Below are 57,218 nucleotides of genomic sequence, written 5' to 3' on the forward strand. Positions count from 1 at the left end.
CGGTTGGTGATCGCTATCCCATGTATAGCGCTCGGCAGTATTACTTTGCCCATCAGACACGATATATTCCTGTTGCCAGGCATTTGCATGTGGCGAAAGTAACATCCACACAAAGCCCGATGCCGGAACAACACATCGCCAAAGGCCATTGCATTTCTTATTATTCATTAATTGACTCCACTAAAGAGCCAGATTCGGCAATTATTGTTATGTTTTTAGAGGGGAACTCCCCTGTACTAACTATTGCTATTTTCTTATCAGCGTCAAGAGAAGTGCAGGGTTTTATTATCAGTCGTGATCCATCAACAAAAACAGGGAGAATCAAATGCAACGCTGCGGTTGGGTAAGTCAGGATCCGCTGTACATCGCGTATCACGACACTGAATGGGGCGTGCCCCAAAGGGATAACCAGGAGCTGTTTGAGATGATTTGTCTGGAAGGACAACAGGCCGGACTTTCCTGGATTACCGTACTGAAAAAACGCGAAAACTATCGCCATGCGTTTCACCATTTCGATCCGGTCAAGGTTGCCGCGATGACCGAAGCTGACGTGGAGCGACTGGTGCTGGATGCCGGTATCATTCGCCATCGGGGAAAAATTCAGGCCATTATCGGCAACGCTCGCGCCTTCCTGGCGATGGAAGCCAACGGCGAATCGTTTAATGATTTTGTCTGGTCGTTTGTTGATAACACCCCAATCGTCACCCAGGCCGCCGAACTGAGCGGCATTGCCACCTCAACGCCCGCCTCTGATGCGCTATCTAAGGCACTGAAAAAACGTGGCTTTAAGTTTGTTGGCACCACGATTTGTTATTCCTTCATGCAAGCCTGTGGGCTGGTCAACGACCATGTCACCCACTGCTTCTGCCATCCTGGAGCTCAGCATGATAAGAAAATGGAACACTAGCCAGTTTGAACCGCTGTTGGGGCTCTGGCTGGAAAGCACCACCTACGCACACCCGTTTATCGCCCCCCAGTACTGGCAGGAGAGCCTGCCCATCGTGCGCGATACCTATCTCCCGGCGGCAGAAACCTGGGTCTTTGAGGAGGAGCAGCGGCTACAGGGGTTTGTCAGCGTGATTGAAGCAAGGTTCGTCGGCGCGCTGTTTGTCGCGCCGAACCTGCTCCACCACGGCATTGGTAGCGCGCTGCTGAGCGTCGTGAAGCAGCGCTTCTCCGAGCTCAGCCTGGAGGTGTATCAGAAAAACAGCCGGGCGGTGAATTTCTACCACGCGCAGGGTTTCCGTATTCAGGACAGCGCGTGGCAGGATGAAACCCGGCATCCAACCTGGATTATGCATTGGCAGGCGGATCAAACGCCGTTAGCGTAAGCGCTGGCCCCGCATATTTTTCAATCCAGGCCAGCGCCGTATTCCCCGCGCACCCGTTCCCCAGCCGCGAGCTGGGGATATCTTTGGTGAGAACATTCACCGCACCGTTTTTACAGATACCGTCCGCCTGAAGGTCTAAATCCGGCCATGCCCCTTCATGTAGGCAGATAACGCCGGGCTTGATGTCCTCACTCACCACCGCCCCCGCCAGCACCTGCCCGCGATGGTTCCAGACACGTACCAGATCGCCATCGTTAATCTGCCGGGCCTGCGCATCCTGCGGGTGCAGCGTTAGCGGCTCACGCCCAGCAACCGCATAGCGTTCACGCAGCGTAGTATGGTTAAGCTGGCTGTGCAGGCGATGCGCCGGATGGGCGGACAACAGCTGAAGCTGGCCCGGTTGCGCATTGCCGTGCCACTCGTCTGGCTCCAACCACATCGGGTGCGGTGGGCAGTCGGGATACTGGAAGCTGGCAATACGCTCGGAGTAGATCTCAATTTTACCGCTTGGCGTTTTCAGCGGATTCGCCTGCGGATCGGCACGAAATGCGCCAAAGCGCACGAAGGCGGCGTTCTGCTCACTCTCCGGCATCTCAATCAATTCGTTGGCCTGCCAGAATTCAGCAAACGGCGGCAGCGTCACCTGCTGGCTGGCTCCGCGCTGCCCGGCAATGTGATAGAAGGTTTCCAGCCACTGCAGATCGCTTTTCCCTTCGGTAAAGCGCGCGTGCCCACCGGTTTCCCAGCGCTCGCTGAGGTCGGCAAACACCTCAAAATCATCGCGCGCTTCATCACGCGGCATCACTACTCGCTTCATCGGCACCAGGTGCTGATTACTGTAATCGCCGGTCATGGTGAGGTCGTTACGTTCAAACGAGGTGGTGGCGGGCAGCACGATATCGGCATGGCGCGCCGCTGCCGTCCAGTTGCATTCGGAAATGACGACCAGTTCTGGCTTTTGCCAGGCGCGAATCAGCCGGTTGGTGTCCTGATGATGGGTAAAGTTGGCCCCGCCGGCCCACCAGACGAAGCGGATATCCGGGAAGTGGCGATCCAATCCGTTATGCTGGTACGGCGCACCGGGGTTTTCCAGCGCCTCGACGATACGCGCTACCGGAATTTTATCGACGGCATCAACGCCATCTTTCACCGTGCCCTGCATTGATGCCAGCACCGCCGCGCGACGCGTCGGGTTACCGCCGTTCGCAAAGTGATAAGAGAGGCCAAAGCCGCCGCCCGGCGTACCAATCTGCCCCAGCATGGCGGCGAGCGTCACCAGCATCCAGTGCTTTTGCTCACCAAACTGCTGGCGCTGCATCCCCCAGCCAGACATCAGCATGGTGGTATTTTTATGGAAGATTTCCGCCAGTTCACGAATTTTATCTGCGCTCACACCACAAATCGCAGCCGCCCATTCAGCAGACTTCGGTTCATCGTCGCTTTTACCCAGCAGGTAATCGGCAAACGTCGGGAAACCGGTGGTGCAGCGCGATAAAAAGTCGGTATCGTGCCAGTTATTGACGACAAGCGTATGGGCGATGCCCAGCATCAACGCCACGTCCGTGCCCATGTGTGGCGCAATCCACTCCATTGACTCGCCGAAGAAGGCAACGGTTTCCGATCGCATTGGATCGATACAGATCAGGCGTTTACCGCTTTTTCGCAGCTGTTCAAAATAGGGCAGACCCTGCTCGTCAGAAGCGTTCCAGGCAATTTTCAGCGTATTCATTGGGTTGGCGCTCCACAGCACCACCACGTCGGTGTGTTCCAGCACCATCGGCCAGCTGGTCTGCTGCTGATAGACCTCGTTGCCGCCCACCACGTGCGGCATGATCGCCTGTGCCGCGCCGGTGGAATAATCCCCCAGATGCCCCGTATAACCGCCCGCCAGGCTCATATAGCGCTGAAGTAACGTCGCCGCTTTGTGCAATACGCCGTTTGAACGCCAGCCGTACGACCCCGCAAAAATGGACGACGGCCCGTAGCTTTCACGAATACGGCGGTGCTGCTGGTCAATCAGCGTCAACGCCTCGTCCCAACTCACCCGCACAAACTCATCCTGGCCGCGAACGCCTTGAGGACGGCTCGGCGATGTCAGAAAGCCCTTACGCACCATCGGGTAGCGTACACGCGTTTTACTGTGCACCTGATCGCGGACCACGCTTTGCAGAGAATTGGTGAACGACGTTTTCAGCGCACCGCGTGAAGAGAGCACGCGCTCGCCGTCGGTCTCAACCCACATGGGGCCCCAGTGGGCGGCTGTCAGGATAGTTTTCGTGGTCGGTGAATGTGGCAAAGCGAGCTCCCGGATAGCTGATGCAGGTGGTTCGGCGACGTTGTGTTCATCGCTCAATGTTTTTTACAAAAAGATAAAATCTTCCGGGAATTTTCCCCGGTTTTGCACGTCATAATCAACCGCCACACCTGCCGTGGCAAAGAATAAAAAGGATTAAGGAAATAAGATGAAAAAACGCATGCTCATGATTGCAGCCCTGGTTAGCGGCGCACTGGCCGTTTCCGGCTGTACCACCAACCCGTATACCGGCGAACAGGAAGCCAGCAAAACCGGCATTGGCGCAGGCCTCGGGACACTCGTGGGCGCGGGTATCGGCGCACTGGCCTCGTCTAAGCACGATCGCGGCAAAGGCGCGCTGATTGGCGCGGCTGCCGGTGCAGCCGTTGGCGGTGGCGTGGGCTACTACATGGATGCACAGGAAGCCAAACTGCGTCAGAAAATGCAGGGGACCGGCGTGAGCGTCACGCGTAACGGCAATAATATCGTGCTGAACATGCCAAACAACGTCACCTTCGACAGCTCCTCTTCCACCCTCAAACCCGCAGGGGCTAACACTTTGACCGGTGTAGCAATGGTGCTGAAAGAGTATGAGAAAACCGCGGTGAACGTGGTCGGCTATACCGACAGCACCGGCAGCCAGCAGTTGAACATGACGCTGTCGCAACAGCGCGCTGACTCCGTTGCCAGCTCGCTTATCACCCAGGGCGTGGCCGCTGCTCGTATCCGGACTTCCGGTATGGGCCCGGCGAATCCTATCGCCAGCAACAGCACCGCGGAAGGCAAAGCGCAGAACCGTCGCGTAGAAATCACCTTAAGCCCGCAGTAACGCCCTGGCCGGACAGGACGCTTTCCCTGTCCGGTTTCTTCCCACCCCATTTTCAGGACTGGTACTTTTCGCCCCGCTGTGGGATTGTTAAGCCTGCTAACGATCAACACTTCCCTCTTCAACCCATGGAGATACCCATGAAGCCGTCCGTTATTCTCTACAAAGCCCTGCCTGATGATTTGTTACAACGCCTGAACGATCATTTCACCGTCACCCGCGTACCCAACCTGCACCCAGAGACTGTGCAACAGCACGCTGAGGCGTTCGCCAATGCCGAAGGGCTGTTGGGCTCGAGTGAAACCGTTGATACTGCTTTGTTAGAGAAGATGCCGAAGCTGCGTGCCACCTCCACCATCTCCGTGGGCTATGACAATTTCGATGTCGAGGCGCTAAACGCTCGTCGCGTTCTGCTGATGCACACGCCGACGGTGCTCACCGAAACCGTGGCCGATACGCTGATGACGCTGGTATTAAGCTCCGCCCGTCGCGTGGTGGAAGTGGCCGAGCGTGTCAAAGCAGGCGAGTGGAAGCAGGGGATTGGCCCAGACTGGTTCGGCATCGACGTACACCACAAGACGTTGGGGATTGTCGGGATGGGGCGTATTGGTATGGCCCTCGCCCAGCGCGCGCATTTCGGCTTCAACATGCCGATTCTCTATAACGCACGACGCCACCACCCGCAGGCGGAAGAGCGCTTTAATGCCCGTTACTGTGATTTAAATACGCTGCTGGAAGAAGCCGATTTTGTCTGCCTGATCCTGCCGCTAAGCGAAGAAACGCACCACCTGTTCGGCGCCGAGCAGTTTGCCCGAATGAAATCCTCCGCCATCTTTATCAACGCCGGCCGTGGCCCGGTTGTGGATGAGCAGGCGCTGATTGCCGCGCTGCAAAACGGTGAGATCCACGCCGCCGGGCTGGACGTGTTTGAGCAAGAGCCGCTGCCGGTAGACTCCCCACTGCTGAAGTTGCCTAACGTGGTGGCACTGCCGCATATCGGTTCCGCGACGCATGAAACCCGCTACAACATGGCGGCCTGTGCGGTAGATAACCTGATTGATGCGCTGCAGGGGAACGTGGAGAAGAACTGCGTGAACCCGCAGGTTGCGGGGTAAACGATGCTGCCCGGCATCGCGCCGGGCAGCCATAATGCTTATCTGGTAGCGTTAACTGCCGCGGTCCACGCCTGGCTAAACGCCTGGTGCTGTGCCGCCAGCGGGCCAATCAGCGAGTTGTACTGACTTGCCTGCTGCGAAGTTGGGAACTGGATACCGTTCGCCACGAAGCTCACCTGAGTACCCTGCTGCGCAATAAAATCACCCACCTGCACCAGCTGCTGAGTGAACACCTGCGCGGCCGGGATCAGCGGCTGCAGCGCATCGGACGGGCCGGTCACGACTTTGCTGTATACCTGATCAAACACCGGCTTCAGGTCATCTGCCTGTTTCAGCGCAGCGTGCGCGGTATCAGCCTGCATTTTCGCATTCTGCAGCTGCTGGCTCAGCACGCCCAGTGAACCATTAGCCTGACGCAGCGGCTCGCGCTGGGTCATGTAATCCTGCGGCACGCGAATCGCGTTAACGCTATCAACAACCGGACGCAAACCTGCATCCATCGCCTGGCTTACCTGCTGTGAGTAGCCATAAATAACGGCGTAGTCGGAAACAAAAGGACCGAACTGTTTTTTCTGGTCAGCGGTCAGCGTCGGCAGGCGTTCACCGCCGCGCATAACGGTATTCTGCAGGAAATCGACGAATGCTTTACGCTGATCGCCTTCCTTATCAAAACACCCACTCAGGCTAACCACCATCAATAACGCCGCAACAGGCGCAAACCAGCGAGAGCAGGACTTTCCTGTCGCCATTTTCATACTCCTTCAGCCAAAAAAAAGCGCGAACCGGCACACGCGTGCCCAACGGTGACAAGGATAGTCCAGAGCCGCGCCGCAGGATACCTTTTTCATACGTTCTCCGGCGGTTACCGCAAAATGTTAACAAGCTGTTGCATCCATCACATTTATCGTCGTGAAAACCCGGTACAAAAACAGGAATAACACTATGATATATCGCTATTTTTCATCTACTAACAAGCCAATTCATCACGGATAGCGCGATAATCGCACACTTCCTGACCACGGCAGATTGTTGTCCTGCGGCATAAATGATTTTATTTAACGAACGATTAACGACAAAACGTTCGATAATCGCCCAAACACCTCAATACCGACGAAGAAGATAAGCGTTGAAAAAACCACTTCTTTGCACCGATTAGCAGGAATTACCGCATGACAACACAGACAACAACGGATATTCAGGCTTTTATCAACCGCCACCCCTTCTCAAAGTACCAGTGGATGATTTTGGTGCTGTGCTTTGTGACCGTCGCGCTGGACGGCTTCGATACCGCCATTATCGGCTTTATTGCGTCCGACCTGGTTCAGGAATGGGGCGTGCAGAAATCTGACCTCGGCCCGGTGATGAGCGCCGCGCTGGTGGGACTTGCCGTCGGCGCGCTGACCGCAGGGCCGATGGCCGACCGCATTGGTCGTAAGAAGGTGCTGGTGCTGTCGATTCTGGTCTTTGGCGGCTTCAGCCTGATTACCGCCTTCGCGACCTCGCTGACGCAGCTGACGGTTCTGCGTTTCTTAACCGGCCTGGGGCTTGGTGCCGCCATGCCTAACGCCGCAACGTTAATGAGCGAATACGCGCCGGAGCGCCGCCGCGCGCTGATGGTTAACCTGATGTTCGTCGGCTTCCCGATCGGTTCATCAATGGGCGGCTTTATCTCCGCATGGATGATCCCGCATTACGGCTGGCAGAGCGTACTGGTGCTGGGCGGCGTGATGCCGCTGGCGCTGGCGGTCGCATTAATTTTCCTGCTGCCGGAGTCGGCCCGTTATCTGGCGGTCAAAAACCGCTCTCAGCAGCAGATTAGCAATATTCTGCGCCGCATTGCCGCGCTGCCAGAGAACACGCGCTTTGTTCTGCAGGAGGCGGGCCAGGTCAAAGAGCAGTCGGCGCTGGGGGTCATTTTCTCGCCGCGCTACCTGGTGGGTACCATCATGCTGTGCCTGACCTACTTTATGGGCCTGCTGATCTTCTATCTGCTGACCAGCTGGTTACCGCTGCTGATCCGTGAGACCGGCGCGACGCTGAGCCAGGCTTCCGTCATCACCGCCTTGTTCCCGCTCGGTGGAGGCATTGGCGTGCTGGTGCTGGGCGCGCTGATGGACAAAATCAACCCGAACAAAGTGGTGGCGGTAGGCTACCTGCTAACTGGCATCTTCGTCTGCCTGGTGGGCTTCTCAACCAGCAACCTGGTGCTGATGGGCGTGATGGTGTTTATCGCGGGGACGATTATGAACGGCGCACAGTCCTCGATGCCAGCGCTGGCGGCCGGCTTTTATCCAACCCAGGGGCGTGCAACTGGCGTGGCCTGGATGCTGGGCCTGGGGCGCTTCGGCGGGATCCTCGGTGCCTTCAGCGGCGCCTTCCTGATGCAGGCAGAGCTGTCGTTTAAGACCATTTTTGCCCTGCTGGCGATCCCCGCAGTGCTATCGGCCATCGCGCTAATGGTGAAGTACGCGGCCGGTAAAAATCAGCAGAATCAAAGCGACAACGCAGCGACAACGCTGCCTGAATCGGCGCAAAAGGTCTGATATTTGACCCCGGCAGTGCGCTGCCGGGGTCAAATAACGTTTTTTTACAAACCGCTCACAAGTATCAACAATCATTATTTATCAATCAATTACGAATCAATGCCAATGCTAAAACCCCAGGGGCTTTGTAATTTATCCGTAGATAACGTTTGCTTTTGCGATAAGAAGTATGCGTTAATACGTCCACGGTTTGACATACAGACCACAAAGCAGTTGAGTAAAGCAGTTCCCTTCAAGGTTATCCATTGGTACCCCTCGTAGTGACATTTCCTTTACGCTTTAAATTCTGTAAAGCATGCCATATCGCCGTAAGGCTCAATTAATTTTTAAAGGTAATTTCTATGTCCGGTAAAATGACTGGTATCGTAAAATGGTTCAACGCTGATAAAGGTTTCGGCTTCATCACTCCTGACGATGGTTCTAAAGACGTGTTCGTACACTTCTCTGCTATCCAGAACGATGGCTACAAATCTCTGGACGAAGGTCAGAAAGTTTCCTTCACCATCGAGAACGGCGCTAAAGGCCCAGCAGCTGGCAACGTAACTTCCCTGTAAGTTAACGCCGCTAAGAATTGAAAATCCCTGCCCTATGGCGGGGATTTTTTTTATCTATAGCGCGGTAAAATGCCAGCCCGACTCACGCCACTCCAGCGCATGTGTCAGTTTCAGCCCCTGTAAGAACGTCTCATCGTGAGACACCACCAGCATCGCCCCCGGAAATTCAGCCAGCGCCGCCTCAATCGCCTGCACCGATGCCAGATCGAGATGGTTGGTCGGCTCATCCAGCAATAAGAGCTGCGTCGACTCTCGCCGCCACAGTACACAGGCCAGCGCCGCCTTTAACCGCTCACCACCGCTGAGCGCCGATAACGGCAGATTGACTTTATTCGCCCCAAGCTGCAACTGCGCCAGCCGGGTGCGAAGCACCCCTTCCTCCAGCGGCGTATCGCCCGCGCGAAGATGGTCCATTACTGATAACGATAAGTCGAACTGGCTAAGGTGCTGATCCAGCCAGGCAGCCGCGACCGAAAGCTGACAGTGTCCGGTCAGAGGCGTTTCAAGCCCAACGATCGTTTTAAGCAACGTCGTTTTTCCGCAGCCATTAGGGCCACGCAGCGCGACCCGCATCGGACCGTCCATGCGCCAGTCGAGAGCAGGATGCGCCTGATGTACCAGCTGTAACGCCTCCAGCACCAGAACCTGCTTACCGCAGGGCACCATGCTACCGGGCAGTGTAAACATCACTGGCGTATCCTCTTCCACTCGCTCCCGCGCCTGCTTCACCGCACTGTCCAATGCACTCTGCTGCTCACGATGCTGGCGCAACAGGGTACCAGGCCGCTCTCTTGCCGCCCCTTTGTACTTCACCCGTTCAAACGAGGCGATATTGAGAGAATCAACGGTGCGGAGCGTTTTGGCTGAACGCCTTTGGCAGTCATCATGCTCTTTGTGCTGCCTGGCACGCGTGCGACGGCGTTCAGTGGCGGCATGATCGAGCGCGGCTCGCGCCGCCTGCTGTTCCGCATCACGCTGCTGCTGATACTGCTCGTAGCTACCGCCATAGCTGCGTAGCGTCACAGGCGTCAGCTCAAGAATGCGCGGCATCCGAGCCAACAGTTCCCGGTCGTGGCTCGCAATCAGCGCCCCGCCCTGCCAGGCATCAAGCTGTCGATAGAACCACTCGCGTCCTGACCTATCCAGATGGTTGGTGGGTTCATCAAGCAGTAGAAAATGGGCGCCGGAGGTAAATGCAGCGCAAAGTAGCGCTTTCACCCGTTCGCCGCCGCTTAAGGAGTTGGCCAGCCTTAGCGGGCTAAACTCACCCAGCCCTGCCTCCTGAAAAGCGACATGGAGCCGGTCCGGGAGATCCCAGAAACCATCCAGCTCCTCGATGTCATCATCGTGGGGTTGGCCTTGCTCGAGACGCCGCAGCGCGGCAAAAATTGCCTCGTAGCCCAGCAACTCAGCTAGCGTGGTTTCCGCTGAGGCCGCATGCTGCTGAGCCACATAAGCGCAGAATGTAAAACATTCAATATGTCCGGAAGAAGGTTCATCAACGCTCGCCAGCATGCGCAGCAGTCGGGATTTGCCCACACCATTGCGCCCGACCAGGCCACACAGTGAACGCTCCAGCGATAAATTCAGCGGACCAAAAAGAGTATCACCCGTCGGAAACTGACAGGTAACCTGATGTAAAACAAAAGAAGGGGATTGCGCACAATGGGCCATAAGCACTCCTGAATGAAATCAATAGTTCCCCTGCTTGCGGCAAGCGCTCAGCAAGGATTCGAATTCAGCAGGTGTGTTTGTCCATTTTCAGTGTGCCTCAGTGAGACGAGGGGTTCGTCGCGGCAAAGCATAAACGCATTGCGCCTGCCATTTCAAGGTTCTTTTTTGCACAATTTTCATATCCATAAAAAAATTGGCCTTCCGCTAACGGAAAACCATAATATTATTTTGGTAAATAAAATAGGGTGCATTGAGCCTGCATAACGCCGCAATAGCGGCGGGGAATATTCCCCGCCGTACGCCCTTACTGTCTAATATCGCAGGCTAAAGATGCCGCTAATTCATTGTTTCCTTGCTTAATATGCAATTCACATAATGAATCACGAACCATCCAGGTAAATAATAAAATAGTGAGACATATCACTATCAAACTATACAATATAGATTTTTGCGGCATCCTTTGCCTCCTGTGTTGATTTTCAACAAGTAAGAGGCTAACCTTATGTGGTCTAGGCATAGAGTTGGCCTCACTTTGCACAGACCCCCAAAAGTTGGACAGAATTAACGAGGCTTCAGAGAAAGAGTCCATATTATAATGGACTCTTTTTTATTTACAGATACAGATACAGTATATTCACAGCGACCGAATAATCCATATTACAGGTTATTATGGGTTCACTTTCTTCCCGCTCTCATCAACAACTTTTTCACCGTCCTCTTTAGTAAATGCACCTTTCTGAGACTCCGGGATAATATCCAGAACAACTTCTGAAGGACGACACAGACGAGTTCCCAGGGGGGTTACTACGATAGGGCGATTAATCAGAATAGGATGTTCCAGCATAAACCCGATTAATTGCTCATCGGTAAACTTACCATCAGCAAGACCAAGCTGTTCATAAGGTTCAACATTCTTGCGCAGCAATGCACGTACCGTAATTCCCATATCTGAAATAAGTTTAATAAGCTCATCGTGGGTCGGGGGCGTATCGAGATAATAAATTATCGTCGGTTCGTTGCCGCTGTTACGGATCATCTCCAGCGTGTTGCGTGAGGTGCCACAGGCCGGGTTGTGATAGATGGTAATGTTGCTCATATCAGTATCTCATTACAAAGTGACAGAGAGCCGCCACGCCAGCGCGGCCAGAGTGACAAACAGCACCGGCACAGTCATAACAATGCCGGTACGGAAGTAATATCCCCAGGTAATCTTTATATTTTTCTGGGCAAGCACATGTAGCCACAGCAGGGTTGCCAGACTGCCAATCGGAGTGATTTTCGGGCCTAAATCGCAGCCAATCACATTGGCATAAATCATTGCCTCTTTGACGACGCCGGTCGCCGTACTCCCGTCAATCGACAGCGCGCCAATCAGTACCGTCGGCATATTGTTCATCACTGATGAGAGAAATGCCGTCAGGAAGCCGGTGCCGAACGTCGCTGCCCATAACCCCTTGTCTGCCAGCAGATTCAGCACGCCAGACAGGTACTCCGTGAGCCCTGCATTGCGCAGGCCATAGACCACGAGGTACATGCCCAGCGAGAAAATAACGATCTGCCATGGCGCACCGCGCAGGACTTTCCCTGTGTTGATGGCATGGCCTCTTTTCGCCACCACAAACAGCACTGCTGCGCCAGCCGCCGCTATCGCACTGACCGGGATCCCCAGCGGCTCCAGAACAAAGAAACCGACAAGCAGCAATAACAGGACAATCCAGCCCGCCCTGAAGGTTGCCGGATCCTTGATCGCGCTGGCAGGCGTCTTCAGCAGCGAAACGTCGTACGTGGCCGGAATATCCCTGCGGAAGAAGAGATGCAGCATGATCAGCGTGGCCGCAATCGCTGCCGCATCCACGGGGATCATAACGGAGGCGTACTGCGTAAAGCCCAGACCAAAGAAGTCCGCCGAGACGATATTCACCAGGTTAGAAACAATGAGTGGCAGGCTGGCCGTATCTGCAATAAATCCTGCGGCCATGACAAAGGCCAGTGTCGTGCCCTGGCTGAACCCCAGTGCGAGCAGCATCGCAATCACAATCGGCGTCAGGATCAACGCGGCGCCGTCATTGGCAAACAACGCAGCAACAGCGGCACCGAGCAAGACTATCCAGGTGAACAGCAGGCGGCCACGTCCGTTACCCCAGCGGGAGACGTGCAGTGCGGCCCATTCAAAGAAGCCGGACTCATCGAGCAGCAGGCTGATGATGATGACCGCAATAAATGCCGCTGTAGCGTTCCAGACGATATTCCAGACAACGGGAATATCAGCGATATGGATGACACCGGTTCCCAGCGCCAGCACTGCCCCGATACTCGCGCTCCAGCCAATACTCAGGCCTCTGGGTTGCCAGATCACCAGTACCAGCGTCAGTAAAAATATACTCCCTGCCAAAAGCATATCAGACTCCGTTATATATGATTATGTAAATGTGTTTTTCTTTCTCAGCAGGAGGTGCAGGCTGATTTATCCAGCCATTCACGCACATCCTCCCGCATACACTGCCAGGTCGTCGTGATTGTCTCTGCTGCCCATGCCGGTATGTGGGGTGACAGACGATAGTGGATCCATTTGCCTTCCCGACGGTCAAGTACCAGCCCGGCCTCGCGCAGGATAGCCATATGTCGCGATATTTTGGGCTGCGATTCGGAGGTGGCCGCACAGATATCGCAGACGCACAGTTCTCCGGACTCCCGGAGAAGCATGACGATGGCGAGCCGGGTTTCATCCGACAGGATTTTGAAAAGCTGAACAGGTTGTAGCATTTTTCACTCCGTTCCCTTTAGAATACACATATGGTAAATCATATGTATTGATTTTGAAATCACCTGCTCTCTCCGGAGGAGAAAAATGGAACAATTTCCTGCCCTGAATACTGAATGCTTTGATCAACACATTGCCGAACGCCTGCACCTGCAGGAGCCCCCCAGAATCCTGATCCTGTACGGTTCAGTGCGAGAACGTTCCTACAGCCGCTTTGCAGCAGAAGAAGCTGGAAGGCTGCTGTCAGTCATGGGCGCAGAAGTGAAAATGTTTAATCCTTCAGGGCTACCGTTACCCGATGATGCGCCAGAAACGCATCCGAAAGTCGTTGAGCTTCGCAGCCTGGTCAGATGGTGTGATGGAATGGTCTGGAGTTCCCCGGAACGGCACGGTGCCATGAGCGCGATAATGAAAGCTCAGATTGACTGGATTCCATTAAGTGAAGGCGCTGTTCGCCCCTCTCAGGGAAAAACTCTCGCAGTAATGCAGGTCTGCGGCGGGTCACAGTCCTTCAATGCTGTTAACCAGATGCGGATACTGGGCCGGTGGATGCGTATGTTCACAATTCCCAACCAGTCCTCCGTAGCAAAAGCCTGGCAGGAATTCGATGAAAATGGGCGCATGAAGCCGTCCTCATGGTACGACCGTATCGTCGATGTCACTGAGGAACTATTTAAAATAACGCTGCTACTGAAAGGGCATACGGGATACCTTGCCGATCGCTACAGCGAGCGAAAAGAGAGCCACCAGGCGTTATCAGCACGCGTTAATCAGAGCAAAATCTGATACCAGAACTAAATTCGTAATGGGTAGGCCTTCAGACGATACTCAACCGGACTAAGGCCTTTTAATTTAATGCTGATCCGACGGGTATTGTAATAGCGGATATAGTCCTCAAGAACCACCTTGAGTTCATCAATATCATTGAATTCACTGGTATAAAAACACTCTGATTTCAATGCCCCGAAAAAACACTCAGCACAGGCATTATCCAGGCAGTTTCCCTTTCGGGACATACTTTGCAGGATACCAGAAGACTTCAACTGATACTGATACCAACGGTGTCGGTATTGCCAGCCCTGATCGGAGTGAAGTACTGGCCTACTGTCGTCATCCAGCCTGGCGAATGCCTTCAATAGCATTTCATCAATCATCGACATCGCAGGGCGTTCTGAAATACTGTAGGAAATAACTTCGTTATTAAAGAGATCGATGATAGGGGAAAGATAGAGTTTCCGGCCATTTACCGCAAATTCAGTCACATCAGTGACCCATTTCTCATTAGGTCGCGTGGCTTTAAAGTTTCTCTTCAGAATGTTTTCAGCAATTTCACCACACTCACCACGCCATGAACTGTAGCGCTTAACTTTGATGGTTGCTTTAAGAGCCATTGATGTCATCAATCGTTGAACGACTTTATGATTGATTACGCCAATTTCTCGTCTGAGAGCAAGCGTAATTCTGCGATAGCCGTAACGACCACGGTTATCAAAATATATCTCTTTGATTCGACTTCTTATATCATCATATTTCCCCGGAGATTTAAGTCCTTTCAGGTGATAGTAAAATGTACTCCGGGGTATCTGAGCTATCTGAAGCAGGTGCTCTAATGGGTAGTACTGCCTTAGTTCATTGATAACCTGAACCTTCTCTCTTACCGAACCAAGGCTTTCAGCTTTTTTAGATAAAGAACTCGTAATTCAAGGAAGTGGACTTTTTTTTCCAATTCTCGAATCCGTTTATCCTTCGAATATTCCAGTACAGCTTCCGCTTTAACAGGGTCATCAATCATATGGGGTGCCCTTTTCTTACCAACACGTAAAGAACGCAAACCGTCCTCTCCATGTTCGTTGAACACTTTTATCCATTTGCCTATCGAAGCGGCGCCAGCAACTTTAAATTTGGCAGCCGCCTGCGTTTGGGAAATCTGACCTGAAAGTACAGCTCTAACAGCTTCAATTCTGACCTCAGGGTCAACAGAGACTCCCTTGTCCCTGGATTTTAATCCCTCTTCCCCATAAGCATCATAGGCTGCAACCCATAATCTTACCTGGGTTCGAGGGACGTCGAAGCGTGCTGATGTCAAACGATAACCCTCATCAGTAGTGAAATAGTGCATAACCACCTGGAGGCGTTCTTCAAAGGTATATTTACGTCTGGACATGGGACTCTCCAATTAGAGAGTCCAACTAAATGGGTGCAGTGCACTTTGATTTACCATCAGGTGGGGCTTTTCTCTGTCTATCACCGGGAAAATACCTGAGACAGACAGTCTCAAGCACCCGCAATCATTCTACCTTAACTATTACATCATCTTACTTTGATGTATTCCTAAAATATTTTTCAGCCATGAATATCTATAAACATATTTATTAACACTGAAATTATTAATGGTTCTGGTAATAATATTTTAGACATAAAAAAACCTGCTCGAGAGCAGGTTTTTAATTATCAGCAGACTGATTACTGTAGCAGCGAAATATCCGCTACCTGCAGGAACAGATCGCGCAGTTTAGACAGCAGCGTCAGACGGTTCACGCGCACGTTCTGGTCTTCAGCGTTAACCATCACGTTCTCGAAGAACTCATCCACCGGCTCACGCAGGGATGCCAGTTCAACCAACGCTTCCTGATAACGACCTTCCGCAAAGTACGGCTGCAGTTTGTCGCGCAGCACAACCAGGTTACCCGCCAGCTTGATTTCCGCCGCTTCTTTCAGCACGGAAGCGTGAACGATATCGTTCAGCGTTTCGTCTGATTTCGCCAGGATGTTGGATACACGCTTGTTGGCCGCAGCCAGCGCAGAGGCCTCTTCCAACGTGCGGAAGTGGGACACTGCTTTCATACGCGCATCGAAATCTGCTGGACGAGTCGGACGACGTGCCAGCACGGCCTGGATGGTGTCAACGGTGTAGCCTTCGTCCTGATACCAGGCGCGGAAACGACCGAGCATGAAGTCGATAACTTCATCCACCACTTTCGCGTTGGTCAGCTTGTCACCGTACAGACGCACCGCTTCTTCGGTGAGGGTCTGCAGATCCAGCGGCAGGTTCTTCTCAACGATGATACGCAGCACGCCCAGCGCAGCACGACGCAGCGCAAACGGGTCTTTGTCGCCTTTCGGATGCTGACCAATACCGAAGATACCCGCCAGGGTGTCCATCTTGTCAGCAATCGCCAGCGCACAAGCAACCGGGTTAGACGGCAGATCGTCACCGGCAAAGCGCGGCTGATACTGCTCGTTCAACGCAACGGCAACGTCTTCCGCTTCGCCATCATGGCGCGCGTAGTGCATGCCCATCACGCCCTGGGTGTCGGTGAACTCGAAGACCATGTTGGTCATCAGGTCACACTTGGACAGCAGGCCTGCACGGGTTGCGTGGTTGACGTCAGCGCCAATCTGGCCCGCGATCCAGCCGGCCAGCGCCTGAATACGGTCAGTTTTGTCGCGCAGCGTACCCAGTTGCTGTTGGAACAGCACGGTTTGCAGGCGCGGCAGGTGATCTTCCAGACGTTTTTTACGGTCAGAATTGAAGAAGAACTCTGCATCAGCCAGACGTGGACGAACCACTTTCTCGTTACCGGAGATAATCTGCTGCGGGTCTTTCGACTCGATGTTCGCCACGAAGATGAAGTTTGGCAGCAGCTTGCCCGCGTTGTCGTAAACCGGGAAGTACTTCTGGTCGCCCTTCATGGTGTAAACCAGCGCTTCAGCTGGTACCGCGAGGAATTTCTCTTCAAACTTCGCGGTCAGCACCACCGGCCATTCCACCAGTGAGGTGACTTCTTCCAGCAGGCTTTCGCTGAGATCCGCATTGCCGCCAATCTTACGCGCCGCTTCTTCAGCATCAGCTTTAATTTTGGCTTTACGCATTTCGTAGTCAGCCATCACCATGCCGCGTTCCAGCAGAATCTGCGGGTACTGGTCGGCATTGTCGATGGTGAACTCAGGCTCGCCCATAAAACGGTGACCGCGGATGATGCGATCGGACTGCACGCCGAGAATGGTCGCCGGAACGACTTTATCACCCAGCAGCAGGGTCACGGTGTGAACCGGACGCACGAAGTGGACGTCAGACGCGCCCCAGCGCATCAGCTTAGGAATTGGCAGCTTAGCCAGCGAGTTGGCAATCATGTTCGGCAGCAGCGCTTCGGTGCTTTCACCTTTCACGTGCGCGCGATACAGCAGCCATTCGCCTTTATCTGTGGTCAGACGCTCAGCCTGATCGACGGTGATACCGCAGCCGCGCGCCCAGCCCTCAGCCGCTTTGCTTGGTTTACCTTCCGCGTCAAACGCCTGGGCAATCGCCGGGCCGCGTTTTTCAACTTCGCGATCCGCTTGCGCAGCCGCCAGATTTGCCACTTTCAGCGCCAGACGGCGAGGAGCTGCAAACCATTCAACGTTACCGTGCGCGAGGCCGGCGTTATCCAGCTCTGCCGTGACGTTCGCAGCAAAGGATTCAGCCAGGTTGCGCAGCGCTTTTGGTGGCAGCTCTTCAGTGCCGATTTCCACCAGAAAAGTATTTTCAGACATGGCCGCCTCTTATTTATTCTTGTTGCACATCGGGAAGCCGAGGGCTTCACGGGAAGCGTAGTAAGCTTCTGCCACTGCTTTGGTCAGGGTACGAATGCGCAGGATATAGCGCTGACGTTCGGTGACGGAGATGGCTTTACGCGCATCCAGCAGGTTAAAGCTATGGGCGGCCTTCAGAATACGCTCGTAAGCAGGCAGTGGCAGCGGAGTTTCCAGCGCCAGCAGCTGCTGCGCTTCCTTCTCGTACTGCTCGAAGCAGGTGAACAGGAAGTCCACGTCCGCGTATTCAAAGTTGTAGGTGGACTGCTCCACTTCGTTCTGATGGAACACGTCGCCGTAGGTAGTTTTACCCAGCGGACCGTCGCTCCAGACCAGGTCGTAAACGCTGTCTACGCCCTGAATGTACATCGCCAGACGTTCCAGACCGTAGGTGATCTCGCCGGTGATCGGCTTACATTCCAGACCGCCAACCTGCTGGAAGTAAGTGAACTGGGTCACTTCCATGCCGTTCAGCCACACTTCCCAACCCAGACCCCAGGCACCCAGCGTTGGGTTTTCCCAGTTGTCTTCCACGAAACGAATGTCGTGAATGGTCGGGTCCATACCCAGCTCTTTCAGCGATCCGAGGTACAGCTCCTGGATATTGTCCGGAGACGGTTTAATCACTACCTGGAACTGATAGTAGTGTTGTAAACGGTTCGGGTTCTCGCCATAACGGCCATCGGTTGGGCGACGGGAAGGCTGCACGTAGGCAGTTGCCATCGGTTCTGGCCCCAACGCACGCAGGCTAGTCATCGGGTGTGAGGTGCCGGCGCCAACTTCCATGTCCAGTGGTTGAACAATGGTGCAGCCCTGACGAGCCCAGTAATCCTGTAAGGTCAGGATCAGGCCCTGGAAGGTCCTGGTATCAAACTTTTGCATATGATTTCGTGCTGGATACGTGTGGATTTAAAGGAAGGAGTCAGTATACCCGCTGGCTGCGAGATATACAGTATGAAACGAGGTTGTTTAGACTAAATTGGGAAAAACAGGCCGGTTTTTGCCGCCAACCTACCTGTTTTAGCTCATGGAGAGATGTAAAAATCGGCCATCAGCATCGAAAGAGCAGACAAAACTTTCATTTCGCATGGTATAGCCACGCAGTTCGTAGCTGCCCTGAAAACGTTCAAACCCGGTGACGTCGATTTTCTTCGCCGCCGTATTATAGCGCTCTGCCGCGTTGTCTTTGCACAGTTGTTCCATGGAGAGCGAACGCTCGGAATTCACCCGCGCGCTTTGCGATTTTTGCACCACCGGCGGTTCAGCCGACGAGCACCCTGCGAGGACAATAAGTGCCAGCAAAGTAGAGAGAGACTTCATCATCATTATTTATCTTACCGGGCTGTTATTTTAGGCTTTACCCCTTTCTTACCGCCGCATTGTGCGAAGATTGCTACGCCATCACAAGTGCAGGGTGAGAAACTCGGAATTATCCAGTGAGATAGCTAGCACTGGGGCGAGTCTGACCTTATTTATAGCGGAATAATAGGTATCTGATGCAAGCAAAGATTAGCTGGATTGAGAACTTACGCGGAATTGCCTGCCTGATGGTAGTGATGATCCATACTACAACCTGGTATATCACCCACCCGCACGACGTGAGTCCGCTAAGCTGGGACTTTGCCAACGTCTTAAACTCCGCTTCCCGCGTCAGCGTGCCGCTCTTTTTTATGATTTCCGGCTACCTGTTTTTCGGCCCACGCAGCGCACAGCCGCGCCATTTTCTCCGCATCGCGCTCTGCCTGCTGTTCTATAGCGCTATCGCGTTGCTGTTTATCGCCTCTTTTACCCATATAAGCGTTGAAGCCTCTTTGAAGCATCTGCTGCAAAAACCGGTGTTCTATCACCTGTGGTTTTTCTTCGCCATCATCGTCATTTACCTGGTTTCGCCGCTGATTGAGGTCAAAGCTATTAGCGGTAAAATGCTGCTGGCTTTAATGGTAATGATTGGCCTGGTGGCAAACCCCAATACCGTTTCGTTGAGTACGCACGGCGTTGAATGGTTGCCGATCAATCTGTACATCAACGGCGATACGTTTTATTACGTTATTTACGGGTTACTTGGCCGCGCTATCGGCATGATGGAAACCGATAAAAAATCGCTGACGTGGTGCTGCGGGCTGTTATTTGCAGCCGCGGTGTGGATTATTTCGCGCGGGACGCTCCACGAATTGCAATGGCGCGGCAACTTCGCCGACACCTGGTACGTCTACTGCGGCCCGATGGTCTTTATCTGCGCCGCATCGCTGCTGACATTGGTTAAAAACACCCTGAACGCGCGCGTCCTTCCAGGGCTGGGATTTATTTCAAAGCATTCGCTGGGTATTTATGGCTTTCACGCGCTGATTATTTACACCTTACGTACCGGCGGTCTGGAATTAAAACGCTGGCCTGCCCTGGATATTCTCTGGATATTCACCGCAACGCTTGCTGGAAGCCTCGTGCTTTCTATGATGCTACAGCGTGTCGATACCCGTAGGCTGGTCAGTTAATACCGCGGCCCGCATCAGAAGATACTGACCTGATATACAGAGACAGAATGCCGCAAGATATGCGCCTCTTTCGACCAGCGAGAGCGGCGCATTCCATAATCCCACCAGCAGCAACCCGCTAGTCATAAGCGCCACCATCTGGCAGACAGCAGCAAAACGCTCGTCAAGCAGTCCACGTTTCACTTCACGCTGGTAGACATAGATGATGAACATGCTGGTTATCAACACACCCAGAAAATAGCCTTTACCGCTTAATAACGGACAAGCCCGCCATAAACCAATAAGGTAAATCAGGGCTCCAACCAGCATAAATAGCCATGCAATAAGCACAGAACGTTTCATTGGGATCTCCTTATCCATCAAATGCACATTATGGGATACGGGAGAACGGCGACACTGAAAAAGGGAGTTGAGAGAGCATTTCAGAATAAAACCATGCGGTTTTTTTATCGTTTTCGCCGGTTTAATTGCGGGAGCAAATCCCTCCTGCGAACAGGAGGGATTTATCATCAGGACATCAGCGGGAGAAGCTGCTGATACAACCTGCGGAAAGTCTCACGGCGCTGCTGATAAACCGTATGCTGCTGAGCATCCGGGCAATGCGTTTGTTCCAACTGCAGTTGCGGCAGCAGGTCTGAAAGCGGTTTGTCCGGATTAACGGCAATTTGCGCCAGCCGCGCTGCACCCAGCGCCGGGCCAACATCCCCCCCGGTGCGATAGTCCAGCTGCAGCCCACTAATATCCGCCAGCATTTGTCGCCACCAGGGGCTGCGCGCGCCACCGCCGATAAGCGTGATGCTCTTTGGCGTCACACCGCAGGCATGCACGACATCCATCCCATCCGCCAGCGCGTAGCCCACGCCTTCAAGCACCGCACGCGCCAGCTCGGCAGGCCCATGCTGGTGAGTCAGACCAAAGAAGACGCCTTTAGCCTGTGGGTTATTGTGCGGCGTGCGTTCACCGGAAAGATACGGCAGGAACCAGATAGGATCAGCCTGATTATCGGCAGATTCCGCCGCGCTAATCAGCGCTGGCACGGTCGTCAGGCCGGTCAGCCTGGCGGCCCAATCCAGACAGGAGGCCGCGCTCAGCATCACCGACATCAGGTGCCAGCGGCCCGGCAGCGCGTGGCAGAAGCTATGCACGGCGCTTTCCGGCTTGCTCAGGAAACCTTCGCTCACCGCAAAGTAGACCCCCGATGTTCCCAACGACAGCATCGCCTGACCGGCATCCGCCATCCCGACGCCGACGGCGCCAGCGGCATTATCACCACCACCGGCCACGACCGGCACCGCAGGCATATTCCATGCGTTGGCCACCGCTGGCAGCAGGTGCCCGGTGATGTCGCAGCCTTCATACAGCGCAGGCATGTTGTCACGGCTCAGAAGACAGGCGGCAAGCATCTCGTCGCTCCAGTCACGCTTCGCCACGTCCATCCACATGGTACCGGCAGCATCTGACATATCGCTAGCAAAGTCGCCGGTCATCCGCAGACGGAGATAATCTTTTGGTAACAGCACTTTATCAACCTGACGGAAGATTTCTGGTTCATGGCGCTGCACCCACAGCAGTTTCGGCGCGGTAAAGCCCGGCATCATCAGATTGCCGGTTATCTGTCGCGATGTTTTAACCTGCGCTTCCAGCAGTTCACACTCTTGCGCACAGCGGCCATCGTTCCACAGAATCGCGGGACGCAGCACGCGCTGTTGTTTATCCAGCAGCGTTGCACCATGCATTTGCCCGGCGATCCCCAGCGCTTTCACCCCTTGCAGGCTATGCTGCTGACCGAGCCCCTTGATGGCACGATCCGTTGCCTGCCACCACTGCTCAGGATCCTGTTCGGACCATAGCGGATGCGGACGGGAAACCGTCAGTTTTTCCGTCTGCGACGCCAGGACTGTACCCTGCTCATCAAGCAGAATCGCCTTAACGCCAGACGTGCCTAGATCTATGCCGATATACATCGCGACTGCTCCTTTAGGTGGTACGATGCCCGGCAAGCTTGCGCTCCCGGGCACGGTATACTGCGAAATGCGTGATGAACTTACTTGTCGAACAGGTAGTGGTTTACCAGCCCTTCCAGCAGTTCCTGATGGCCGCTCTGGTGCTGCGGCGCCAGTTGGTGCTGTTCAGCATATTTCGCCAGATCCTGCAGTGACATCTGACCTTTGAGGATCTGCTGACCCAGTTCGCCGTTCCAACCCGCATAGCGTTTCGCCACACGTTTATCCAGCTCGCCGCCTTCAATCATACGGGCCGCCACTTTCAGGGACAGCGCCATCGTGTCCATCGCGCCGATATGGCCGTAGAACAGGTCATATTTATCGGTGCTTTGACGACGAACTTTCGCATCGAAATTCAGGCCACCGGTGGTGAAGCCGCCCGCTTTCAGGATTTCGTACATCACCAGCGCATTTTCTTCTACGCTGTTCGGGAACTGGTCGGTATCCCAACCCAGTTGCGGGTCACCGCGGTTCGCATCGACGGAACCAAACAGGCCCAGCGCAATGGCGGTCGCAATTTCGTGATGGAAAGAGTGGCCCGCCAGCGTAGCGTGGTTCGCTTCAATGTTGAGCTTAATCTCTTTTTCCAGACCGAACTGCTTCAGGAAGCCATAAACGGTTGATGCATCGTAGTCATACTGGTGTTTGGTCGGTTCCTGAGGTTTCGGCTCGATAAGCAGCGTGCCCTGGAAGCCAATTTTGTGTTTGTGCTCAACCACCATCTGCATGAAGCGGCCAATCTGTTCACGTTCCTGACGCAGATCGGTATTCAGCAGTGATTCATAGCCTTCGCGACCGCCCCACAGCACATAGTTTTCGCCACCCAGTTTATGGGTTGCATTCATGGCGGTGAACACCTGAGTCGCCGCCCAGCTAAAGACTTCTGGGTCCGGGTTAGTCGCTGCGCCCGCGCCGTAGCGTGGGTTGGTGAAACAGTTTGCGGTACCCCACAGCAACTTCACGCCGCTCTGCTGCTGTTTCTCAGCCAGCACATCCACCATCTGAGCAAAGTTATTCAGATACTCTTTCAGGTTGGCGCCTTCCGGGGAGACGTCCACGTCGTGGAAGCAGTAGTAAGGCACGTTCAGTTTATGGAAAAACTCAAACGCCACGTCAGCTTTGCGTTTCGCACGCTCAATGGCTTCGCCTGGTTGCTGCCAAGGGCGATCGAATGAGCCGACACCAAACATATCCGCACCGTTCCAGCAGAAGGTATGCCAGTAGCAGGCTGCAAAGCGCAGGTGGTCTTCCATACGTTTGCCCAGCACGAGTTCATCTGGGTTGTAGTGGCGGAAAGCCAGCGGGTTTTCGGTTTTTGGGCCTTCGAAACGAACACGATCCAGTTGGTCGAAATAAGCTTGCATAATGAACTCCATAATCTGACACGCGGCGAGGAATACTTCGTGTTGTAATACTGAATTCTGATTTGCGGTAGCTCAATTACGTTATTTCACACTGCTATTAAGAGAATCCACAAATGTGCGCTGGCTCGCAAAATAAATAGGAATCCGCCTCGCTTTATGTGAGTAAATTTTGCATACGGTAATTTTAAAATCAGATCGCGGTCAAAAATTGACAATTAAACGAAATATCGTAATGGGAAGATAAAAATCTGTAATTGCCAGCAGGCGTATACATGTTAAAAATTTGCTGCGTGTTAAGTCATCTCTGTTTCTTTTATCGCCAATCTCATCTCCTATCCCTACAGAAGGCATTACGATTATGAAGATAAAGAACCTTTGCCTCACACTCTGCGCATCGCTACTTCTCACCAGCATGGCGAGCAGTGCTAAAGAAGTTAAAATCGGTATGGCTATTGATGACCTGCGCCTGGAGCGCTGGCAAAAAGACCGCGACATCTTCGTGAACAAGGCCGAACAGTTGGGCGCACAGGTCTTCGTGCAGTCCGCCAACGGAAACGAAGAGACGCAAATGTCGCAGATAGAAAATATGATCAACCGCGGCGTGGATGTCCTTGTTATTATTCCTTATAACGGGCAAGTACTTAGCAACGTAATTAAAGAAGCCAAACAAGAAGGCATTAAAGTATTAGCCTATGACCGCATGATTAATAATGCGGATATCGATTTTTATATTTCCTTCGACAATGAAAAAGTCGGTGAAATGCAGGCACAAAGCCTGGTCAACCAGGTCCCTCAGGGAAATTATTTCCTGATGGGCGGCTCACCGGTTGATAATAATGCCAAGCTGTTCCGCGCCGGGCAGATGAAAGTATTAAAACCTTATATTGATGACGGCAAGATTAAAGTCGTAGGCGATCAATGGGTTGACGGCTGGCTGCCGGAAAATGCGCTGAAAATTATGGAGAACGCCCTCACCGCCAACAATAACAAAGTGGATGCCGTGGTCGCCTCAAACGATGCCACCGCAGGCGGCGCCATTCAGGCACTTAGCGCTCAGGGTCTGGCTGGCAAAGTGGCCATTTCAGGCCAGGATGCCGACCTGGCTGGCGTGAAGCGCATCATCAACGGCACGCAGACCATGACCGTGTATAAGCCGATTACATTGCTGGCCAACAGCGCGGCAGAAATTGCCGTCGAACTCGGTAACGGAAAACAGCCTAAAGCCGATGCCACGCTGAATAACGGGCTGAAAGATGTACCGTCCCGCCTGCTGACCCCGATTGAAGTCAATAAAACCAATATTGACGAGACCGTAGTGAAAGACGGTTTCCATAAGAAGAGCGAACTCTAAACGGCCCGCCCCGGCCTCGCGCTGGGGCAGCCTGGCTTACGCGGAGCACAAGCACTTATGCCGTATTTACTCGAAATGAAAAACATCACCAAAACCTTCGGGGTGGTGAAGGCGATTGATAATGTCAGCCTGCGATTAAACCCCGGCGAGGTGGTTTCCCTGTGCGGCGAAAATGGTTCAGGGAAATCGACTTTAATGAAGGTGTTATGCGGTATTTACCCGCATGGCAGCTATGAAGGGGAAATCGTTTTTGCCGGTGAGACGCTACAGCCGACGCATATTCGCGACACCGAGCGCAAAGGCATTGCCATTATTCACCAGGAGCTGGCGCTGGTTAAGCATCTGACCGTGCTGGAGAACATTTTCCTCGGTGCGGAAATTAGCCGCCACGGCGTGCTGGATTACGACACCATGACGCTGCGCTGCGAAAAGCTGCTCGCGCAGGTCAACCTGGCCATTTCGCCGGATACGCGAGTGGGAGATTTAGGGCTCGGGCAACAGCAACTGGTTGAAATTGCTAAGGCGCTGAATAAACAGGTGCGACTGCTGATCCTTGACGAACCCACCGCGTCGTTAACCGAACAGGAAACCGGCGTGCTGCTGGGGATTATTCGCGATCTGCAGAACCACGGCATCGCCTGCGTCTACATCTCCCACAAGCTCAACGAAGTCAAAGCCATCTCAGACACCATCTGCGTGATCCGCGACGGCCAGCACATTGGTACCCGCGATGCCACCAACATGACCGAAGATGACATCATCACCATGATGGTTGGGCGCGAACTGACCGCGCTTTATCCGAGCGAACCTCACTCCGCCGGTGACGAAATTCTACGCGTGGAGCATCTCACCGCCTGGCACCCCGTGAACCGTCACATTAAACGCGTTAACAATATCTCCTTTAACCTCAAGCGTGGGGAGATCCTCGGTATCGCGGGCCTGGTCGGCGCCGGGAGAACCGAGGCGGTTCAGTGTCTGTTTGGCGTATGGCGCGGGCGCTGGGAGGGAAAAATCTTTATTGATGGCAAGCAGGTAGATATCCGCAACTGCCAGCAGGCCATCGCCCACGGCATTGCGATGGTACCGGAGGACCGCAAAAAAGACGGTATCGTGCCGGTGATGGCGGTCGGTAAGAACATTACGCTTGCCGCGCTGAGCGACTTCAGCGGCGCGCTCAGCAGCCTTGATGACGCCAAAGAGCAGCAGTGCATTTTGCAATCCATTCAACGCCTGAAGGTCAAAACCTCTTCGCCGGATCTCGCCATTGGTCGCCTGAGCGGTGGCAACCAGCAAAAAGCCATTCTGGCGCGCTGTCTGCTGCTCAATCCACGCATCCTCATTCTGGATGAACCCACGCGCGGGATCGATATCGGCGCGAAATACGAAATCTACAAGCTTATCAATCAACTGGTGCAGCAAGGGATTGCCGTCATCGTTATCTCTTCTGAATTGCCGGAGGTACTGGGTCTGAGCGACCGGGTGCTGGTGATGCATGAAGGGAAATTAAAAGCCAACCTGGTCAACGACAATCTGACTCAGGAACAAGTGATGGAAGCCGCCTTAAGGAGTGAACGTCATGTCGAAAAACAACCCGTCTGAAATCAAACTGGCGGCCCCTGCATCCGCCCCTGCATTGCGGCTAAAATCGCTTAACCTGCAGGTCTTCGTCATGATCGCGGCCATTATTGTGATTATGCTGTTCTTCACCTGGACCACCGAGGGCGCTTACCTCAGTGCGCGAAACGTCTCTAACCTGCTGCGCCAGACCGCCATCACCGGCATTCTCGCCGTCGGCATGGTGTTTGTGATTATCTCCGCCGAAATCGACCTCTCCGTCGGCTCCATGATGGGCCTGCTGGGCGGTGCTGCGGCTATTTTTGACGTCTGGTTGGGCTGGCCGCTACCGCTGACCATTGTCGTTACACTGGCGATGGGCCTGGTGCTCGGTGCCTGGAACGGGTGGTGGGTGGCCTATCGCAAAGTGCCGTCGTTTATCGTCACCCTGGCCGGGATGCTCGCCTTCCGCGGCATTCTGATTGGCATCACTAACGGCACCACCGTTTCCCCTACCAGCGCGGCCATGTCGCAGATTGGTCAAAGCTACCTGCCAAACAGCATCGGCTTTACCTTTGGCGCCATCGGGCTGATGGCGTTTGTGGCCTGGCAATGGCGCGGGCGGATGCGCCGTCAGTCGATGGGGCTTGGTACACCAGCATCCAGCGGCGTGGTAGGACGTCAGGCGCTGGCGGCGGTGATTGTGCTGGGCGCCATCTGGTTGCTCAACGATTATCGCGGCGTTCCAACTCCGGTACTTCTGCTCACACTGCTGCTATTAGCAGGGATGTTTATGGCAACCCGCACCGCCTTTGGTCGGCGCATTTACGCCATCGGCGGCAATATCGAAGCGGCGCGTCTCTCCGGTATTAACGTTGAGCGCAATAAGCTTGCGGTGTTTGCCATTAATGGCCTGATGGTCGCAATTGCTGGGCTGATCCTTAGCTCACGCCTGGGGGCGGGTTCGCCGTCTGCCGGGAACATTGCCGAACTGGATGCTATTGCCGCCTGCGTGATTGGCGGAACCAGCCTGGCGGGCGGTGTCGGTAGCGTAGCTGGCGCGGTGATGGGGGCATTTATTATGGCTTCACTCGACAACGGAATGAGTATGATGGACGTGCCCACTTTCTGGCAATATATCGTCAAAGGTGCAATTTTATTACTTGCCGTCTGGATGGATTCCGCAACCAAACGGCGTGCTTGATTGCCCAGCCGTGGTGTTGCCGTTCCCCATGACGGCAACACCCCTCATGATTCACGAGGAACCCTGAACCATGTTTGGAAAACGTCACCGCGTGACGCTGCTATTCAATGCCAATAAAGCCTTTGACCGTCAGGTGGTTGAAGGCGTGGGCGAATACTTACAGGCGTCGCAATCTGAGTGGGATATCTTCATAGAAGAAGACTTCCGCGCACGTATCGAAAACATCAAAGAGTGGCTGGGCGATGGCGTTATCGCCGACTACGACGACCCGACTATCGAAGCGCTCCTGACCGACGTCAACGTCCCCATCGTCGGTGTAGGCGGCTCCTATCACCGCCAGGAGCAGTATCCTCCCGTTCACTATATCGCCACCGATAACTACGCGCTGGTTGAAAGCGCCTTTCTGCACCTGAAGGAAAAAGGGGTGCATCGCTTTGCGTTTTACGGGTTGCCCTCCGCTAGCGGTAAACGCTGGGCCGAGGAGCGCGAATATGCCTTTAGCCAGATCGTCGCCAAAGAGAAATATCGCGGCGTCATCTACCAGGGCCAGCAGACCGCCCCGGAAAACTGGCAGCATGCACAAAATCGGCTGGCCGATTGGCTGCAAACCCTCCCGCCGCAAACCGGCATTATTGCCGTTACCGACTCCCGTGCCCGCCATGTCCTGCAAGCCTGCGAGCATCTGCATATTCCGGTACCGGAGAAGCTATGCGTGATTGGCATCGATAACGAAGAGTTGACGCGCTACCTCTCGCGCGTGGCCCTCTCCTCGGTGGCGCAAGGGGCCAGGCAGATGGGGTATCAGGCGGCGAAACTGATGCAACGACTGCTCGATAACGAAGTCCTGCCGCTCCAGCGCGTGCTGGTCCCTCCGATGCGGGTGATGGAGCGACGCTCCACCGACTACCGCTCTTTGAACGATCCGGCGGTGATTCAGGCGATGCACTACATCCGCAATAACGCCTGTAAGGGCATTAAGGTCGAGCAGGTGCTGGACTCGGTGGGGATTTCTCGTTCAAACCTCGAGAAGCGTTTTAAAGAAGAGGTAGGGGAAACGATTCATGCGGTGATCCACAGCGAAAAGCTGGAAAAAGCCCGCAGCCTGCTGGTTTCAACCTCACTATCCATTAACGAGATCTCGCAGATGTGCGGCTATCCCTCGCTGCAGTACTTCTATTCGGTGTTTAAGAAAGAGTACGACACCACGCCAAAAGAGTATCGCGAGCAGCACAGTGAATCCTTGATTCAGACTTAAGCCAGAGACATAAAAAAAGGCCTTCCAGTGGAAGGCCTTTTTTCAATACCGCGCCGATTACATATGTGCAGCAATCAGACGCTGGTTGTCCTGGTACATCGCGAACAGGTAGTCGTTATAGCTAGACCCCTTGGTCGAATACCCTTTCAGCTTATGAATCATCGCCGTGGCGGTGAGCTCCTGATCCGACTTACGCATCTGGGCGCGAGATTTACGGAACGAGGCATAAGCCGGGTGCGTATTCAGGTTAGCTGCGTAGGCCTGAACGGACTCCTTTACGGAATCAAACTTGGTGTAACCATTCACTGAACCTGAGCCATTTTTACAGCCTTTCCCGCATTTCATGCCGAACAGGTTGTTATTGGCACGCGCCAGCTTAGAGGTACCCCAGCCGCTTTCAGCAGCTGCCATCGTTGCGACCATGCTGCCTGGAATAATATCAACACGCTCAAGCAGCGAGTTCCACGGCACCTTACGGGTGTTGCCGTTCCAGCTGACTTTGTAGCGCGCAGCGATATCTTTCAGACGCGCACGTTCAGACGGCGACCAGCGACCTTCGTACTGCTTAGAAACCAGCCAGTTACGATCGGCAGTGATAGCTGCATTTTGGCTTGTGATATAAGGCATTACCGTCCGGAGAAACGCTCTTTTCCTTGGGGTTCCGGAAGGGTATTTTCGCAAATCAGGAAGTGAACTGCTCTTTACACTATTGCGAGAATACTCTTGTTTACTGCTTGCCTTGCTATAACTTGCCTTTGTTACTTTTGGTGCCGTCGCCTTCGTATGTTTTGTTACCGAGGCTTTTTGATGCTTCGTTACCGTGTGTGTTGTTGCAAACACCCCACCTGAAAAAGTCCAGATGAGTAACATAAGTATCGCGGCCCCATATCGTCGAATGGGAGTCGATATCATTAGGTCTCCTGGTCGGATTTAATCATTCCAACGCCTTATTATTTCAAAAAATTGAGAGCTGAATCTCAAATTATAGCAAAAATACCCCGCCAACGCACGCTCAGGAAATAGTCCGATTCCGAATCGGCATGTGGACGCGATTCAGCATAAGACAAATTGCGCAGGCAAAATGTCAGCCACCTCTCATTTTAGTTCATTTTTTGACCTCTATCACTCAGCCCTGCTTCTCCTCCTTTTGCCAGGATGAGTACAGCGCGATAAGCGACTGGCACACTAGGGAAAAATTCGTTGGCACAAGGATCCAGGAATGAAATTCGCCGCCCTGATACCGCTACTGATTCCCACTTTTGCCGGCGCAGCTAGCTGGTCCAGCGAGGGCTTTCCTGCTTTTTCAGCGGAAGGCACCGGCAAGTTCAGCAGCCAAAAAATGCTCGCTAAGGGTACTCGCCCGCTAAGACTGAATTTTGACCAACAGTGCTGGCAGCCCTCTTCACCCATTCGCCTCAACCAAATGTTGTCGCTGGAACCGTGCCAGGGCGAAGCGCCGCAGTGGCGTCTCTTTCGTGATGGCAGTTACGTACTGGAGGTGGATACCCGCTCAGGAACACCCACGCTCACCATTGCAGTACAAAACGATGCCCAGGACGGCGCAAACACCATAGCCGTTCGCCAGTGCCCGCACTGGGACGGCAAACCGCTAACGCTGGACGTCGCCAACACCTTCCCGGAAGGCAGCACCGTGCGCGATTTTTACAGCGGCCAGACGGCAACGGTAAAGCAGGGAAAGATCACGCTGCGCCCGGCCGATAACAGCAACGGCCTCCTGTTGCTTGAAAGCGTAGAGGTCTCCAGCACTGCGCCGTTTAGCTGGCACAACGCCACGGTCTATTTCGTACTGACCGACCGTTACGTCAACGGCGACCCAAGCAACGACCATAGCTATGGTCGTCATAACGACGGCATGCAGGAGATTGGTACCTTCCACGGCGGCGACCTGAAAGGCCTGACCAGCAAGCTCGACTATCTGCAAAAACTGGGGGTCAATGCGCTGTGGATTAGCTCTCCGCTCGAGCAGATCCACGGCTGGGTTGGCGGTGGCACAAAAGGCGACTTCCCGCATTATGCCTATCACGGCTACTACACCCAGGACTGGACGCGTCTGGACGCCAACATGGGTACCGAAGACGACCTGCGCGCGTTGGTGGATGGCGCACATCAGCGCGGCATCCGCATTCTGTTTGACGTGGTGATGAACCACACCGGCTACGCTACCCTTGCCGATATGCAGCAATATCAGTTCGGCGCGCTCTACCTTAAAGGCGATGACATCACCAAAACGCTGGGCCAGCAGTGGACGGACTGGAAGCCAGGCCCTGGCCAGACCTGGCATAGCTTTAACGATTACATCAACTTTAGCGATAAAGCCGCGTGGGAAAAATGGTGGGGCAAAGCGTGGGTCCGCACCGATATTGGTGATTACGACAACCCCGGGTTTGATGATTTAACCATGTCGCTGGCGTTCCTGCCGGACCTCAAGACCGAGTCCACCACGCCGAGCGGGCTGCCGAATTTCTACCACAACAAGCCGGATACCCACGCCAGCGCCATCGAGGGCTTTACGCCACGCGACTATCTGACTCACTGGCTCAGCCAATGGGTGCGCGACTACGGTATTGACGGTTTCCGCGTGGATACCGCCAAACACGTTGAGATGGCCGCCTGGCAGCAACTCAAAGCGCAATCTATCGAGGCGCTAGCCGAGTGGAAGAAAGCCAACCCGCAAAAAGCACTCGACGCCGCACCGTTCTGGATGACCGGTGAAGCCTGGGGGCACGGCGTGATGGAGAGCGAGTACTACCGCCACGGCTTCGACGCGATGATCAACTTCGATTACCAGGATCAGGCAGCAAAAGCCACCGATTGCCTGGCCAATATCGATATGACCTGGCAGCAGATGGCCGACAAGCTGCAAAGCTTCAACGTCTTAAGCTACCTATCATCACACGATACCCGCCTGTTCCGCGAAAAAGGCAATAACGCCGCTGAACTGCTGCTGCTTGCTCCCGGTGCCGTGCAGATCTTCTACGGCGATGAGTCCAGCCGTCCCTTTGGGCCAACCGGTTCAGACCCGCTACAGGGCACCCGCTCGCAGATGAACTGGCAGGACGTCACCGGTCAATCCGCCGCGACCGTCGCACACTGGCAAACGCTAGGCCAGTTCCGCGCCCGTCACCCCGCTATCGGCGCAGGCAAGCAGACCACTCTTACGCTCCCGCAAGGCTATGGTTTTGTTCGTGAAACGGGTGGAGATAAAGTCATGATTGTCTGGGCAGGTAAGCCATAACTTATTCTTATCATGGCCCGTATTTATCATACGGGCTTCTTTAGAATAAATGACTACATAAACACAAATATCACGCGTTATCCGCTAAAACGCCTTCCGCGAGGCCATTTGCACCCTATCGTCAGTGGCGTTATCGTTATCGGCTTCACAGAACAAGCAATAGAAGCTCGGCTATGACATTTTCACTTTTTGGCGACAAATTCACCCGCCATTCGGGCATTACCCGCCTGATGGAAGACCTCAACGACGGTTTACGCACTCCAGGTGCCATCATGCTAGGCGGCGGTAACCCGGCGCAGATCCCTGAGATGAACGCGTACTTCAATAATCTACTGGCGGAGATGCTGGAAAGCGGCAAAGTCTCTGAAGCGCTGTGTAATTACGATGGTCCTCAGGGCAAAAATGAACTGCTCGTCGCCCTAGCCGATATGCTGCGCAATGAATTAGGTTGGGAGATCGGCCCACAGAATATTGCACTGACAAATGGCAGCCAAAGCGCGTTTTTCTACTTGTTCAATCTGTTCGCCGGACGACGTGCGGACGGTTCTACTCGCAAAGTGCTGTTCCCGCTAACGCCAGAGTACATTGGCTATGCGGATTCCGGCCTCGAAGACGATCTGTTTGTCTCTACCCGCCCGCACATTGAACTGCTCCCGGAAGGGCAGTTTAAGTATCACGTCGATTTCGATAATTTACCGATCGGTGAAGACACCGGGATGATCTGCGTTTCACGCCCGACCAACCCAACGGGTAACGTGATCACCGACGATGAACTGAAACAGCTCGATGCATTGGCCAACCAGCACGGCGTCCCGCTGGTTATCGATAATGCCTACGGTGTTCCTTTCCCAGGAATCATCTTTAGCGAGGCGCGCCCGCTGTGGAACCCGAACACCGTGCTGTGCATGAGCCTGTCCAAACTCGGCCTGCCGGGTAGCCGCTGCGGCATCATCATTGCCAACGAGTCGATTATCACCGCCATCAGCAATATGAACGGTATCATCAGCCTTGCGCCGGGCGGCATTGGGCCGGCGATCATGTGCGAAATGATTAAGCGCCACGATCTGCTGCGACTGTCAGAAACGGTCATCAAGCCGTTCTACTACCAGCGAGTTCAGGAGACCATCGCCATCCTTCGCCGCTATTTACCGGAAGAGCGCTGCCTCATCCATAAGCCTGAAGGGGCCATCTTCCTGTGGCTGTGGTTTAAAGATTTGCCGATTACCACCGAAGTGCTTTATCAGCGTCTGAAAAAACGCGGCGTCCTGATGGTGCCCGGTGATTTCTTCTTCCCTGGGCTGGATAAACCCTGGCCGCATACCCACCAGTGTATGCGCATGAACTATGTGCCGGAGCCGGATAAAATTGAAGCCGGTGTCAAAATTCTTGCTGAAGAAATTGAATTAGCCTGGAATGAACAGCGTTAAAATATAATATATCAGCCTCCAAAATATGGAGGCTGATATTTTTCTGTGATCTGTATTGTTATTTTTGAAAAAGAAAATAGAAATACAGCCTAACTACCCCACTCGGATTACTCCCAATTTCAGCCTGCTATTTAATTACCACTAAACACTCGCACCCATTATTCATTATTGCTTAATATGTTAAATATGGAGTAACAGCATGTTTCTCAAGAGCATATTTATTTACATAGCAGACTTTGTTTATGCTTAAGTTAAATCAGAGTTTTCCATACTTTCGTATGAAAAGAAACGCCCCATGCAAGGCTTAATTTTCACCATACACTGACTAATACGCACTCGGCGTTTTTAACTGGTGGAGATAAGATCATGGCCTCTAAAAAAATTAGCCAATTAAGCATAATTGCTATGGCGGTGCTTCTTGCTTTCTCACTCTCTGCCTGTAGCGGAAGCGGCGGGGGTTCACATTCAACGGCCAAAAACGGTACCACTTCGGGTAGCGGTTCTGGCGGTGGAGACGGCTCCGGCGGCGGCGATGGTAGCGGCGGCGGGAACGGTAATGGCAACTCGGGTAGCGGCAGCCAAACCGCTGGCAGCAGCATTCTGGGTGAAACCGGGAAAGCGGTATCCGGCGTGGGCGATACGTTGGGCGGTCTGGGTAGTCAGTTGACCAGCACGGCGGGCAACAACCCGGTCACCTCAACCATTTCAACTACCGTCACCGGCGTGGGTAACGCGGTCGATACCTTAGGAACCGGCGTAACCAACGGCGTTGGGAACTCATCAAACCCTAACGGCGTGGGGACAACGCTGCAGGGCACCACCAGTACCGTTACGGTGCTGGGGAATACGGTATCCGGCGTGGGTAGCAACCTGTCCACCAGCACCTCCGGCACTCCGGTTGCTGGGGTGACCGGGTTGGTCGGCAACGTGGTGAATAGCGCGGGTCAGATTGTCAGCAGCACCGGCACAGGCTTAACCAGCACCCTGCAAAGCCCAGGTGCTGTCGCCGCCACAACTGGCGTGACTTCCGTCGTCAATAACACGCTTTCTGGGGTCCAGGGCGTTACTCAGGGCGTCGGGACAACGACCGGTTTAGGTACTCCGGTTAACGGTCTGCTCACCCAGGTGGGCACCACCGTAAGCGGGCTTGGTAACAACGTCAGCACCTCAACGCCGGCATTGGGCGGCGTCGGGCAGGTGGTCACTAGCGTCGGGAATATCGTGACGGATGCCGGTGGCTTAGTGAAACCTACCGGCACCCAGACCAGCAGCGGCGGCCTGTTGGCAAGCGCCTCACTGGGCGGCACGGTCAGTTCATTAACCAATACGCTCAACGTCAGCACCTCTGCTAATGCCAGCGCCAGCAGCTCTTCAACCACTACCACGACCAGTCCTTTAGGTGGTCTGCTTAGCGGGTTAACGTTAAAAAAATAAGCTATATATTTATTAATGCTTTCCGTGCCCCCGCAATGGGGGCATGTTTTTCAGCAGAATAACAATAATCATCCTTGCACAATAAAATACACAAGGAACGCGTCATGAAAACGACCCTGGCTTATGCGCTATCGGGGGTTGTTCTGCTTAATATAGCCAGAGCAGACACATTACCCGCATTGATTGACCCCAATAACCCGGCAAAAGCGGAACATAACAGCACGCCGCAAGCCCCTCCTGCAGCAGCCCCGAGTTTAACCGTAAGCGTTCCTAAAAATAAATTAACGCCGGAAACGCTTATTAAAGTCGATCATATTCAATTTATTGGCGGCACGGTATATCCGTTAAAAGAGCTCTTGCAGCCTTTTGTTCCCTATGCACGCAAACAGGTTCCGTTAAAAACGCTGGTCGGGCTTATTAATGATATTACGCTGCGCTACCGCGCTGACGGCTATCCGCTCTCCTACGCGTGGCTTCCGGATGACAACTTTCATGACGGCACGATCAAAATCGTTCTGGTGGAAGGCTATGTTGCGCACAGCGACATTCAAAGTAATAACCCCAATCTGGCAGAGCGCTTAAAGCGGCTTGCCGCCAAAATCATGGCCGAGAAGCCACTGACGCAGGCAACCTTCGACCGCTACACCCAATTAATGACCCGTACCCCCGGCGTCACCGTCGATGCCAGCGCGCAGCTGCCGCAAAACATCTATGGCGCCGCGGCCATGCAGGCTAAAAGTATTCAGCCGCATATCTGGGATATTTCATCGACCATTGATACCCGTCGCAGCCAGAACATGGCCTTCGTCACCGGGTCGCTTAGCAACTTAACCAGCTATGGCGATCAGCTCGGGCTGGCGACATTGATTCCACTCGACAGCTCAACGCGGAAATCCTATTTAGGGTTGAACTATCAACAGTTCCTGACCGACGACGGGCTGATGATGCAGCTCAAAGGCAGCTTCTACCGCGACAACCCACGGGACTATACGCCGTTACAGTACTACTCGGGGGGCTACTTAGATTCCCGGCAGGAAACCACGCAATATAACGGCGGCGCGATGTTCAGCTATCCGATTATCTTAACCGGCAAGCAGCAGCTCAACGTTAATGGAGGCATCGACTACACCGACCGCCGGAACGACAACCACATCCGCCAGGTTGAGAACACACAAACGGTCGATAGCCTCGATCTCAAAAGCCACGTTCGCTACCCGGCATTTGAGTTCGGCATCAACGGCCTGCAGGCATTCGACCGCGCCAGCATTAACGGCAAGCTGACGCTGCGTCAGGGCGTGGATATTTCGTCAATGGCGGATGCCGCGCCGACTTTCGGCAACGATCTCTCCTTCACGCTATGGAAAAGCAATATTGATGCGGCCTGGATGATCACCGACAAATGGCGCCTCTCCACGTCAATGGAGGGTGACTGGTCAGATAACGACTTGCCCGAACCTGAACGCGTCAGCTTCGGTGCCCAGCGCTTTGGCCGCGGCTACCAGGACGGAGAAGCCAGCGGTGACTACGGTTATGGTGGGCAGGTTGAGCTTCGCTACGTACATTCGATAAAAGAGAACAGCTGGGTTGCCACCGTGCAGCCGTACGTGCTGACCGACACCGCCCAGACCTGGTTTAACGCGCCGGGGCTACCGCATCAGCGGCTTGCGTCTGTTGCCACCGGGGTGATGTTTGGCGACAACAAGCACTACAGCGTGACGGTCGAGGCCGCGCGCCCGGTGGGCGATGTGCCAACCGACAGCCACAATCGTGACTGGCGCTACAGCCTGACGTTCAGCTGGAACTTCAACAACCTACATTAATCCCGATACCGGGCGCTGGCTGACGTCAACACAGGCCAGCGCTCCCGTCGGACAGGCCGCCACGCAGGCGGGGCCTTCTTCGCGGTGACGGCATAAATCGCACTTTATCGCCTGCGGTCGTCGCCCCTGCACGCTGACGTTCATCGCCCCAAAAGGACACGCCAGCATACAGCTCTTACAACCGATGCACAGTGCCTGCTGAACAGCAACCACGCCGTTTTCCCGCTGGATCGCGCCGGTGGGGCACACGTTACTGCACGGCGCATCTTCACACTGATGGCAGGCCACCGCCGTGGAAAACATCCCGCCCTTCACCACCCGAATGCGAGGAAGAAACGCCTCGCGCGAGACGCTAGCACACGCCTGTTCATCCTGATGCGCCACTACGCAGGCCACTTCACAGGTTCGACAGCCAATGCACTTTAAAGAATCAGCGACAATAAACGGGTTCATTCCCCACTCCGTTGCGAGAGATAAACCCTAAGAGTGCCAGAGCGGCGAGGCGATATGCTTTGATCCGAGGTGGGGAATGGGCATTTTTTGATAAATGCCAGAGTCAATTCAGTCGTTTGCCTCAGGCCGAATTGATATGTTCCTTACAGTACCGCCGCTTCCACGCGGCGGGCGTCAGCCCGGTGTGCTTACGGAAAATTTGTCGGAAATACCCCACATCGGCAAAACCGCACTGCTCGGCCACTTCTTTTAGTGAGCGCGCATGGTTACTCAGCAGCTTCTCCGCCGCCTTTACCCGCTGGCGATGGATGGCTTCGGTGATAGTGAGGTGGAAAACGCGGCGATAAACGCGCCCCAGATAGTCTGCGTTGCAGTGCAACTCCCGCGCCAGCATGGAGGTCGACAGCGGGAGATGGTAGCGCGTGTGGATCACCTGCTGGGCTTTCCATGCCAGTGCCGCACCGCCTTCATCCTTTGGCTCCGCCTGCTGCGCCGAAAGCGAAATATGCTGCAGAATCAACAGCAGAATTAGTTCCAGCGAGGCGTTACGCTGAATTTTTTCCTGCTCGTTGAGAAACTGGCGAAACAGCGATGTCAGGTACTGAGGGTCGTGTAGCGTGGTCTGCTGAGGGATAGCTAACTGCATTAACAGCGGGTGCGGCGATGCCGAGGCGCTAATCTCGAAATGCAGCCAGTAGAATTTCAGGTCGGCGGGAAAATCCTCGATACCAACGTGTCGGCGACCGGGCCAGAGCAACAGGCTATCGCCCGCAGCAACGTGAAAAGTACGATCCTCTTCCTGAATCGCTAATGTCCCTTTTTCAACAAACAGCACCTCCCACGAACGCAGCCTGCGGGCCGGATGCCGACCCACGCCCCGGGAGATAAACAGCCCGCCGTTTTGTACCTTAATCGGAAGCGCTATGGATAGATTGAGCATAAATATTAATAATCCCGCTTTTTCGTGGAACAAAAACACTCTTTATCATTGATTATTAACAATTAAAGTCGTTTACGCTCGATCATCTTCACACTTTTCCAATCAGGTCGGAATTACCCACTTTTTATACTTCTTTGTGACCTTGTTGGTCTTCGTTTTCCAGGCAAAATTAAACAGGTCATGACACAACAACAATATCCCTACTAAAAGCAGACATCTCCACATTGCGAGGAGCATCCCATGACCGCTACACCCATTTCCACCAGCGAGGTTGTGCCGGGTACCCTGGACGAGAAGTTAACCGTTCGGGAGAAAATCGGCTACGGCCTTGGCGATGCAGGCGGCACCGTCATTACCTGTCTCATCGGCAACTTTCTCACCTTTTTCTACACCGACGTTTTTGGCCTGACGCCCGCGGTCGTTGGTACGCTCTTTATGGTACTTCGCGTTTTTGATGCAATTTCCGACCCGATTATGGGCGTGGTCGCGGACCGTACCCGCAGCCGCTGGGGGCGCTTTCGCCCGTGGCAGCTGTGGATTGCGGTTCCCATTGCCATCGTCGGCGTGCTGACCTTTACCGTGCCCGATGCCAGCATGGGCGTGAAAATTGCCTGGGCCTTCGGCACCTATCTGCTGCTCTCCGTCAGCTACACCGCCATTAACGTCCCTTATTGCGCACTGATTAACACCATGACGACGCGCCATAGCGAGGTGATCTCCTGCCAGGCCTGGCGCTTTGTACTGTGCGGCGTGGCGGGTTTTTTGGTCTCCGTCGGCCTGCCGTGGCTGGTGAATGTGCTGGGTCAGGGCAACAGCGCTCAGGGCTATCAGTATGGCGTGGGCATCCTCTGCGCGATTGCCGCCGTGATGTTCCTGTGCTGCTTCTTCTGGGTTCGCGAGCGCGTTTCTCTGGACATGATGGGCAAATTCACCCTGCGCCAACACATCGCCGGGCTGCGTAAAAACGACCAATTGCTGCTGATGCTGCTGATGTCCTTCCTGCTGATCAACGTGTTTAATATTCGCGGCGGCGGCTATATGTACTTCATCACCTACGTCCTCGGCGGCTCTACCGGCTACACCTCGCTGTTCTTCACCATGGTGACCTTCGCGTCGATTTTCGGTTCGGTGATCATCAACTTCCTGTCGCGCCGCTTTGATACCGTCAAACTGTACTACCACACCAACCTGGTGCTGGCGGCGCTCGCCGTGCTGATGTGGTTCTTACCGACCGGGGCCGCCTACCAGACGCTATGGCTGGCCGTTATCCTCGGCAACGGCATCATTCTGGGCTTTACGCTGCCGCTGCACTTCTCCCTGATGGCCTTCTCCGATGATTACGGCGAGTGGAAAACCGGCGTGCGTTCATCCGGCATGAACTTCGCCTTCAATCTGTTTTGCATCAAGCTCGCCTGGGCATCCAGCGCCGGCATCATCAGCCTGGTGTTTATCTACGTCGCCTATCAACCGGGCGCGGGGAATCAAACCGCATCGTCACTGGCCGGGATCACCGCCACCGAAACGCTCTTACCGGCGCTGTTCCACCTGCTGCTGGCGTTCTCCATCCGCGCCTGCAAGCTCAATAACCCAATGATGTCGCGCATTGCTACCGACCTGCGCGCGCGTCACGTTTCATCCTGAGGAGTTTGTCATGTCCGCTATGGAAGTCGATTTGCATACCTTGAAAGTGAATGACCCGTTTTTCGCCCAGTACCAGCAGTTGGTGCGCGATGTGGTGATCCCGTATCAATGGGATGCGCTGAATGACCGGATAGACGACGCTGAGCCGAGCCACGCGATAGAGAATTTCCGCATCGCCGCCGGGCAGCAGGAGGGGGAATTTTACGGCATGGTCTTCCAGGACAGCGACGTAGCGAAATGGCTGGAAGCCGTCGCCTGGTCGCTGTGCCAGAAACCAGATGCCGAGCTTGAACGCACCGCCGATGAAGTCATCGAACTGGTGGCCGCAGCCCAGTGCGAGGACGGCTATCTCAACACCTACTTTACGGCGAAAGCGCCTGATGAACGCTGGAGCAACCTGGCCGAATGCCACGAGCTTTACTGTGCCGGGCATATGATTGAAGCGGGCGTGGCCTTCTTCCAGGCCACCGGCAAGCGCCGTCTGCTCGAAGTGGTGTGCCGTCTGGCTGACCATATCTACCAGGTCTTTGGCACCGGTGAGCAGCAGATCCACGGCTATCCGGGCCACCCAGAGATCGAACTGGCGCTGATGCGCCTGTACGAAGTGACTCAGGAGCCACGCTACATGGCGCTGGTAAATTATTTCGTCGAAGAACGCGGCAAGCAGCCGCACTTCTATGACGACGAGTACGAAAAACGCGGTCACACCTCCTACTGGCATACCTACGGCCCGGCCTGGATGGTGAAAGATAAAGCCTACAGCCAGGCGCACCAGCCGCTTGCCGAGCAGCAAACCGCTATCGGCCATGCGGTGCGCTTTGTCTACCTGATGACCGGCGTGGCGCACCTTGCCCGGCTAAGCCATGACGAAAGTAAACGCCAGGACTGTCTGCGCCTGTGGAACAACATGGCGCAGCGTCAGCTGTACATTACCGGCGGCATCGGTTCACAAAGCAGCGGGGAAGCCTTTAGTAGCGACTACGACCTGCCGAACGACACGGTCTATGCCGAAAGCTGCGCCTCAATTGGCCTGATGATGTTCGCCCGCCGCATGCTGGAAATGGAAGGCGACAGCCAGTATGCCGACGTTATGGAACGCGCCCTGTACAACACGGTGCTTGGCGGTATGGCACTGGATGGGAAACACTTCTTCTACGTTAACCCGCTGGAAGTGCACCCGAAAACGCTGCAGTTTAACCACATCTACGACCACGTGAAGCCCGTGCGCCAGCGCTGGTTCGGCTGTGCCTGCTGCCCACCGAATATCGCCCGCGTGCTGACCTCCATCGGCCACTATATCTACACGCCGCGCGAAGATGCGCTGTACGTGAACCTCTACATTGGCAACAGCGTAGAAGTGCCGGTGGGCGATCGAACGCTACGCCTGCGCATTAGCGGCAACTATCCGTGGCAGGAGCAGGTCAAGGTAGCCATTGATTCACCGGATCCGCTGACCCACACGCTGGCGCTGCGTCTGCCTGACTGGTGCAGCGCGCCGCAGGTGGCGCTGAACGGCCGTGACGTCGCGGGGACGGTGAAAAAAGGCTATCTGCATATCAGCCGCACCTGGGTTGAGGGCGATACGCTCACCCTGACAATGCCGATGCCGGTGCGCCGCGTCTACGGTAACCCGCTGGTGCGCCACGTCGCTGGGAAAGTCGCCGTGCAGCGTGGGCCGCTGGTCTACTGCCTGGAGCAGGCCGATAACGGTGAAGAACTGCATAACCTGTGGTTGCCGGATAACGCAGTGTTTACCGAGCGGGAAGGCAAAGGCATTTTCGCCCACAAGGTTTTGCTGCAGGCGCAAGGCGTGAAATACACCACGCGTCATCCAGAAAAGCAGTCGTTGTGGCATTACGACACGGCGCCAGCCGAACGTCAGACGCAGACGCTGACCTTTATTCCGTGGTTTAGCTGGGCTAACCGTGGCGAGGGGGAAATGCGTATTTGGGTTAACGAAGAAAAGTCAGCGGAGATGTAACCATTGTAGCCCGGACGAGGCGTGAATACGCCGACTCCGGGTTCTCCCCGGCGGCGCTGCGCTTGGCCGGACTACAATGGCATCAGGCACAAAAAAAGCAGAACGCTCGCGTTCTGCTTTTTTTTAACGCCGAGTCCGAATTACATCGCCGCGCGGAAAATCGCCATGATCTCTTCGTGGGTGGCCTGGATAGGGTTAGTGAAACCGCACGCGTCTTTCAGCGCGTTGGTTGCCAGCACCGGGATATCCTCTTCTTTCACGTTCAGGTCACGCAGGCCAGCAGGAATATTCACCTGACGCGCCAGTTTACGGATCGCATCAACGCATGCCGCCGCGCCCTGCTCGTCGTTCATCGCGCTCACGTCGATATTCATCGCTTTCGCGCAATCGCGCAGACGTGCCGCAGCCACTTTGCTGTTGAACACCTGAACGTGCGGCAGCAGTACCGCGTTGCAAACGCCGTGCGGCAGGTCGTAGAAACCGCCCAGCTGGTGCGCCATGGCGTGAACGTAGCCCAGGGAAGCATTGTTGAACGCCATGCCCGCCAGGAACTGCGCATAGGCCATCGCTTCACGCGCTTCGCTATTGCTGCCCTGTTCAACGGCAGTCGGCAGGTTTTCAACAATCATGGTGATCGCTTTCAGCGCACACGCATCGGTAATCGGCGTTGCGGCGATAGAAACGTAGGCTTCGATAGCATGAGTCAGCGCATCCATACCGGTGGCGGCAGTCAGCCCTTTCGGCATGCCTTCCATCAGGGAGGAGTCGTTAACGGACAGCACGGGAGTGACGTGTTTGTCGACAATCGCCATTTTGATATGACGCGTCACGTCGGTGATGATGCAGAAACGGGTCATTTCAGACGCCGTACCCGCGGTAGTGTTAATCGCGATCATCGGCAGCTGCGGTTTTGCAGAGCGGTCAACGCCTTCGTAATCACGGATATCGCCGCCGTTGGCTGCCACCAGCGCGATCCCTTTCGCGCAGTCGTGCGGGGAACCACCGCCCAGTGAGATGACGCAATCACAATCATTAGCGCGCAGCATTTCCAGACCTTCTTCAACGTTAACCGTCGTCGGGTTCGGATGAGTACCATCAAACACCACGCTCAGAATGTCGAATTCCTGCAGACGTTTCTGGATATCGCCCGCGACACCTAGCTTATTCAGCACCGCATCGGTGACAATCAGCGCACGGCGATAGCCATACGCTTTCATTGTATTCATTGCGTCATTCAACGCGCCATTACCGATGACATTCACTGATGGAATGAAAAAAGTCGATGCAGCCATGATAGTTCCTTTATTTAATAAGCAGGCTCCCGAGGCTATAGCAATATTTATCGAGAAAACCCGATCAAGTTGGCATTTTTATCCATGAATAAAATAAAAAGCACGCCATGTTATTGTTTATGGTGTGCCTTTTAGAGTTTTATATATCTATGTATTTTATTTGATATCTTTTCGCATTGATTTGTTAATTTTTATTATCCGGGAACAATAGCGCATCGCGTAATAAGTGGTCGTTACCACGGCGGCGGGTAAAACCAATACGGTTAAAATATTCCAGTATCTGAATCGCCAGCTTACGGCCGACGTTGAGCTTATCGCGGAAATCCGCCGCGCAGGTCGAGCCTTTTTCCTGGTCGAGCTCGCGGATCATGCTCGCAAAGGTCACAATCCGGTCGTTGCGATAATAGCGGTCTTTGACAATCGCGGTGATCATCCCCTGCTGCGCCGCCAGGCGTAACACGCTGCGCATGGTGTTCTCATCGGTAGCCGTTTGCGTCGCCAGGTCACGTACCCACCACGGCTCGTCGCCAAACAATGGCGCGGCTTTCTGCCATACCGCCTGCTGTTCATCGGTAAAGCCTGCCTTATGGTCCGGCAGATGCAGCCAGCCATGATGGCTGGCAATCACGCCGCTTTCACGCATTTGCTCGATAAGCGTCAGCACCAGCGCTTCATCTTCCATCGGCAGCGCAATGCGGCGTAAACGCTCGCGCCCCGGGCCCGGCTCATCTTTGTGCTGCTCATGATAAATCGCCAGCGCGTCCAGCAGTTTGCGCTGCCAGCGGGCCGCCAGCGGCGCATCCAGCAGGCTGTCGCCCGCGAGAATAAAGCCCGGCTGAGCAATCAGCTTCTCAAGGCCTTGGGTACTCAACTGGCGCGCCCAGGCAAAATCACGCAGATTAACGGCATCACGGGTGAGATGCACCGCCAGCGCCTGCGCATCTTCTTTGGCCAGCGCCAATGCGGCAATCCACGCCAGATATTCAGGTTTACGCTTGCCGCGACGCGGCGAGTTGAGCGTCACCACGCGTGCCCCGGCCAGCGTCACTTTTGCCGAGATATCGCGCAGTACCAGACGGTCGTTATCCGCCAGCCACAGCGGTGCGTCGAGCACCAGTTCGGCCAGATTATCTTCCAGCAACGACACACGCCCGGTGATATGGCTCGCCGCATGGTGGATATGCAGCGACTGCCACTGGGTCAGCGGCGCGTGGCTTTGCAGTTCGACAATCACCCGTTCAGACGGCGCGGGCGGCGCTTCGCTCAGCAGCCAGTCACCGCGGTTAAGATCTTCTTTTTGCGCAGCACCGGCGATATTCAGCGCAATACGTTGGCCACCGTGGGCCTGTTCGACAGGCTGATTCTGCGCATGCAGGCCGCGCACGCGCATCGGCGTGCCCATGCCGGTGAGCCACAGCGTGTCGCCCACGCGCACATCGCCCGACAGCGCCGTACCGGTCACCACCAGCCCCGCGCCCTTAACGGTAAACGCGCGATCAATCGCCAGACGAAAACGCTGGTTTTCTGGGTGTTCGCGGGCAGTCAGCTGGCGCAAATGGTCGCGCAGCTCATCAATACCGCGGTTTTCCGTCGCGGCGGTTTCAAACAGCGTCGCCTGCTCAAAGCCGTATTCACGCAGAACATCGGCAACTTCACGGCGAACCTCTTCAATACGCGCGGCATCAACGCGGTCGACCTTGGTTAAGGCGACGGTCAGCGTCGGGTTACCGGTCAACTGAAGAATCGCCAGATGCTCACGCGTTTGTGCCATCACGCCGTCATCGCATGCCACCACCAGCAGGGCATGGTCAATGCCGCCAACGCCTGCCAGCATATTGGAGAGGAATTTTTCATGCCCGGGGACGTCGATAAAGCCCAGCACACGCCCATCCGGCTGCGGCCAGTAGGCGTAACCGAGGTCAATCGTCATACCGCGGGATTTCTCTTCCGGCAGGCGGTCGGCGTTAATGCCGGTGAGCGCCTGCAGCAAGGTGGTTTTGCCGTGGTCTACGTGACCGGCGGTGGCAATAATCATTTCAGCAACATCTCCAGGAATCGGGGTTCATCTTCAAGGCAGCGTAAATCAAGCCACAGACGCCCATCATAAATACGGCCAATGACCGGAACGGGCAGGCTGCGCCAGGCGCTGGAAAGCGCCTCCAGCCGGCTACCTCTGCCATCCAGCGGCGTCAGCGCAATCGCGGCGCTCGGCAGGCTTTCAGACGGCAGCGAACCGCTACCAATCTGCGACGCGCACGGCATGACCTGCACCGCAAACTCATCGCCATAGCGCTGCTGCAGCGGCTCGCGCAGGCGTAACGCCTGCTGGTGAATCTCTTCCGCCGGGCGGCTTAGCAGACGCAGCGTCGGCAGCTCTGCCGCCAGTTTTTCCGGGTGCAAATAGAGGCGCAGCGTGGCTTCCAGCGCGGCGAGCGTCATTTTATCGGCGCGCAGCGCACGTTTAAGCGGGTGCTGCTGTAGCTGGGCTATCAGCGCCTTTTTACCAACGATAATCCCGGCCTGCGGGCCACCGAGCAGTTTGTCGCCGGAGAAGCTGACCAGGCTGACGCCTGCGGCAATCATCTCCTGCGGCATAGGTTCTTTCGGCAGACCGTAGCGGCTGAGATCGATAAGCGAACCGCTGCCGAGATCGGCGACTACCGGTACACCAAGCTCGCGACCAATCTCCGCCAGCTCTGCTTCTTCTACCGATTTGGTAAAGCCTTCAATGCTGTAGTTGCTGGTATGCACCTTCATCAGCAGCCCGGTGTTGTCGTTGAAGGCCTGACGGTAATCTTTCGCGTGAGTGCGGTTGGTGGTGCCGACTTCATGCAGCACACAGCCCGCCTGACGCATCACGTCGGGAATGCGAAACGCTCCGCCAATCTCCACCAGCTCACCGCGTGAAACCACCACTTCTTTCCCGCTCGCCGTTGCCGCCAGCATCAGCAGCACCGCCGCCGCGTTGTTGTTCACGATGCAGGCATCTTCCGCACCGGTTAAACGGCACAGCAGGTCGGCCAGCGCGCGGTCACGGTGGCCGCGTCCTGCACCGTCGAGATCGTACTCCAGCGTCACCGGGTCACGCATTGCCTGGGTGACGGCATCAATCGCCGCCTGCGCCTGCTGCGCGCGCCCGAGGTTGGTGTGCAGCACGGTACCCGTCAGGTTGATGACCGGGCGTAATGCGCTTTGCGCATCGCGGTTCAAACGGCGCAGCGTCTCCTGCGCCCAATTTTCGCACCAGGCGGGAAGCGTCTGCTGCTCGCGAATGCAAAGGCGCGCCTCGTCCTGCATCTGGCGAAGCTGTTCCACCACCTGCGAGTGACCATGGGTATCGAGTAAACGGGCAAAAGCGGGATCGCGAAGCAGGCGATCGGTCGCCGGAAGCTGGCTGTAGAGCGAACGGGTATCGGTAGTCATGAATAGGCCTGACGGTTAAATGTTACCCCTCCCGACGGGAGAGGGAGTCATAAGGGAGGGATTGTACAATGTACAGCGGCTCCGCGTTATAGCGTTCAATCAAGCCTTTGGCGGTTCGGTGCGCGCAAAGCTTTCACGCAGGAAGAGCGTTTCGGCGAGCTTCACCAGATTCGGCCTTTCCACGCACCAGCCCGGCGCAATGCGGCGGAAGTTCAGGTAGCCAATCGCACAGGCAATCGCGATGGTGGCCAGGTTGAGGGTGTCGGTTTTCAGCGTACCGTCAGCCAGATAGCCTTCCAGCGCATCCAGGCTGCGGCGAATTTTTTCACGCTGGCGCAGCACTTCGGCTTCCGACTGCTGCGCGGCTGGGCGAGCCTGTTCACGTACGGAGGCCAGGCCAGCATCCATAATGCCGTCAGCCAGCGATTCCATCTGACGTACTTTCAGCGCTGCCTTCGGGTCACGCGGCACCATCTCCGGCGCAACGCCCAACAGCTCGATGTACTCGGCGATAATCGGTGAGTCGAACCAGCACTCGCCGTCATCCGTCACCAGCGCGGGCACTTTACCCAGCGGGTTGTACTGCGCCACGCCGTTTTCAGCGTTATAGGGCTGCTCGTTAACAAACTCAAAGGCGATCCCCTTTTCCAGTAAGAGGACCGATATTTTGCGTACAAATGGGCTGGTGTAGCTGCCGACCAGTTTCATCATCATCTCCTTTGTGCCAACAAAGAGTTCAGTATGGCTCAGGCAGCTGCATTCGCCCTCTGCTTTTTACCTGTCTAGTGATCCAGATAGAGATAATGCATCCAGCTGGTCATGCGCAGCAGGACTTTACGCATCACCGAGACGTGGGCGAAATGGTCGGAATATACGGCAACCTGCGCGTAGATACCGTCCGGCAGCGAATCCACCTCTTCGTTAGGGTCTAAATCAATCAGCGCCATGACGCCGTCCGTCCCCGGCACCACCGTCAGCGATTGCAGCGCCCCCTGCGCCTGATAAGAGCCGCCGGGCACCACCGGCAGTATGCTGGCAAGCTTACCGTGGAACACCTGGCCGGGCAGCGCGTTAAACACCACTTCGGCATCATCGCCCGCTTCCAGTCGCAGCAGCGAGTTCTGGCGGAACTGCGCCACTATCTGCCGTTTTTGTTCCGGGATAAACACCATCACCGGGCGCAGCGGCAGTGCGGCGGCGTAGGTACCTGGGCGAATCAGCACCTGCGTGGCGTAGCCGTCGCTCGGAGCGCGAACCACCGTCTGGTCAAGGTTATATTTGGCTTCCGCCAACTGTGCGCGCAGGCTGACAATCTGCGACTGCTCGCCGTTGACCATGCTGTCCAGTTGGCTCTTAATCTGCGACTGCTCGGCAATCGAGCCTTTGACCATCGCATCCTGGGCCAGATAGTTCTGCCGGGCGTTATCGATATCGCTTTCGGAGAAAGGGTTCACCCGTGCCTGGCTGCCCTTGAGATAGCGCTGGTAGTCTTTGTACAAGCGGTCACGCTCTGCGGAAACCCGCGTGGTATTGGCCTGCGCTTCGGAAAGCTGGCCCTTCAGGGTATCAACATTGTGCGTGGCGGTGACGAGGTCAGCCTGGAGGCGGTCGACCCGTGCCTGATAGCGGGTCGGGTCGAGTTTAAATAACACCTCGCCTTTTTTAATCAGCTGGTTATTTTTATCCGTCACTTCACTGACCACGCCGGTGACCTGCGGCGTAATTGGAATGGAAATCACCGCCTTCTGGGCCGTAAAGGTATAAGGGTGGTTATAGTTCATTAATAAAATAAGTCCGCTAACTAAAAAGACACCGCCTAATGCCGCGGTTGCCAGCGTCCATTGATTCACCGGAATACGGAATATTTTAAATACCGACCACGCGAGCGCGACGTAGGTCAAAACAATCAGCAGATCCATGTTTATTGCTCCGCAGTCGTGTCAGCCGAGGGGCGAATTTCCGCCAGCTTTTGCTCAAGCTCCGTCACCCTTTGGGTAAGCCGGGCAAGCGTATCGTCAGCGGGTGGTTGGGGCTCTGGCGCTGGAATATGCGACTGCATGCCCCACCCCCGGTCGGGCTGGTAGAGCGTCGCCCAGATCCATAAAAACGGCCATATCACATGCAGAGTAAACAGACTAACCCACCCGGCGGTATGAATCGCATCGGCATGGGGATGGTTGCGTTTTTTCGCGATGTTATAGGGAATATCATGAATCATGATGATTCCGTAAAACAGCACCAGAAAGACGAAGATGAGCACACCCAACGCAAAATAGTTTAGAAACATACCTGCCTCAGATTCACGCTATTCGGGTTTTTGAGATGTTTGGCGGCCGAAGACACGACTGACCGATATGTTGAAAATAATGCTCAAACGCTATTTTCGCCATCACCCGGCGGGGTAATTTTTATTTCTGGAGAGAGGCAAGCATATCCCGGGTAATACCCAGTGCATTACCCGTTTGAGAAACAGCCCAAACCGACGCTATTTTTGCTGCGAATCTACCGGACGGTACAGGTTGCGATAGTAGGCCAGACGCTCAAGGAACATCCCGGCTTTATCTTCCGGAATATCGTCCGGCACGCGATCGTTATGCGGCTTTTTGTGCAGGTACTCGACAAACGCCTGGCTGGAGGCCATAAAATCGACCGCTTTATCGATAATCTGCGGAATGTTTTCACCCATTTTATTGCTCATCGCACGTCCTCCTCATCGATTAACCTTATCTTAAGAATGGATAATCAACGCCAACCCGGTTAAGGAAAATGTGCGGATTTTTGTCACTTATTTTCAAAAAAGCGATCGTGTTAACTCATTTCAGAAATCACTTTATAATTCATATTGTTATTTAAATAATATGCTTATTATCACGCAAAGAAACTTCTCCATTTTGTATAATTAACTACCAGAAATGAGCGACAACGCGCATACTAGAGGCTATTACGTCTATTTGTTATCAGATACCGGCAACATGAAAGAAATCGAAAAAAACGAAATTAAACGCCTGAGCGACCTGCTTGATGCGATCCGCCACCAGCAGGCAGCGCTGTCCCTGGTGGAAGGCGCCGAAAAGTACGCTGAGCTTGAAGTTGAAAAAACCAAGCTTGAAACGGAAATCGCGCGTCTGCGTGAAGTCCGTACTCAGAAGCTGAGTAAAGAAGCACAGCAGCTGACCAAACTGCCGTTCAGCCGTGCGATTACCAAAAAAGAACAGGCCGACATGGGCAAGCTGAAAAAAAGCGTCCGCGGTCTGGTGGTTGTGCACCCAATGAGCGCGCTTGGCCGCGAAATGGGCCTGCAGGAGATGACCGGGTTCGCGAAAAGCGAGTTCTAAGTCCCCCCTGAACCTTCTCCCGCCGGGAGAAGGTTGTCTTTCCTCCCCCAAAACCCCTCCCTAAATTGGCCCAACCAATTTCACAACCAAATCGCTATTGGTTCACAATTCCATTATTTCTAATCACAAACACGTTGCTAGAACATAACATTTAGTTAACCATTCATTGGCATTACCCCTACATCACCATATTGGCAGGGCCACTTTTACACAAACCGTGAAGCAGAGCTGAGCATAGACTCACCGCAACCGGCGCGTGTGGCCCCCTGGAGACCTGCATGAGCCTCTGGCAACAAAACTACGACCCGGCTGGGAATATCTGGCTGTCTAGTCTGATCGCATCACTTCCGATCCTGTTCTTCTTCTTCGCGCTGATTAAGCTCAAACTGAAAGGCTACGTCGCGGCAAGCTGGACGGTATTTATCGCCCTGGCCGTGGCGCTGTTGTTCTACAAGATGCCGGTTGACCGCGCGCTGGCGTCGGTGGTTTACGGCTTCTTCTACGGCCTGTGGCCGATTGCCTGGATTATTATCGCCGCTGTCTTCGTCTACAAAATCTCGGTGAAGACCGGACAGTTCGACATTATTCGTTCGTCGATCCTCTCGATTACCCCGGACCAGCGCCTGCAAATGCTGATTGTTGGCTTCTCCTTCGGTGCATTCCTCGAAGGGGCGGCGGGCTTTGGCGCGCCGGTGGCGATTACCGCCGCGCTGCTGGTTGGTCTTGGCTTTAACCCGCTGTATGCCGCAGGCCTGTGCCTTATCGTCAACACCGCGCCGGTGGCGTTCGGTGCGATGGGGATCCCGATTCTGGTTGCTGGTCAGGTGACCGGGCTCGATAGCTTCCACATTGGCCAGATGGTTGGCCGTCAGCTGCCGTTCCTGACCATTATCGTGTTGTTCTGGATCATGGCGATTATGGACGGCTGGCGCGGCGTCAAAGAGACCTGGCCTGCCGTGATGGTTGCGGGTGGTTCGTTTGCTATCGCCCAGTACCTCAGTTCCAACTTCCTCGGGCCGGAACTGCCAGATATCATCTCTTCATTGGTTTCTCTGGTCTGTTTAACGCTGTTCCTCAAGCGCTGGCAGCCGGTACGTATTTTCCGCTTTGGCGATATGGGCGCTTCGCAGGTCGATATGAACCTGTCGCGCACCCACTACACCGCAGGACAAGTGGTTCGCGCCTGGTCGCCGTTCCTGTTCCTGACCGCGACCGTCACCCTGTGGAGTATTCCACCATTTAAAGCACTGTTCGCACCGGGCGGCGCGCTGTATGACCTGGTGATTAACATTTCGGTACCGTACCTCGACAAGCTGGTTGCGCGTATGCCGCCGGTGGTAAGTCAGGCCACGGCCTATGCGGCGGTCTATAAATTTGACTGGCTGTCAGCGACCGGCACCGCGATTCTGTTTGCTGCCCTGCTTTCTATCGTCTGGCTGCGTATGAAGCCAAAAGACGCCATCAGCACCTTTGGCTCCACGCTGAAAGAGCTGGCGTTACCGATTTACTCCATCGGCATGGTGCTGGCGTTCGCCTTTATCTCGAACTACTCCGGCCTGTCGTCGACGCTGGCACTGGCGCTGGCGCATACCGGCCATGCATTCACCTTCTTCTCACCGTTCCTGGGTTGGCTCGGCGTGTTCCTGACCGGTTCAGACACCTCTTCTAATGCCCTGTTCGCCGCGCTTCAGGCGACCGCCGCGCAGCAGATTGGCGTGTCGGACGTGCTGCTGGTTGCCGCCAACACTACCGGCGGCGTGACCGGGAAGATGATTTCACCGCAGTCCATCGCCATTGCCTGTGCGGCGGTTGGCCTGGTGGGTAAAGAGTCTGACCTGTTCCGCTTTACCGTGAAACACAGCCTGATCTTCACCTGTATGGTGGGCGTGATAACGACGCTGCAGGCTTACGTCTTAACCTGGATGATTCCGTGATAATACTGCCCAAACGTCTGTCAGACGATGTCGCCTGCCGCGTGCGGGCACTGATTGAAGAACAGCAACTGGAGGCGGGCATGCGATTGCCCGCCGAAAGAAAGCTGGCAGCTCAGCTTGGCGTCTCGCGCAACTCTCTGCGCGAAGCGCTGGCGAAGCTGGTGAGCGAAGGACTACTGCTTAGCCGTCGCGGCGGCGGCACCTTCGTGCGCTGGCAACATGAGGGCTGGTCTGAACAGAATATTGTGCAACCGCTGAAAACCCTGCTGGCCGATGACCCGGACTACAGTTTCGATATCCTTGAAGCCCGCCACGCCATCGAAGCCAGCACCGCATGGTACGCCGCGATGCGCGCGACCGATGCCGACAAAGAAAAAATCCGCCTCTGCTTTGAAGCCACCCAGAGCGACGACCCGGATCTCGCCTCGCAGGCCGACGTGCGTTTCCATCTGGCCATCGCTGAGGCATCCCATAACGTGGTGCTGCTGCAAACCATGCGCGGCTTTTTCGACCTCCTGCAGTCCTCGGTCATTCAGAGCCGTGAGCGCATGTATCTGGTGCCACCGGTCTTTGCGAAGCTGACCGAGCAGCATCTGGCCGTACTGAACGCCATCACCGCTGGCGATGCCGAAGGCGCCCGTCAGGCGATGATGGCGCACCTCGGTTTTGTCCACACCACCATTAAACGTTTTGATGAAGACCTGGCCCGCCAGGCGCGGATCACCCGCCTGCCCGACGACCACACTGAACTTTCCAGGGAGAAAAAAGCATGATTATTTCCGCCGCGAGCGACTATCGCGCCGCCGCCCAGCGCATCCTGCCACCGTTCTTGTTCCACTATATTGACGGTGGCGCATATGCAGAGCACACCCTGCGTCGCAACGTGGAAGACCTGTCAGATGTGGCGCTGCGCCAGCGTATCCTGAGAAATATGTCCGACCTAAGTCTCGAAACCACGCTGTTCAAAGAGCAGCTTTCGATGCCAGTCGCCCTGGCACCGGTTGGCTTATGTGGTATGTACGCCCGTCGCGGTGAGGTGCAGGCCGCTGCCGCCGCTGATGCCAAAGGTATTCCATTTACTCTGTCTACCGTGTCGGTTTGCCCAATTGAAGAAGTGGCACCAACCATCAAGCGCCCGATGTGGTTCCAGCTTTACGTGCTGCGCGATCGCGGCTTTATGCGCAACGCGCTGGAGCGCGCCAAAGCGGCAGGCTGCTCAACGCTGGTCTTTACCGTTGATATGCCAACCCCAGGCGCGCGCTACCGCGATGCTCACTCCGGCATGAGCGGCCCGAATGCCGCCATGCGTCGTTACTGGCAGGCCGCCACCCATCCACAGTGGGCGTGGGACGTGGGCCTGAACGGTCGCCCGCACGACTTAGGCAATATCTCCACCTACCTCGGCAAGCCAACCGGGCTGGAGGATTACATCGGCTGGCTGGCGAATAACTTCGATCCATCCATCTCGTGGAAAGACCTGGAGTGGATCCGGGAATTCTGGGATGGCCCGATGGTGATCAAAGGGATCCTCGATCCGGAAGATGCCCGCGACGCGGTGCGCTTCGGCGCCGACGGGATCGTCGTCTCCAACCACGGTGGCCGCCAGCTCGACGGCGTGCTCTCTTCCGCCCGCGCGCTGCCAGCCATTGCCGACGCGGTGAAAGGCGATATTACGATCCTGGCCGACAGCGGTATCCGTAACGGCCTGGACGTGGTGCGCATGATTGCGCTGGGCGCGGACAGCGTGCTGTTAGGCCGCGCGTATCTGTATGCGCTGGCGACACACGGCCAGGCGGGCGTGGCTAATCTGCTGAATCTGGTTGAGAAAGAGATGAAGGTGGCGATGACGCTGACCGGAGCGAAATCGATTAAAGAGATTAGCCGTGATTCGCTGGTGCAGAGTGGAGAAGTGGCGCAGGCGTTTCAGATGATTAAGCAAGGGAGCGCGGCGTAGGTCCGTGCGGTTTTTCCCCCTCACCCTAGCCCTCTCCCCGTAGGGGCGAGGGGACGAAACGGCGTACGCTGTTCGAGTGAGGGTTTCCCCAAATTCTGCTATCCTGCCCCCCGCAATCCAAGGGGGCAGTATGCTTAACATCGTTTTATTCGAACCTGAAATCCCGCCGAATACCGGGAACATCATCCGTCTGTGCGCCAACACCGGCTTTCGTCTGCATATCATCGAACCGATGGGCTTTGCCTGGGACGACAAACGCCTACGCCGCGCCGGGTTGGACTACCATGAGTTCACTGCCGTTACACGCTATGCCAATTACGCCGCCTTTGTTGAGCGCGAAAACCCGCAGCGTCTGTTTGCCCTGACCACCAAAGGTACGCCCGCACACAGCGCGGTGAACTATCAGGACGGTGACTATCTGATGTTTGGCCCGGAAACGCGCGGGCTGCCTGCAACCATTCTGGACGCGCTGCCGCCGGAGCAAAAAATCCGTATTCCAATGATGCCGGACAGCCGCAGCATGAACCTGTCAAACGCGGTGTCGGTGGTGGTGTATGAAGCGTGGCGCCAGCTGGGATATCCTGGCGCGGTTTTGCGCAGCTAGTGCCTTGCCCGGGCTACATTTGAAGGTAGCCCGGCTGAATGAAGCGACGCCGGGAAAACAGCAACGTTAAATCCCGTCGCCGTACTCAAACCCGTGGTTGATGCCGTTGAAGTGCTGATCCATATCCATCGCCGGTTTATCCGACTCCGGCTTGCCGACGATACGCGCCGGTACGCCCGCAGCGGTGGTGTGTGGTGGCACCGGCTGGAGAACTACCGAGCCCGCGCCAATCTTCGCCCCGCGACCCACTTCAATATTGCCGAGGATCTTCGCCCCGGCACCAATCATCACGCCTTCGCGGATTTTCGGGTGACGGTCGCCGCTGGTTTTACCGGTACCGCCGAGAGTCACGGACTGCAGGATAGAGACGTCGTTTTCGATAACCGCGGTTTCACCCACCACAATACCGGTCGCGTGGTCGAGCATGATGCCGCAGCCAATCTTCGCCGCCGGGTGGATATCCACCTGGAACGACACCGATACCTGGTTTTGCAGGAAAATGGCCAGCGCGCGTCGCCCCTGCGCCCACAGCCAATGGCCGATACGGTAAGCCTGTAAGGCGTGGAAGCCTTTCAGATACAGCAGCGGCGTAGAATATTTGTCGACCGCCGGGTCACGGGTGCGCACGGCCTGAATATCACAGGCGGCAGCAGCGATCATTTCCGGGTCTGCGGCGTAGGCCTCTTCCACCACTTCGCGAATAGCGATGGCGGGCATAATTGGCGAAGCCAGCTTGTTGGCGAGCATGTAGCTTAAGGCGCTGCCGAGGTTTTCGTGCTTGAGTAACGTCGCGTGATAGAAACTGGCGAGCATAGGCTCACAGTCCGCCAGAGCCCTGGCTTCCGCTTTAATATTGTTCCAGACAATTTCCAGTTCTTCACACGACATTGCTTACTCCAGACATATTGGAACGATCGGCAAGTCTGCGCTTGCCGGATCGTCGGGATGACAAAGGTTTCCTGCGTTTCTAGCTGCCGCTATGCTCATCCTTGCGTGCACGACCTAGTAAGGTCAATGCTGCCTCGCGCGCGTTTTTTCCGCAATATAATACCTGATAAATTTCCTCGGTTATTGGCATTTCGACACCTACACGGTGCGCCAACTCGCGGACTTCTTTGGTATTACGGTAACCTTCGACCACCTGGCCAATACTGTCCTGCGCTTCCTGAACCTGTGCGCCTTTCCCCAGCGCCATGCCGAAACGACGGTTGCGCGACTGGTTGTCGGTACAGGTCAGCACTAAATCGCCGAGCCCCGCCATGCCCATAAAGGTCACCGGGTCAGCGCCCATTGCCACGCCGAGGCGCGACATTTCGGTCAGCCCACGGGTAATCAGTGCCGTACGCGCGTTCGCGCCAAAGCCGATACCGTCGGAGATGCCTGCGCCAATCGCAATCACGTTTTTCACCGCGCCGCCTAACTGGACGCCAATGAAATCCGGGTTGCTGTAGACGCGGAAGCTCTTGCCGCAGTGCAGCAACTGCTGCAAATCGTCAGCAAAGACCGGGTCCGTCGCCGCCAGCGAAATCGCCGTTGGCAAACCTGCCGCCAGTTCTTTGGCAAAGGTCGGGCCGGAAATCACCGCCAGTGGAATCTCGTCACCCAGCGCTTCACGCGCCACGTCCTGCAGCAGGCGGCCGGTTTCAGCCTCCAGCCCTTTCGTTGCCCATAGCAGGCGCGCGTCAGGACGCAGTAGTGGTTTCATCTGGCGCAATACGTCGCCAAACACGTGGCTTGGCACCACCACCAGAATATCGCGGCTGGCGGCCAGCGCGGTCGCTAAGTCGCTTTCCAGATGGAGAGTATCAGGGAACGGAACGTCGGGAAGGAATGCCGCATTGCAGCGATCGTGCTGTAAGGTCGCGACATGTTTGGGATCGTGGCCCCAGAGTACAACCTGGTGGCCGTTTCTTGCCACGGTGATGGCAAGAGCGGTGCCGTACGAGCCGGCACCGATCACAGTCATTGAAGCATTAAGTGCGTTCATCAGGCATCCTGATGTTGTTCTGCACCTTCGCCAGCCTGCTGTTGCAGATAGTTCATGAACAGCGCATCAAAGTTAACCGGCGCAAGGTTCAGCTGTGGGAAAGTCCCACGGGAAACCAGGCTGGTGATGCATTCACGCGCATACGGGAACAGGATGTTCGGGCAGTATGCACCCAGGCAATGAGCCATCTGAGTCCCTTCAATACCTTCGATGGAGAAGATACCCGCCTGCTGAGTTTCGCACAGGAACGCGGTTTCTTCGCCAAGGGTCGCCGTTACGGTGACACGCAGCACCACTTCATACACGCCTTCAGCCAGTTGGTTGGAAGCCGTATCAAGATCAAGTTTAACCTCTGGCTGCCAATCTTTCTGGAAAACGTGTGGTGCATTTGGTGCTTCGAAAGAAACATCTTTGGTGTAGATGCGCTGAATCTGGAAAGCCATTTCTGCGTTGTTTTGTTCTGACATGTGTAAAAACCCTTTCGTGTTGTCCTTAAAAAAAGCGGTATGCCTCACGCCCGCCCAGGTCAGGCGTGAACGCTTCGCAAAGCATTAGCGCAGCAGGGGATCGAGTCCACCACGCGCATCAAGCGCGTACAAGTCATCACAGCCGCCAATGTGCTGTGCATCAATAAAAATCTGCGGAACCGTGGTGCGGCCGCTGCGCTGAATCATCTCTTCGCGCTTTTCGGCGTTACCGTCGATTGGCAGTTCCTGGAAGGCAACGCCTTTTTCAGACAGCAGCGCCTTCGCACGATGGCAATAAGGACATGTCGCTTTGGTATAGATCTCAATCTTAGCCATGACAGCTCTCCTGACTTTACCCGATGAATGAGCCGGAATTAT

54 protein-coding genes (2 of these 54 cut by a window edge) are annotated in these 57,218 nt (G+C 55.2%); 24 read left to right on the top strand and 30 right to left on the bottom strand.

Going from position 1 to position 57,218, the window contains the following annotated elements:
* Nucleotides 1–105, bottom strand: partial view of an autotransporter outer membrane beta-barrel domain-containing protein gene (locus AB2B48_RS16775; protein WP_305067779.1) — the beginning only. It extends 540 nt beyond the left edge of the window; the window shows 105 of its 645 coding nt (coding positions 1–105); it begins with the start codon at nt 103–105; its stop codon lies off the left edge, out of view.
* Between AB2B48_RS16775 and AB2B48_RS16780 the strand changes: the two genes are divergently transcribed.
* From AB2B48_RS16780 to AB2B48_RS16790, 3 genes are read left to right on the top strand one after another with little or no spacing between them, the layout of a single operon-like run.
* The gene (locus AB2B48_RS16780) at nt 90–347 is read left to right on the top strand and encodes a hypothetical protein (RefSeq protein WP_368299659.1); all 258 of its coding nucleotides are present in this window, start codon (nt 90–92) and stop codon (nt 345–347) included. The two genes, AB2B48_RS16775 and AB2B48_RS16780, sit on opposite strands and share 16 nt — an antisense overlap.
* Entirely contained in the window at nt 326–907 is a 582-nt protein-coding gene (tag, locus tag AB2B48_RS16785) for a DNA-3-methyladenine glycosylase I (RefSeq protein ID WP_185667429.1), read from the top strand. Before AB2B48_RS16780 ends, tag begins: the two co-directional genes overlap by 22 nt.
* Nucleotides 885–1,331, top strand: coding sequence for an N-acetyltransferase (locus AB2B48_RS16790; protein WP_333495486.1), 447 nt, complete (start codon nt 885–887; stop codon nt 1,329–1,331). The genes tag and AB2B48_RS16790 overlap by 23 nt, the downstream gene beginning before the upstream one ends.
* Here AB2B48_RS16790 and AB2B48_RS16795 read toward each other — a convergent pair.
* Nucleotides 1,294–3,627: a molybdopterin guanine dinucleotide-containing S/N-oxide reductase gene (locus tag AB2B48_RS16795; protein ID WP_368299660.1), complete on the bottom strand. Its 2,334-nt coding sequence runs from the start codon at nt 3,625–3,627 to the stop codon at nt 1,294–1,296. The two genes, AB2B48_RS16790 and AB2B48_RS16795, sit on opposite strands and share 38 nt — an antisense overlap.
* 166 nt (nt 3,628–3,793) lie before the next feature.
* Here AB2B48_RS16795 and AB2B48_RS16800 point away from each other — a divergent pair, with 166 nt between their 5' ends.
* Together AB2B48_RS16800 and ghrB are read left to right on the top strand one after the other, a co-directional pair.
* On the top strand, nt 3,794–4,453 hold the full coding sequence (locus AB2B48_RS16800) for an OmpA family lipoprotein (RefSeq protein ID WP_035893103.1): 660 nt from the start codon (nt 3,794–3,796) through the stop codon (nt 4,451–4,453).
* A gap of 137 nt (nt 4,454–4,590) precedes the next feature.
* Nucleotides 4,591–5,565, top strand: coding sequence for a glyoxylate/hydroxypyruvate reductase GhrB (ghrB, locus tag AB2B48_RS16805; protein ID WP_368299661.1), 975 nt, complete (start codon nt 4,591–4,593; stop codon nt 5,563–5,565).
* 38 nt (nt 5,566–5,603) lie between these two features.
* Here the strand turns inward: ghrB and AB2B48_RS16810 are convergent, their stop codons facing one another.
* Complete coding sequence (locus AB2B48_RS16810) at nt 5,604–6,314, bottom strand: DUF3053 domain-containing protein (RefSeq protein ID WP_333495483.1); 711 nt, start codon at nt 6,312–6,314, stop codon at nt 5,604–5,606.
* A 420-nt stretch (nt 6,315–6,734) separates the two neighbouring features.
* On the opposite strand from AB2B48_RS16810, the gene AB2B48_RS16815 reads away from it, so the two are divergent.
* Together AB2B48_RS16815 and cspA are read left to right on the top strand one after the other, a co-directional pair.
* Nucleotides 6,735–8,108, top strand: a complete 1,374-nt coding sequence (locus AB2B48_RS16815) for an MFS transporter (RefSeq protein WP_223883173.1) — start codon at nt 6,735–6,737, stop codon at nt 8,106–8,108.
* A 341-nt stretch (nt 8,109–8,449) separates the two neighbouring features.
* Nucleotides 8,450–8,662 (top strand): RNA chaperone/antiterminator CspA, encoded by a 213-nt coding sequence (cspA, locus tag AB2B48_RS16820; RefSeq protein ID WP_035893107.1) that lies wholly within the window; start codon nt 8,450–8,452, stop codon nt 8,660–8,662.
* Nucleotides 8,663–8,716: 54 nt separating this feature from the next.
* On the opposite strand, the gene AB2B48_RS16825 is transcribed toward cspA, so the two are convergent.
* The 5 genes from AB2B48_RS16825 to AB2B48_RS16845 all read right to left on the bottom strand — a co-directional run bounded on the left by AB2B48_RS16825 (nt 8,717) and on the right by AB2B48_RS16845 (nt 13,099).
* The gene (locus AB2B48_RS16825) at nt 8,717–10,336 is read right to left on the bottom strand and encodes an ABC-F family ATP-binding cassette domain-containing protein (protein ID WP_368299662.1); all 1,620 of its coding nucleotides are present in this window, start codon (nt 10,334–10,336) and stop codon (nt 8,717–8,719) included.
* Between the two features lie 304 nt (nt 10,337–10,640).
* Complete coding sequence (gene hokA, locus AB2B48_RS16830) at nt 10,641–10,793, bottom strand: type I toxin-antitoxin system toxin HokA (RefSeq protein WP_368299663.1); 153 nt, start codon at nt 10,791–10,793, stop codon at nt 10,641–10,643.
* 210 nt (nt 10,794–11,003) lie between these two features.
* Nucleotides 11,004–11,432: a glutaredoxin-dependent arsenate reductase gene (gene arsC, locus AB2B48_RS16835; protein ID WP_196521913.1), complete on the bottom strand. Its 429-nt coding sequence runs from the start codon at nt 11,430–11,432 to the stop codon at nt 11,004–11,006.
* A gap of 12 nt (nt 11,433–11,444) precedes the next feature.
* Complete coding sequence (locus tag AB2B48_RS16840; protein ID WP_040150692.1) at nt 11,445–12,734, bottom strand: arsenic transporter; 1,290 nt, start codon at nt 12,732–12,734, stop codon at nt 11,445–11,447.
* 44 nt (nt 12,735–12,778) lie between these two features.
* Entirely contained in the window at nt 12,779–13,099 is a 321-nt protein-coding gene (locus tag AB2B48_RS16845; RefSeq protein ID WP_040150694.1) for a transcriptional regulator, read from the bottom strand.
* 85 nt (nt 13,100–13,184) lie between these two features.
* Here AB2B48_RS16845 and arsH point away from each other — a divergent pair, with 85 nt between their 5' ends.
* A complete protein-coding gene (gene arsH / locus AB2B48_RS16850) occupies nt 13,185–13,883 on the top strand; it encodes an arsenical resistance protein ArsH (RefSeq protein WP_040150695.1) in 699 nt (232 codons plus the stop codon).
* A gap of 8 nt (nt 13,884–13,891) precedes the next feature.
* Here arsH and AB2B48_RS16855 read toward each other — a convergent pair.
* From AB2B48_RS16855 to AB2B48_RS16870, 4 genes are all read right to left on the bottom strand, one after another.
* A protein-coding gene (locus AB2B48_RS16855; protein ID WP_103771724.1) for an IS3 family transposase occupies nt 13,892–15,261 on the bottom strand; the annotation gives its coding sequence in 2 pieces (ribosomal slippage) (nt 13,892–14,781 and nt 14,781–15,261; 1,371 coding nt in all).
* A gap of 299 nt (nt 15,262–15,560) precedes the next feature.
* Nucleotides 15,561–17,630, bottom strand: coding sequence for a glycine--tRNA ligase subunit beta (gene glyS, locus AB2B48_RS16860; protein ID WP_185667436.1), 2,070 nt, complete (start codon nt 17,628–17,630; stop codon nt 15,561–15,563).
* Between the two features lie 9 nt (nt 17,631–17,639).
* Nucleotides 17,640–18,551 (bottom strand): glycine--tRNA ligase subunit alpha, encoded by a 912-nt coding sequence (gene glyQ / locus AB2B48_RS16865; RefSeq protein ID WP_035893112.1) that lies wholly within the window; start codon nt 18,549–18,551, stop codon nt 17,640–17,642.
* A gap of 138 nt (nt 18,552–18,689) precedes the next feature.
* The gene (locus AB2B48_RS16870) at nt 18,690–18,995 is read right to left on the bottom strand and encodes a YsaB family lipoprotein (protein WP_185667437.1); all 306 of its coding nucleotides are present in this window, start codon (nt 18,993–18,995) and stop codon (nt 18,690–18,692) included.
* Between the two features lie 170 nt (nt 18,996–19,165).
* Between AB2B48_RS16870 and AB2B48_RS16875 the strand changes: the two genes are divergently transcribed.
* A complete protein-coding gene (locus AB2B48_RS16875; protein ID WP_368299664.1) occupies nt 19,166–20,161 on the top strand; it encodes an acyltransferase in 996 nt (331 codons plus the stop codon).
* On the opposite strand, the gene yiaB is transcribed toward AB2B48_RS16875, so the two are convergent.
* From yiaB to xylA, 3 genes are all read right to left on the bottom strand, one after another.
* Nucleotides 20,126–20,503 carry an inner membrane protein YiaB gene (gene yiaB, locus AB2B48_RS16880; RefSeq protein WP_368299665.1) on the bottom strand — a complete coding sequence of 126 codons (378 nt, stop codon included), beginning with the start codon at nt 20,501–20,503 and terminating at the stop codon, nt 20,126–20,128. The genes AB2B48_RS16875 and yiaB overlap by 36 nt on opposite strands.
* Before the next feature lie 167 nt (nt 20,504–20,670).
* The gene (xylB, locus tag AB2B48_RS16885; RefSeq protein WP_368299666.1) at nt 20,671–22,125 is read right to left on the bottom strand and encodes a xylulokinase; all 1,455 of its coding nucleotides are present in this window, start codon (nt 22,123–22,125) and stop codon (nt 20,671–20,673) included.
* Between the two features lie 80 nt (nt 22,126–22,205).
* The gene (gene xylA / locus AB2B48_RS16890; protein WP_185667441.1) at nt 22,206–23,528 is read right to left on the bottom strand and encodes a xylose isomerase; all 1,323 of its coding nucleotides are present in this window, start codon (nt 23,526–23,528) and stop codon (nt 22,206–22,208) included.
* 358 nt (nt 23,529–23,886) lie between these two features.
* Between xylA and xylF the strand changes: the two genes are divergently transcribed.
* The 4 genes from xylF to xylR all read left to right on the top strand — a co-directional run bounded on the left by xylF (nt 23,887) and on the right by xylR (nt 28,892).
* Nucleotides 23,887–24,879, top strand: a complete 993-nt coding sequence (gene xylF, locus AB2B48_RS16895) for a D-xylose ABC transporter substrate-binding protein (RefSeq protein ID WP_185667442.1) — start codon at nt 23,887–23,889, stop codon at nt 24,877–24,879.
* Nucleotides 24,880–24,936: 57 nt separating this feature from the next.
* Nucleotides 24,937–26,478 (top strand): xylose ABC transporter ATP-binding protein, encoded by a 1,542-nt coding sequence (locus tag AB2B48_RS16900; RefSeq protein ID WP_368299667.1) that lies wholly within the window; start codon nt 24,937–24,939, stop codon nt 26,476–26,478.
* Nucleotides 26,456–27,637, top strand: a complete 1,182-nt coding sequence (gene xylH, locus AB2B48_RS16905; RefSeq protein ID WP_368299668.1) for a xylose ABC transporter permease XylH — start codon at nt 26,456–26,458, stop codon at nt 27,635–27,637. Before AB2B48_RS16900 ends, xylH begins: the two co-directional genes overlap by 23 nt.
* Before the next feature lie 70 nt (nt 27,638–27,707).
* Nucleotides 27,708–28,892 (top strand): D-xylose utilization transcriptional activator XylR, encoded by a 1,185-nt coding sequence (xylR, locus tag AB2B48_RS16910; protein ID WP_185667445.1) that lies wholly within the window; start codon nt 27,708–27,710, stop codon nt 28,890–28,892.
* A 57-nt stretch (nt 28,893–28,949) separates the two neighbouring features.
* Here xylR and AB2B48_RS16915 read toward each other — a convergent pair whose 3' ends face one another.
* Nucleotides 28,950–29,804 (bottom strand): protein bax, encoded by an 855-nt coding sequence (locus AB2B48_RS16915; protein ID WP_220440683.1) that lies wholly within the window; start codon nt 29,802–29,804, stop codon nt 28,950–28,952.
* Nucleotides 29,805–30,111: 307 nt separating this feature from the next.
* On the opposite strand from AB2B48_RS16915, the gene AB2B48_RS16920 reads away from it, so the two are divergent.
* From AB2B48_RS16920 to AB2B48_RS16935, 4 genes are all read left to right on the top strand, one after another.
* On the top strand, nt 30,112–32,148 hold the full coding sequence (locus AB2B48_RS16920; RefSeq protein WP_368299669.1) for an alpha-amylase: 2,037 nt from the start codon (nt 30,112–30,114) through the stop codon (nt 32,146–32,148).
* A gap of 173 nt (nt 32,149–32,321) precedes the next feature.
* Nucleotides 32,322–33,575 carry a valine--pyruvate transaminase gene (gene avtA, locus AB2B48_RS16925; protein ID WP_185667448.1) on the top strand — a complete coding sequence of 418 codons (1,254 nt, stop codon included), beginning with the start codon at nt 32,322–32,324 and terminating at the stop codon, nt 33,573–33,575.
* 366 nt (nt 33,576–33,941) lie between these two features.
* Nucleotides 33,942–35,009, top strand: coding sequence for a collagen-like triple helix repeat-containing protein (locus AB2B48_RS16930; RefSeq protein ID WP_185667449.1), 1,068 nt, complete (start codon nt 33,942–33,944; stop codon nt 35,007–35,009).
* Between the two features lie 104 nt (nt 35,010–35,113).
* Nucleotides 35,114–36,829, top strand: a complete 1,716-nt coding sequence (locus tag AB2B48_RS16935) for a ShlB/FhaC/HecB family hemolysin secretion/activation protein (protein WP_368299670.1) — start codon at nt 35,114–35,116, stop codon at nt 36,827–36,829.
* On the opposite strand, the gene AB2B48_RS16940 is transcribed toward AB2B48_RS16935, so the two are convergent.
* Together AB2B48_RS16940 and AB2B48_RS16945 are read right to left on the bottom strand one after the other, a co-directional pair.
* A complete protein-coding gene (locus AB2B48_RS16940; RefSeq protein ID WP_333010997.1) occupies nt 36,821–37,282 on the bottom strand; it encodes a 4Fe-4S dicluster domain-containing protein in 462 nt (153 codons plus the stop codon). The two genes, AB2B48_RS16935 and AB2B48_RS16940, sit on opposite strands and share 9 nt — an antisense overlap.
* A gap of 121 nt (nt 37,283–37,403) precedes the next feature.
* On the bottom strand, nt 37,404–38,222 hold the full coding sequence (locus AB2B48_RS16945) for an AraC family transcriptional regulator (protein ID WP_368299671.1): 819 nt from the start codon (nt 38,220–38,222) through the stop codon (nt 37,404–37,406).
* Between the two features lie 240 nt (nt 38,223–38,462).
* On the opposite strand from AB2B48_RS16945, the gene AB2B48_RS16950 reads away from it, so the two are divergent.
* Nucleotides 38,463–39,863 (top strand): MFS transporter, encoded by a 1,401-nt coding sequence (locus AB2B48_RS16950; RefSeq protein ID WP_368299672.1) that lies wholly within the window; start codon nt 38,463–38,465, stop codon nt 39,861–39,863.
* Nucleotides 39,864–39,873: 10 nt separating this feature from the next.
* Nucleotides 39,874–41,844 carry a glycoside hydrolase family 127 protein gene (locus AB2B48_RS16955; RefSeq protein WP_368299673.1) on the top strand — a complete coding sequence of 657 codons (1,971 nt, stop codon included), beginning with the start codon at nt 39,874–39,876 and terminating at the stop codon, nt 41,842–41,844.
* Between the two features lie 140 nt (nt 41,845–41,984).
* On the opposite strand, the gene yiaY is transcribed toward AB2B48_RS16955, so the two are convergent.
* From yiaY to AB2B48_RS16990, 7 genes are all read right to left on the bottom strand, one after another.
* Entirely contained in the window at nt 41,985–43,136 is a 1,152-nt protein-coding gene (yiaY, locus tag AB2B48_RS16960) for an L-threonine dehydrogenase (protein ID WP_185667455.1), read from the bottom strand.
* A gap of 184 nt (nt 43,137–43,320) precedes the next feature.
* Nucleotides 43,321–45,171 (bottom strand): selenocysteine-specific translation elongation factor, encoded by a 1,851-nt coding sequence (gene selB / locus AB2B48_RS16965; protein WP_368299674.1) that lies wholly within the window; start codon nt 45,169–45,171, stop codon nt 43,321–43,323.
* Nucleotides 45,168–46,559: an L-seryl-tRNA(Sec) selenium transferase gene (selA, locus tag AB2B48_RS16970; protein ID WP_368299675.1), complete on the bottom strand. Its 1,392-nt coding sequence runs from the start codon at nt 46,557–46,559 to the stop codon at nt 45,168–45,170. Before selA ends, selB begins: the two co-directional genes overlap by 4 nt.
* A 99-nt stretch (nt 46,560–46,658) precedes the next feature.
* Nucleotides 46,659–47,267: a glutathione S-transferase gene (locus AB2B48_RS16975; protein ID WP_368301973.1), complete on the bottom strand. Its 609-nt coding sequence runs from the start codon at nt 47,265–47,267 to the stop codon at nt 46,659–46,661.
* A gap of 74 nt (nt 47,268–47,341) precedes the next feature.
* Nucleotides 47,342–48,478 (bottom strand): HlyD family secretion protein, encoded by a 1,137-nt coding sequence (locus AB2B48_RS16980; protein ID WP_368299676.1) that lies wholly within the window; start codon nt 48,476–48,478, stop codon nt 47,342–47,344.
* 2 nt (nt 48,479–48,480) lie between these two features.
* Nucleotides 48,481–48,846 carry a DUF3302 domain-containing protein gene (locus tag AB2B48_RS16985; protein ID WP_220440693.1) on the bottom strand — a complete coding sequence of 122 codons (366 nt, stop codon included), beginning with the start codon at nt 48,844–48,846 and terminating at the stop codon, nt 48,481–48,483.
* Between the two features lie 198 nt (nt 48,847–49,044).
* Nucleotides 49,045–49,257: a hypothetical protein gene (locus AB2B48_RS16990; RefSeq protein WP_368299677.1), complete on the bottom strand. Its 213-nt coding sequence runs from the start codon at nt 49,255–49,257 to the stop codon at nt 49,045–49,047.
* Nucleotides 49,258–49,531: 274 nt separating this feature from the next.
* Between AB2B48_RS16990 and AB2B48_RS16995 the strand changes: the two genes are divergently transcribed.
* The 5 genes from AB2B48_RS16995 (at nt 49,532) to trmL (ending at nt 54,386) form a co-directional block, all read left to right on the top strand.
* Nucleotides 49,532–49,894, top strand: a complete 363-nt coding sequence (locus AB2B48_RS16995; protein WP_185667462.1) for a YibL family ribosome-associated protein — start codon at nt 49,532–49,534, stop codon at nt 49,892–49,894.
* 278 nt (nt 49,895–50,172) lie between these two features.
* Nucleotides 50,173–51,828, top strand: coding sequence for an L-lactate permease (lldP, locus tag AB2B48_RS17000; protein WP_333011013.1), 1,656 nt, complete (start codon nt 50,173–50,175; stop codon nt 51,826–51,828).
* Complete coding sequence (gene lldR, locus AB2B48_RS17005; protein ID WP_185667464.1) at nt 51,825–52,601, top strand: transcriptional regulator LldR; 777 nt, start codon at nt 51,825–51,827, stop codon at nt 52,599–52,601. Before lldP ends, lldR begins: the two co-directional genes overlap by 4 nt.
* On the top strand, nt 52,598–53,782 hold the full coding sequence (gene lldD / locus AB2B48_RS17010) for an FMN-dependent L-lactate dehydrogenase LldD (RefSeq protein ID WP_333498059.1): 1,185 nt from the start codon (nt 52,598–52,600) through the stop codon (nt 53,780–53,782). Before lldR ends, lldD begins: the two co-directional genes overlap by 4 nt.
* A gap of 130 nt (nt 53,783–53,912) precedes the next feature.
* Entirely contained in the window at nt 53,913–54,386 is a 474-nt protein-coding gene (gene trmL / locus AB2B48_RS17015) for a tRNA (uridine(34)/cytosine(34)/5-carboxymethylaminomethyluridine(34)-2'-O)-methyltransferase TrmL (RefSeq protein WP_185667466.1), read from the top strand.
* A 66-nt stretch (nt 54,387–54,452) separates the two neighbouring features.
* On the opposite strand, the gene cysE is transcribed toward trmL, so the two are convergent.
* The 5 genes from cysE to AB2B48_RS17040 form a co-directional block, all read right to left on the bottom strand.
* On the bottom strand, nt 54,453–55,274 hold the full coding sequence (gene cysE, locus AB2B48_RS17020; protein ID WP_368299678.1) for a serine O-acetyltransferase: 822 nt from the start codon (nt 55,272–55,274) through the stop codon (nt 54,453–54,455).
* A 79-nt stretch (nt 55,275–55,353) separates the two neighbouring features.
* Complete coding sequence (gene gpsA / locus AB2B48_RS17025) at nt 55,354–56,373, bottom strand: NAD(P)H-dependent glycerol-3-phosphate dehydrogenase (RefSeq protein ID WP_368299679.1); 1,020 nt, start codon at nt 56,371–56,373, stop codon at nt 55,354–55,356.
* Nucleotides 56,373–56,840, bottom strand: a complete 468-nt coding sequence (gene secB / locus AB2B48_RS17030; RefSeq protein WP_064541041.1) for a protein-export chaperone SecB — start codon at nt 56,838–56,840, stop codon at nt 56,373–56,375. Before secB ends, gpsA begins: the two co-directional genes overlap by 1 nt.
* Nucleotides 56,841–56,924: 84 nt before the next feature.
* On the bottom strand, nt 56,925–57,176 hold the full coding sequence (gene grxC / locus AB2B48_RS17035) for a glutaredoxin 3 (RefSeq protein WP_185667469.1): 252 nt from the start codon (nt 57,174–57,176) through the stop codon (nt 56,925–56,927).
* A gap of 38 nt (nt 57,177–57,214) precedes the next feature.
* Nucleotides 57,215–57,218, bottom strand: the end of a protein-coding gene (locus tag AB2B48_RS17040) for a rhodanese-like domain-containing protein (RefSeq protein ID WP_220440697.1). 428 nt of this gene lie beyond the right edge of the window; the window shows 4 of its 432 coding nt (coding positions 429–432); its start codon lies off the right edge, out of view — the gene reads right to left on this strand; its stop codon occupies nt 57,215–57,217.

This window comes from Kluyvera sichuanensis, from assembly GCF_040930405.1.
In the GTDB taxonomy this organism is placed as follows: Bacteria; Pseudomonadota; Gammaproteobacteria; order Enterobacterales; family Enterobacteriaceae; genus Kluyvera; species Kluyvera sichuanensis.

Bases quoted from the DNA above. Each gene is read 5' to 3' on its own strand.
- tag (WP_185667429.1), top strand. From the start codon at position 326: ATGCAACGCTGCGGTTGGGTAAGTCAGGATCCGCTGTACATCGCGTAT.
- AB2B48_RS16790 (WP_333495486.1), top strand. From the start codon at position 885: ATGATAAGAAAATGGAACACTAGCCAGTTTGAACCGCTGTTGGGGCTC.
- AB2B48_RS16800 (WP_035893103.1), top strand. From the start codon at position 3,794: ATGAAAAAACGCATGCTCATGATTGCAGCCCTGGTTAGCGGCGCACTG.
- ghrB (WP_368299661.1), top strand. From the start codon at position 4,591: ATGAAGCCGTCCGTTATTCTCTACAAAGCCCTGCCTGATGATTTGTTA.
- AB2B48_RS16810 (WP_333495483.1), bottom strand. From the start codon at position 6,314: ATGGCGACAGGAAAGTCCTGCTCTCGCTGGTTTGCGCCTGTTGCGGCG.
- AB2B48_RS16815 (WP_223883173.1), top strand. From the start codon at position 6,735: ATGACAACACAGACAACAACGGATATTCAGGCTTTTATCAACCGCCAC.
- cspA (WP_035893107.1), top strand. From the start codon at position 8,450: ATGTCCGGTAAAATGACTGGTATCGTAAAATGGTTCAACGCTGATAAA.
- AB2B48_RS16825 (WP_368299662.1), bottom strand. From the start codon at position 10,336: ATGGCCCATTGTGCGCAATCCCCTTCTTTTGTTTTACATCAGGTTACC.
- hokA (WP_368299663.1), bottom strand. From the start codon at position 10,793: ATGCCGCAAAAATCTATATTGTATAGTTTGATAGTGATATGTCTCACT.
- arsC (WP_196521913.1), bottom strand. From the start codon at position 11,432: ATGAGCAACATTACCATCTATCACAACCCGGCCTGTGGCACCTCACGC.
- AB2B48_RS16840 (WP_040150692.1), bottom strand. From the start codon at position 12,734: ATGCTTTTGGCAGGGAGTATATTTTTACTGACGCTGGTACTGGTGATC.
- AB2B48_RS16845 (WP_040150694.1), bottom strand. From the start codon at position 13,099: ATGCTACAACCTGTTCAGCTTTTCAAAATCCTGTCGGATGAAACCCGG.
- arsH (WP_040150695.1), top strand. From the start codon at position 13,185: ATGGAACAATTTCCTGCCCTGAATACTGAATGCTTTGATCAACACATT.
- glyS (WP_185667436.1), bottom strand. From the start codon at position 17,630: ATGTCTGAAAATACTTTTCTGGTGGAAATCGGCACTGAAGAGCTGCCA.
- glyQ (WP_035893112.1), bottom strand. From the start codon at position 18,551: ATGCAAAAGTTTGATACCAGGACCTTCCAGGGCCTGATCCTGACCTTA.
- AB2B48_RS16870 (WP_185667437.1), bottom strand. From the start codon at position 18,995: ATGATGATGAAGTCTCTCTCTACTTTGCTGGCACTTATTGTCCTCGCA.
- AB2B48_RS16875 (WP_368299664.1), top strand. From the start codon at position 19,166: ATGCAAGCAAAGATTAGCTGGATTGAGAACTTACGCGGAATTGCCTGC.
- yiaB (WP_368299665.1), bottom strand. From the start codon at position 20,503: ATGAAACGTTCTGTGCTTATTGCATGGCTATTTATGCTGGTTGGAGCC.
- xylB (WP_368299666.1), bottom strand. From the start codon at position 22,125: ATGTATATCGGCATAGATCTAGGCACGTCTGGCGTTAAGGCGATTCTG.
- xylA (WP_185667441.1), bottom strand. From the start codon at position 23,528: ATGCAAGCTTATTTCGACCAACTGGATCGTGTTCGTTTCGAAGGCCCA.
- xylF (WP_185667442.1), top strand. From the start codon at position 23,887: ATGAAGATAAAGAACCTTTGCCTCACACTCTGCGCATCGCTACTTCTC.
- AB2B48_RS16900 (WP_368299667.1), top strand. From the start codon at position 24,937: ATGCCGTATTTACTCGAAATGAAAAACATCACCAAAACCTTCGGGGTG.
- xylH (WP_368299668.1), top strand. From the start codon at position 26,456: ATGTCGAAAAACAACCCGTCTGAAATCAAACTGGCGGCCCCTGCATCC.
- xylR (WP_185667445.1), top strand. From the start codon at position 27,708: ATGTTTGGAAAACGTCACCGCGTGACGCTGCTATTCAATGCCAATAAA.
- AB2B48_RS16915 (WP_220440683.1), bottom strand. From the start codon at position 29,804: ATGATATCGACTCCCATTCGACGATATGGGGCCGCGATACTTATGTTA.
- AB2B48_RS16920 (WP_368299669.1), top strand. From the start codon at position 30,112: ATGAAATTCGCCGCCCTGATACCGCTACTGATTCCCACTTTTGCCGGC.
- avtA (WP_185667448.1), top strand. From the start codon at position 32,322: ATGACATTTTCACTTTTTGGCGACAAATTCACCCGCCATTCGGGCATT.
- AB2B48_RS16930 (WP_185667449.1), top strand. From the start codon at position 33,942: ATGGCCTCTAAAAAAATTAGCCAATTAAGCATAATTGCTATGGCGGTG.
- AB2B48_RS16935 (WP_368299670.1), top strand. From the start codon at position 35,114: ATGAAAACGACCCTGGCTTATGCGCTATCGGGGGTTGTTCTGCTTAAT.
- AB2B48_RS16940 (WP_333010997.1), bottom strand. From the start codon at position 37,282: ATGAACCCGTTTATTGTCGCTGATTCTTTAAAGTGCATTGGCTGTCGA.
- AB2B48_RS16945 (WP_368299671.1), bottom strand. From the start codon at position 38,222: ATGCTCAATCTATCCATAGCGCTTCCGATTAAGGTACAAAACGGCGGG.
- AB2B48_RS16950 (WP_368299672.1), top strand. From the start codon at position 38,463: ATGACCGCTACACCCATTTCCACCAGCGAGGTTGTGCCGGGTACCCTG.
- AB2B48_RS16955 (WP_368299673.1), top strand. From the start codon at position 39,874: ATGTCCGCTATGGAAGTCGATTTGCATACCTTGAAAGTGAATGACCCG.
- yiaY (WP_185667455.1), bottom strand. From the start codon at position 43,136: ATGGCTGCATCGACTTTTTTCATTCCATCAGTGAATGTCATCGGTAAT.
- selB (WP_368299674.1), bottom strand. From the start codon at position 45,171: ATGATTATTGCCACCGCCGGTCACGTAGACCACGGCAAAACCACCTTG.
- selA (WP_368299675.1), bottom strand. From the start codon at position 46,559: ATGACTACCGATACCCGTTCGCTCTACAGCCAGCTTCCGGCGACCGAT.
- AB2B48_RS16975 (WP_368301973.1), bottom strand. From the start codon at position 47,267: ATGAAACTGGTCGGCAGCTACACCAGCCCATTTGTACGCAAAATATCG.
- AB2B48_RS16980 (WP_368299676.1), bottom strand. From the start codon at position 48,478: ATGGATCTGCTGATTGTTTTGACCTACGTCGCGCTCGCGTGGTCGGTA.
- AB2B48_RS16985 (WP_220440693.1), bottom strand. From the start codon at position 48,846: ATGTTTCTAAACTATTTTGCGTTGGGTGTGCTCATCTTCGTCTTTCTG.
- AB2B48_RS16990 (WP_368299677.1), bottom strand. From the start codon at position 49,257: ATGAGCAATAAAATGGGTGAAAACATTCCGCAGATTATCGATAAAGCG.
- AB2B48_RS16995 (WP_185667462.1), top strand. From the start codon at position 49,532: ATGAAAGAAATCGAAAAAAACGAAATTAAACGCCTGAGCGACCTGCTT.
- lldP (WP_333011013.1), top strand. From the start codon at position 50,173: ATGAGCCTCTGGCAACAAAACTACGACCCGGCTGGGAATATCTGGCTG.
- lldD (WP_333498059.1), top strand. From the start codon at position 52,598: ATGATTATTTCCGCCGCGAGCGACTATCGCGCCGCCGCCCAGCGCATC.
- trmL (WP_185667466.1), top strand. From the start codon at position 53,913: ATGCTTAACATCGTTTTATTCGAACCTGAAATCCCGCCGAATACCGGG.
- cysE (WP_368299678.1), bottom strand. From the start codon at position 55,274: ATGTCGTGTGAAGAACTGGAAATTGTCTGGAACAATATTAAAGCGGAA.
- gpsA (WP_368299679.1), bottom strand. From the start codon at position 56,373: ATGAACGCACTTAATGCTTCAATGACTGTGATCGGTGCCGGCTCGTAC.
- secB (WP_064541041.1), bottom strand. From the start codon at position 56,840: ATGTCAGAACAAAACAACGCAGAAATGGCTTTCCAGATTCAGCGCATC.
- grxC (WP_185667469.1), bottom strand. From the start codon at position 57,176: ATGGCTAAGATTGAGATCTATACCAAAGCGACATGTCCTTATTGCCAT.